This window comes from Paraburkholderia silviterrae (assembly GCF_004353915.1).
In the GTDB taxonomy this organism is placed as follows: domain Bacteria; phylum Pseudomonadota; class Gammaproteobacteria; order Burkholderiales; family Burkholderiaceae; genus Paraburkholderia; species Paraburkholderia silviterrae.
The window spans coordinates 1-57,671 of record NZ_SMRP01000003.1 but is presented as its reverse complement, the minus strand read 5'-3'; the positions used below and the strand labels follow the sequence as shown (position 1 = coordinate 57,671).

Genomic DNA, 57,671 nt, shown 5'->3' with positions numbered 1-57,671 from the left:
CTCCAGTATCGGCTCAAGCGGTCTTCGCGCAAATCGATCGGGTTTGCTATTGATGGAACCGGGCTCACGATTACGGCGCCTCGGTGGGTGACGATTGCCGATATTGAAACGGCGATTGCTGAGAAGCAGAGATGGATCTTTGCGAAGCTGATTGAGTGGCAGACGCGGGTTGAGCAACGGGCGCTGCCGCGCGTGGAATGGGGTGATGGTGCGCAGTTGCCGTATCTTGGGAAGCCGTTGCGTGTGAGGCTTGGGGCTTCTGTGCTCGCGTTTGATGAGGTGACGCGCGTGCTGGCGTTGCCGCTGCCGCTGCATGCGGATGCGCAGCAGATCAAGGATCGTGTGACTGGGTGGCTTCAGGGGGAGGCTACGCGGGTTTTTGGGGAGCGGCTTGGGGCTTATGCGGCCAAGCTTGGGGTTACGTTTCGGTCTTATGCGCTTTCTTCAGCTATGACGCGATGGGGGAGTTGCTCAAGTGAAGGACGGATCAGGCTCAACTGGCGGTTGATTCATTTTCCGCTTTCGGTGGTGGACTATGTGGTTGCGCATGAGCTCGCGCATTTGCGCGAAATGAATCATAGTCCGCGGTTCTGGCAGACCGTGGAGTCGATCTTTCCCGAATTCCGTGAGGCCAGGAAGCAGCTCAAGCAGCATCCGCCGGAGATGGTGCCGGGGATGTGAGCGGGAGAGCTCTTTGAATACATCGAGGTGTTTTGCAATCGAAGAAGCCACCATTCTTCTCTTGGCCACCGAACCCCTGTGGAACAACATGATGCGCGGTTCGAGCGAGAAACAAAGGCAGCATAGACGCCGGATTGACATCCGGAAATCGCGCCCAAACTCAGAAATACCAATTAATTTCCATCCGTTGTGAAACGATTTTTCTTACACGTTGCATATCAAGCCTTGCCCTTTGCGCAACTCCTGTTTCGAGTCTCTCGCACAGTTGCACCGAATATTAACGAGAAAATTATGCAGGATGTGCTCGCAACGTAATAAGAGTAAAGGTTATTCTCACAAAGCAGCCTGAACAATACCAGAATAACAATAACAAACCACTCCGGATATTTTTTCCACACCTTGACAAGCAACCAGACGAAAAAAAATATCCACGCAGTAAAAAATAACAACCCATAATCAACCAATATCAAAATGAAATCATTATGCGGCATAGCACCACCCCAGACCACCTCATAGCCACCGACACCATTGCCAAATAAAAGATAATTCCATCCTTCGTTGAATATATAAAACATATAAACTAAATACGCATAAACCCTCCATGTAAATGATCCTTGTTGATCCGAGGTCAAATAGGCAATCCCGCCCCCGTTGCGAGCCTCATTGACCAGTCTCTCCCACCCGCCATCACTTATCAACCTGAACGGCGCGACAATTTTTGCATATGTCGCCGTATCTGCAACGCTTAGAATAAAAATCCCCGCACCAGCGAGAAAAATTCCAGATATCAAAATTAACAGAATATTTTTAACTCTGAAATTTCTCGCGCGCACAAAAACACCCACAGATAGTAAGAAAGCCCCTGTAGATGTCGACAGATAACCCATTATCATCAGGCATAAACCAAGCAATCTTCCTCGCAAACGTCCTGAACTAATGATCAAATAATTCACTGGCACCAGCATGCAAAGCACATAGCTACCGAGAAGGTTAGCGTGTTCGAAATTCCAAAATTCACGACTCGACGTGAGCCCTTTCGCAAGAGAAATGAAGTAATTAACAATGAAGAAAACACAAAATTCTGCAAATATGTACACAGAAAGTTTTTTCATTGCCGCATTATTTATTCCGCGCCCCGTGCTATAGAAAATTACCACAAGCACGGGAAGACCCGCCATTTTATAGGCAATTGAATTATCGAGGCCCCTAAGCACCTGAAAAATAAAAAATAGCCAAATTGCGAGAAAACAAAACACACCCCGCGTACCAAGATATATCCGCGGCCTAAATAATAAAAACAGAATTACTAAAAGTATATTAAACGCCAAAAAATTCACTTCTCTCGCCGGAACAAAAAAATCCATTACCAGCTTCGCGCTTATCGCGCATATGGCAAAATAATAACTGGCAGATTTCCTCCCTCCCCCGCCGCCTCCTACGTAGCTCACATCGCCAGCGATCACCCTGAATCTCCAAATTCTTAAATCACACTCAACATGAAAATAGCCAGCACACAACAGCACGTCAAATCAATACACCTTCCTTAATTCAAAATTGATTGGTAGATTTTCATCAACCTATTAACAACATCCGATTCTGTATACCCAAATTCTCTCAGTCTTTCGGGTCCGGTAGATTCCTTTGTACTCGACAGAATCTGAACAGCCTTAGTTGAAATTGCTTCAGAGTCACGATCGGCCGACACGAAACACTGCTCGACTCCACCGAGTAATTTGGCGACGTCGCCTACATTCACTGCAACTACTGGTAACGCACAAGCCATCGCCTCCTTAACTACTTGAGGCGACCCCTCCCGTTTCGAAGTGAGAATAAGAACGTGTGCTCGTTGAAGGAGATCCTTCACTTCTGCACGACTAAGCTTATCTATCCACCGCTCCTCTATATTCAACTCGGGAAGTGCGAGCCGGATTTTCTCCAACACCTGCTTAAATAAATTGTAATCCTTCTCCGGTCGATCCGGGGATGATGGAAATATTACCAATCTAGTCGACCTAAACTGCCTCAGTTTAACTTCTGGCTTGAAGAATTCAACATCCACGCCACAGGGAATAGTCACGGATTTTCTGGATATAGTCGGTGTTCTGATTGCTATTTCTTTGCTAACCGCAACGACGACGTCACAAAATCTGGATGAAAATGAAGAAATTAATCTCATCCATCGTGGACCACACACATCGGAGCCATGCAAAGTGACAACAATCTTGGCCTTCGTGAACATGCGAACCAATGGCGCAGACCACGCGGTCAGGCCAAAATGATAGTGAATGACATCGTATCTGCCATGAATGATGGTTCTTATAATTCTTGGCATTGAGGTCAAATATGCATGCGATCCATCGAAACCTTTGACGACCTCAACGTCGACCTCAACATTCGGCAATCGGCGCAACGCGTTGACTTGTTCGGAAACGAATATTCCCTGACTAGGTGACACGGGGTTCGCGCCAGCAAACATGTTAGTAACAACTAGGATCTTCACACTTGTCGCCCGAATATTTCGATATACTTCTGCGCTACATGACCTGCGTCGAACAACGCTGCGAGCCGCACGCCATCGGAAGTGGAGTGCTTGTTCTTAATAAGACTTCGCATGGCATCCTGAATATCCCTTGCATTGTGTCCCGTAGCCACACCACCACCATGTCTGGACAGGTATCGTCGGATGGGGCCCGGCGGTGAAATCGAAAGAATTGGCTTTCGCAACATTGCGTAGTCGCTAAATTTGCTCGGCAAAAAGGGGCTTTCAGGCATATTTGCTTCAATCACGACAAGCACGCCTGCTGCCGTGCAAATCGATTGGGCGACCGTCGGATCGACATCTCCCACAAACTCGATCGCACCGCTTCGCTCAAGTTCTACGCACCTTTCGCGAAATTCTTGATCAACCCATCCTACAAACGTGAAGCCTGGGAAACGTGCGCCACTTGTCCCCTCCTCCTCAACAAGTTTTCCGATTGCGGTTACGAGCTCGGGACAAGTTCTTTCCCGGGTCAATCTTCCTACGTGGACAAATCGACTGGCGTAGTGCTCGCTCTCCATAGCGGAAGGCGCTAACCCCGACGGAGGCGTGCCTATGTGCGCGACAGAGAAAAATTTCTCCGGATCTATGTGAGGAAATTTTCTTGTAATTTGGAAAACCGACTCATCACTCGACATGATGATTTTTCTGGCTGTGCCCAAAACCCTCCCAAGAGATCTCAGCTGTACAAAGGACAAAATATTGGACAAAGTCGTGCGATATGGATACGGCGTAAGGCACAGTGGCCATAAATCGCTGAAATAAGCCACCCATTTTTCCCGCATTTCACTGGGCAGGCGCAGACCAACAAGATGGCTTCTAAAAGGCGTTGATTGAGTCATAATGACATCAGGTTTAAATTCACGCTCCATTTCAATGGCCTTCTCGACCATCGCATTTATCCATTCACCTTCGGCATTGATATCATTGAACTCATGACGGACACGTCTCACTACTCGATCCAAAATATTATTCGATCCACCGTACGGAACCGTTTCGACAAAATAAACGGGATACGCAGATTCCGCGCCTTGCACCTGCCTTGCACCGCACAGTATGCGTACCTCACACCCTGCAAGCGAGAGAGCGTCCGCCACCTTTGTGGCCTGCAGCGCCTGCGCACCAGTCAAAGGAAAAAAATGCTCGCAAATGATCAGAATCTTCATCAAGTTCCCACGTATAAACGCCACATACCAATACCGGAAAATACGACAAACAGCGCACCAACCATGCTTGGGATCAGCAACTGAGAAACTTGTGCCCTTCGGTCACTAAAAATCAGCAAGGTTAGCCATCCGATATATAAAATACCCTCAGTTATGACCGCAGCCACCATAGCGCCCACCGCACCAAATTTCCGCCCCAAGGCTGCAAACAACACGATGGCAATACTTAATGCGATACCCTGTCCAAGCGTCCTATGGCCGGCTCGTCCTGTAGTCTCTAGTGCATGGCCCAATGGAATCGACAAGCTCTGAATAAAAATTATCCCCGCACCAATCAACAATGCCTTCTTGAACTCTTCCTGGTAAGGAGCATTTGGGGAGTGACCGACAACCCTAGATATGACAGGAGCAGATATCAATATCGCAAGTGCAAGAAATAGGCCAATGGGCAACAGCAGCTTCGCTTCTTTAGTGAAGAAAAAATTATACGACTTCCAATCTCGATTCCGAAATGCCTCAAATAATTTCGGGTAGAATGACTGACCTGCGGCTCCCGGTATTGTGTACATAAATTGCGGAACTCTGGCAGCCAAGGAAAAAGTGCCAACAACAGCCAAGGTTGCACTACGCTCGAGTATCAGCACACCTAGGGATGGTGCGAGCATGTAAAACCATCCCGACACGACATAACCCTGCAGACCGCGTAGGAGTCTCCACGAAAAATGACGAAATCTCTTCGCAGAGATTGAAAATTTTTTCAGAGGAACAACTTTAATTCCGAATAATCCGCCCACAAGCAGGCCGATACCGTATCCAAGCGCCACCACTTCAATTCGAGAATTCTCAGTAATCGGCATAAACGCACAGCCACCGACCAACACAACCTGCGCTCCGGCCGCCTTAATTCGAGTAAGCGCAAGCTGTTCGATTCTAGATTGCGATAACAAGGCACCGGTGATCCAGTTCGTCAGCGTCAAACCGAGCACGCCAGGGGCGAACATCAACTCGACGCATCGCAGAGTCACCTTTGAATCGACTAGATATGGAAATAATGTATAGGCAACGGCACAAACAGGAAAATACAGCAGAAAACGCATATATAGCGATGTGATCGTATAACATGACCATAATGGCTTGCTTCCCGAGACGTCGCGCAAATAGGTGTTTTGAATACCAAGTTCGCAAAAATAGCTCGAAATTGTAGTAATCGCAATCGCATATGAAAACGCGCCGTAGCTTGACGGATTAACGATCTTCGCCAGCGCAATCGTCAAAAAGGCAAATACGCATCTTGAAACTAGATTTCCAATCGTCAGATGTAGCGCTTGTTTGATCATAAGATTTTTTGTTCTGCCGTATTTACCACCAATGGTCAGTGCCGTTAGCTCCGCCTCGGCGAAATCCAAGCTTTCCCTACCATGAATAGAAAAGCACTGTTTGTAATCAGGTAACGTTTCCACATGCGGCGGGGCTCCTGGAGTACCCGAAAGAACCACTCCAATCCACAACGCTGCATCCAAAGGGGTGCCCGGCGAACTTTTCCAGCGACAACGTCGAATGTGCCGCCAACTCCCATTACGAAATCGACGCCAAGTTCGCGCCCCCAGTCATTGATAAAACGCTCCTTTTTCGGAGAAGTTATGGCGACGAATAGCAATCTGGCGCCGGAACGTCTGATGACATCGGCTACATCACGCTCGTTCCCCCAGAAATATCCGTGATGCGATCCGGCAATTTCTAATGATCGATATCGCGCGCGGCATTGCTCCACAGCCGATGCCAATACAGCCTCTGTCGCACCTAGAAAGAACACGGGGTATCGCCGAGAAGCCGCCGCTGAGAGAAGCCGGTCGAACAGGTCAATTCCGGCAATTCTCTCTGGAATTCTGTAGCCGAGAGCACGTGCCCCCCAGACGACCCCCATACCGTCAATATTGATAATGTCGCAGCCGCTGACTGCTGCCGCCAATGCTTCATCCGACTGCATGTTCACAAGCTTTGCAACGTTGACGACCACATGTTGGGTGAACTGCTGTCGATCGATCCTTGTCATGATCTTTTGGACCGTTTCATCCATGGTAGCAACATCAACTTTCGTTCCAAATAAATCCACTCGCTTCAATGTCCGCCTCCTATTCTGTGTCACTGTCCAGAGCGCTCACGATCCCAAGACTGCCCTCACCTCTCTCGGAGATTAAGATATCGCCGAAAAGCAAACACAACCGACGATTAGCATCATTTTTGAAATCCCATTTCGATTTATAAAGCCCAATCTTCAAATACGATGTCTGATCATCCGAATACGCGTTAGGCCATCTATCAGACGAATAAACAACAACGTCATCTTTACGCAATTCTGTCCTTGATTTCACTCCACTTGGATCAGGTACATATCTCAGCACCCAATTGACCCACCTACCGATATCACTCTTGATTTTTCGGAGCACTTGTTGCCGCACACCATTTACGTCAGAGCGCTCCGCGAATTCATAATGGTCACCACGAATCGTCAGCATGATGGGTGGGGGGCCACTGCAACACCCTCCTTGATGAATCTGAGTAATGACAACCGACTCGTCATCGTCTGGGACAAACGATGACGGTATATATGTGCTCCACCTGATCAAATAGTGGTGCCCAACCTCAAACCTTAGCGAGCCCGGAAATACGATTTCCGCGCGTGGGGCTCCATTCGCCACATGTGAATAATCTTCATCGAGAGAAATCGTGACTTTTACGGCTTTACGTCCGCTATGGACCGGATCGTCGACAACGACGACGTCGTCCGGTGATGCCTTCTGCACCACCAACTCTGGCGCCATCCCCCGACTCCAGTCGGATATGAAAACACTCGAGTACCCGCTATCAACTGTGTTCCGATCGGCTGCCGCTACAGAGGACCAGTACAGAGAACATAGGAAAGGTGCGGCGCATAGAACGTGAGACAACTTGCTCCCGATAGTCACTTGCGCTGGATAGCGCAAGCCGTCTTTGACATGCTCGCGACGATGCCCAATAGTTGCACCCACATTTCTACCCAAACGTAGGAACTTGCGCCTATGGCAGATCACCGAAAATTGCACAGATGTCCCGTTGCCGCACACTCTACCTACGTCCCGCCAACACACCACGCGTATCAATCACCACCTTCGCCTGCAAGCGAATCGGATCGACCTGCTTGAACTGCGAGTGATCGACGAGAATCACGATCACGTCAGCCTCTGCCATTGCCGTGCGCAGATCGCAAAGCCGCAGCACGCCCTCCAGCCCTGCCGGCAGTTCGCGAATATTCGGCTCGACAGCCACGACCTGCGCCGGAAAGCGCTGGCCCAGCTCCTTGGCAATCTCCACCGCGGGGCTTTCGCGCAGATCATCGATATTCGCCTTGAACGCAAGACCAAGGCACGCAATAACCGGTTCGCGGAAACGCTTCGCCGCGTTCTCCACACGCTCGATCACCCAATGCGGCTTGTCGTCATTCACATTGCGGGCAGCGCGAATAAGGCGTGCCTGCTCAGGTGCGGAATCCACAATGAACCACGGATCCACCGCGATGCAATGACCGCCCACGCCCGGTCCAGGCTGCAGAATATTCACGCGCGGATGGCGGTTCGCCAGCTTGATGAGCTCCCAAACGTTGATGTCCAGTCGGTCGCAGATCAGCGAAAGCTCATTGGCGAACGCAATATTCACGTCGCGAAACGAGTTCTCGGTGAGCTTGCACATCTCCGCCGTACGCGCATCAGTGACGATGCACTCACCGCGCACGAACACTTGATAGAGCTCGCGCGCCGCCTCACTGCAACGGTCCGTCATGCCACCAATCACGCGGTCGTTTTCGACGAGCTCGCGAATCACGTGCCCCGGCAACACGCGCTCCGGACAATGCGCCACTCGCACTTCCGATGCGTCGCCGGTCTGTTGCGGAAAGGTCAGGTCCGGGCGCATTTCGGCCATCCATTCGGCCATCTTTGCGGTCGCCCCTACCGGCGAGGTCGATTCGAGGACGATCAAGTCGCCCTTCTTCAGCACGGGCGCCACTGCTCGGCTCGCAGCCTCGATATAAGAGAGGTCAGGCTTATGGCCATCCGAGAACGGCGTGGGAACCGCAATGAGGAATGCGTCGGCGGGTTCCGGCATCGTGGTCGCTCGCAAGTAGCCCTGCGTCACCGCGGCATGTACGAGCATGTCGAGTTCGGGCTCGACAATATGAATTGCGCCACGATTGATCGTGTCGACTGCATGTTGATTCACGTCGACGCCAATCACCTTCTTGCGCCGGGCGGCAAATGCCGCTGCCGTCGGTAAGCCGATGTAGCCGAGCCCTACAACCGAAATCGTTTCGAAATTCATGATGTTGGTGTCTTGATTAATCGTTGCCTTCAGGCCGCGCGAAGCGCGGCAGTCCAACGGGCCTTCAACGCGTCCGCAATGCGGTCGCACGCCCGCCCATCTCCATAGGGGTTGTCGCCCCGGCTCATCGCCGCGTACGCTGCCCGGTCATCCAACAACCGCGAAACCCCCTCGACAATCGCCTGCACTTCGGTACCGACAAGCTGCACGACGCCAGCGTCGATCGCTTCCTGACGTTCGGTCGTGTCGCGCATCACGAGCACCGGCTTGCACAGCGAAGGCGCCTCTTCCTGGATGCCGCCCGAGTCGGTCAGGATCAAGTTCGATCGGTCCATCAAGCTCACGAACGGCAGGTAGTCGAGAGGTTCGATCAAGTGGACATTGGCGATGCTCGTGAGCAGGCGATTCACCGGCTCGCGCACGTTCGGGTTCAGATGCATCGGATAGACAATGTCGACTTCCGGATACGCGCGGGCCACTTGCGCGAGCGCCGTGCAAATGCGCTCGAAGCCGTCGCCAAAGCTCTCGCGACGGTGCCCCGTGACCAGCACCAGACGCCGCTCTGCTTGCAGCGCGGGCAAGACCCGCTGGGCCTCGGCGCGCAAATGCGCATCGCCGGCGAGACGCCCGCGTACATGCAGAAGTGCGTCAATCACCGTGTTGCCCGTGACCACGACGGAGCCGTCACTCACGCCTTCAGCAAGCAGGTTTTGCTGGGCTCGCGCCGTAGGCGCGAAGTGGAGCGTCGCCAGCGCGCCCGTCAGCTTGCGATTTGCCTCTTCTGGCCAAGGCGAAAGCAAATTGCCAGTACGCAGGCCCGCTTCGACGTGACCGACCGGAATACGCTTGTAGAACGCCGCAAGCGTGGCGGCCATAGTCGTGGTCGTATCGCCATGCACGAGCACCATGTCGGGCTGAGCACGCTCCAACACCCCGCTCATGCCGGAGAGAATCGATGTCGTCACACCGTAGAGGTCCTGACCGCGTTTCATGACGTTCAGGTCGAAGTCCGGCTCGATGTCGAAGAGCGCCAAAACCTGGTCAAGCATCTCGCGATGCTGCCCGGTCACGCACACTTTGCAATCGAAGTCCGGATCGCGCCGCAAGCGTTGCACGAGCGGTGCCATCTTTATCGCTTCCGGACGGGTTCCAAACGTTAGCAGTACTTTTTGTTTCATTGCCGTGATCCCGCGTAAACCGTCCCCAAGTGGACGAAACACCCTGCGTTAGTCGACCTTCTTCCGATAATCCGAGTACGCCCCATAGGTCGCACCGCGCTGCGGCACGTCGGTCAACAAGACGCCGTCCACGGCAACGCCTGCGCTCGCCAGGTGACGTGTCGTCTCCTTCAGTTCGGCAGCTGAATGTCGGCCGTGGCGCACCACCATGAGCGTCGCACCGGCCTCCTTGCCAATGAGCACGGGATCGGTCACCGCGAGCACGGGCGGCGAGTCCACGATCACCATGTCGTAGGTCGCGGCAAGTGCCTTGAGCACCGTTCCAAAGCGATCGCGCAGCAGCAGCTCCGACGGACGATCTGGTGTCGATCCCGCCATCATGACGTCGAGGTTGGGCAGCACCTGACGGTGAATGACGTCGGCGGGCTCTCGGCCTGTCAGCACCTCGGCGAGGCCGGGCTTACCGTTGATCGAGAAATACGAGTGCACGTCGCCGCGCCGCATATCGGCGTCAATCAGCAGGATGCGCTTGCCCGTCGAAGCGAGCACCGTCGCGAGATTGACTGAGACGAACGACTTACCCACGCCAGGCCGCGGCCCGGTAATCATGACAATGTTGTTTTCGGGCTTGAGCACGCCGAACTGCAGCGCCGTGCGCAGGCTACGCAGACCTTCGACTGCGACGTCGTCCGGGAAGGCCGCGGCTAGCACACCGGGCTTCGACGGATTACGGCGTACCGCTTGTTCGAGCGTGAGTTGCTTGTCGCTATGCGAGATGATCGCGTAGACAGGCACTTCGACGGCGTGCTCGATTTCCGCTGGGCTTTCCAGGCCGCGATTGAGCATGCGGCGGCCGAGGGCAACAGCGCAGCCAATCAGCAGACCCAACACCGCCGCGAATGGAATCGCGAGGAGCTTCTTCGGGCGCACCGGCTTCTCGGGCACGACGGCGAAGTCGACCGTCCGCACGTTGCCGAGTTGGCCCGCCTTCAACACGCGCAATTGCTGCGTGCTGTCGAGTAGCTTCATATAGAGGTCCGTGTTGACCTTCACATCGCGCATGAGACGCAACGCTTCCTGCTGCGTCTGCGGCAGGCCGCTCACCTGACTCTCGTATTGATCCTGTTGGTGCTCCAGTTCGGCGATACGCGCATCAACGGCCGCGACAGCCGGATGCGAAGGCGTATAGCGCTGTACCAGATCGGCGCGCTGCTGCTGCAGTTCGATCATGCGAGTTTTCGTATCCACCACGGACTGCAGCAGGAGCTTGCCTTGGGCGTCGAGATCGATGGCGCCGGTCTTCGCGCGAAATGCGTTGTAGCGCGCCTCCGACTGATCGAGGCTGGCGCGCAACTGTGGCAACTGGTCACCAAGGAAAGTGAGCATCTGTTGCGCCTGCGCCGATTTACGGTCGACGTTGCGCTGCACATACAGGCTCGCGATCATGTTGATCGTTGCCGTGATGCGCTGCGCGTCTTCGCCATCGAGCTTGACGCCGATAATGCCCGACTGTTTCGTCTTCTCTGCAATATCGAGCTTCTTTTGCAGTTCTTCGACAGTTTGCTGGGTAGAAGAGCGCTTGAGGTCAAAGCGCGTCCCAGGTCTTGCCACGAGCGATGCCACGGTCAGCCGAACGGGACCTTCTGCCGTCGTACCGTTGGCAGCTTCGCCCACGCGTGCACGCAATGCAACGTCGCCGTCCGGATCGATCAGTTCGTAACGTTCAGCGTCGAGCGCGTGCAGTTTGAACTTCTTCTCGCGCAGCGCGGCAGGGACTTCGAACTGCGACACGCTGATCCTCTCGCCGCCCCATGCGTAGCTCCCCAAGCCGAGAATCGGCTTCGCCAAACCAGCATCGCCATCGGCCTGCGAGCGGCGTGCAATTGCGCCACCGATCACCGGAAAGTAATGCGGCTTCGCACTCACATCCAGATGCAGCCGGTCCACCGTTTCACCCACCACCATGCGCGAGCGGATCAATTCGATTTCCGCGTCGGCAGTCGCCTTGCTCTGAAACAGCGATGCGAGGTCGCCAAGCTTGTCGTTGATCGAGCTCATGCCCGAATCGTCATCCACCTGAATGACAGCATCCGCGCGATAAACCGGCGTTCCAAGAAAGGCGTACGTCGTGCCTAGAAGGAGCACGCACGCCGCCACGATTGCGATCTGTTTCCAACTTTCGCGCAGTGCATTGAAGATCTCGGAAAGATCGATTTCGTCGTCGTCCGCCTGCTCTGCCGGACGGTTTTGCTTAAGAAGGGTCATGATTCAGTGAGCCAGTCCTGCCAGCACATCGCTCCAATGCGCGACGCCATGCTCGATTTGCGCGAATGCCAGTTCAAATGCCGTGCGATGGCGGCGATACGGGTCGACGACATCAACGCCATCGTTCTCGCTGAGCCGGTAGACTTTGCCTCGCGAATACGGCCACGCGTGCTCGATCTGTTCGCGCTGCACCTTCGTCATCGTCAGAATGAGATCGGCGGCGCGTACCTGTTCGTCCGTGATCGCCGTGGCCACATGCTCGTCGAGCTGTACGCCACGCTCGCGCGCCATTTCAAGAACGAGCGGGTCCGCACCTTCCCCGACCAGTGCATGTGTGCCCGCCGAGCTAAAGCCAATATCGGGCAATGCCTGCGCGAGCATGGCGCAGGCCAAGGGACTGCGGCAGATGTTGCCTTCACAAACCACCAGAACGCGATCGATCATTTCGCCACTAACCCCGCAGTCAAGCCGGCGTTAATGGCCGGAATCAGCAACGTCAGCACGCGGTTGAAGCGGACAAGGCCATTGCCATCCACGTACACGACGTCCTTAGGCTGCAGGTCGAATTCCTTGGCGACCAGCATCGCCACTGGCGAGCGTCCGTCGAGATGGAAAACTTGGGGCGTGCCGCTCAGCGATCCGCGAATCACAAACATTTGCGCGGCATCGGCCGTCGACGAGTTGACGCTACCTGCCTGCGCAATTGCGTCAGCCAGCGTGATGCGGCCCGTGCGGCGCGGAATAGCGGAGATTGGTTTGTTGACTTCGCCCATCACGTAGACGTCGTTTTCATCGCGCGCGACAACACGCAGCATGTCGCCAGACTTGAGATATAGCCGGGACGGACTGACACCGCTCGCCACCATCTGCGTCAGGTTGATGCGGTGCGAAGCGCCTTGGCGCACCAGCACGAGATCGCTCTGATCCGCCGTGTCCGCAAAGCCGCCTGCACGTGAAATCGCTTCGTACAGCGACATCGGCACGTCATTCACTGCGACCACACCGGGGTTGCGCACCTCACCGTCGATGTAAACCTCGTGTGCGCGATAAGACGCCATCCGCACCGTCACCTGAGGCTTGACGAAATATTTGGCGAGCGCGACCGATAGGCGACGTTGCACTTCCTCGGTACGAAGACCGGCAACGTGCATCGTGCCTGCATAGGGAAACGCCAGATCCCCGGCCTGATCCACCACGAAGCCGGAAGACGGATCGCCCGGACGCGTGGAGGCCTGTGATTGGGTCGTACCCACGGCCGCCGCGATTTCCGGGTGATCCCACACCACGATCTGCAGGACGTCGCCCGCGCCGACGGTATAGGGCTGCGGCGCGGCGGACAGCAACTCGACCTGTGCTTGTTGCTTTTCGAGCCGCTCTTCCCGAATACGGCGCACGAGCGCAGCGTCCAGCTCCGTGATGGCCACCTCCGGTGTGGCGGCCGTGGCATCGGCGACTTGCGTCGCGCTTGCGCCACCCACCGCTGCGGCGGACGAAGCATCCGTTTGCTCAGCGCCCACGGTTGCTTTCACTTTGCTGGTTATCATGCGCATGCCGGGCGCCACTCCGCATGCGGTAAGCGCCAGACACAGTGCGATGGTGGCGCTCGCACTGGAAACACGGTGACCCCTACTGCCGCACATATTGCGCTGCTCGGGAACGGTCCTTTTTTTCAATCGTTTCAACACTTCTGCTTTCCGGCTAATCAATAAGCATTTCGATGAACCAGCCCCTTGAAGACCGTCATCAGGACGATCCGCATGTCGAGCCCGAAGGACCAGTTGCTCAGGTAATAGAGATCGTGTTCGACGCGACCTTGCATCTTTTCGATGCGATCGGTTTCGCCGCGGAATCCGTTCACTTGCGCCCAGCCCGTGATACCGGGCTTGATGCGATAGCGATGGATATAGTTGTCCACGATGTCCTGATAGTGCGTGTCGTGCTCGATGGCGTGCGGCCTCGGTCCCACGACGGACATCTCGCCGCGCAGCACGTTGAAGAACTGCGGTAGTTCGTCGAGACTCGTGCGACGCAGGAACGCGCCCACGCGCGTGATGCGCGGGTCGCCTCGCGTCGCCTGCTGAACCACGCCATTAGCCTGCACATGCAGCCGCATGCTGCGGAATTTGTAGATGTTGAAGACCCTGCCGTTGGCGCCCTTGCGCAGCTGCGTGAAGAGCACCGGGCCGCGCGACGTCAGCTTCACTGCAAGCGCAATCGCGAGCAGGAGCGGCGAGATCGTGAGCAGCACGCAGCAGGCGAAGATGCGGTCGAACACTTCCTTCTGCGCCAGGGCTTCCGATGAAAGCGGCGAGCCCACAAGATTGATCGCCGACGTGCCGCCGAGATTCACCATTTCTCCTTCGAAGAGCGCGAGACCGCTGACGTCGGGGATAAAGCGAATGTTGACGAGATCGTTGCGAAAGAGCCCGGTGAACGCGTGGATCGTCTGCTCCTCGGACAGCGGCAGCGCGAGCCATAGCTCGTCGATGCGGTAACGCCGCACGTAGGCAGCGAAACCCGCGCGGTCGCGAAAAGCCGGCACCGCGCCGAGGGGCTCACCGAGATCCGGGCCGGTGTCGAAGATCGTGGCGACGTGGTAAATCGAATCGGGCGTCGATTCGACCTTGCGCAAGAGCTGACGGCAATGCGCACCGGTACCGACAATCGCAACCGTTCTGTAGCTCGCCGTCTGATCGGCACGACGCAAGCTAAGCGCGGAATCCAGCAGCCTGCATGCGATGAGCCCAAGACCGGAGACGAGCGCCCATTCGCAGAACCACGCGAGTGCGGGATGGTATGGCCGATGCATCACGGAAGCGGCCAACGCGGCGCCAGCAAGCGTAAAAAGCCAGACGATCCCAGGCACGCAAACGCAGCGCCACAACAAATGCGTGCGGGCGGTGCGGTATAGCCCGAAAGGAGGAAACACGAGCAGTACGGCCAACAACGTGAATGCGACGAGAGCACTGTCATATCCTGCCTGCCCGGGCACACCGCGACCGGATATCGTGATCTGCGCCCCGGCAGCGATGACCAGCATGTCCAACAGGCGCGCCAGAAGCCTGCCGTTGGTGGAAGGTGCGCTAGCCTCGGTTTGAGTAGGCAAGTTCATGGCTTTTCCTTCGGATGTTCGTGTTCGCGCGCCAGAACATGCGCGCGGCCGCTTGATGGACGTCGCCGACTGGCGGTCCAAAGCAGACGAATCATTCGATAAGGTTCCAGTCACGCTGCGCACCCACACACGTAAAGGACAAAGAACTTCCTGGTTGAAGGAAAACCGGCATTTCGTGCATCTCTCAGAAAATCCGGAGGCACTCGCATGCCGATGGCAGTCTGTTCGCCACAAGCCGCCGAAGGTCGAATCCCCCCTCTTCGCACGCGAGACACGCCCTCCGAATCGTTTTGTAGTTAGTTAATATCCAGGGGACAGATTCTCGTCGGCAGCACTATTCCCGTATATAGGAAGACTCCGAAATGGACACGGGAAGCAACGTCAGAATGTCTCAAATGCGTCTCGAAATTCTCTCCGAGGCACGATCCACAGCTTATGAAATAGCATCTCGATATCCTTAAATAAGGATGCCGAAATAATTGTATCGATTTGTATCCGAAGATATGCACAGAAGAAAATATGCCAAAACCATAGTGCGGCGAGCAACGCTATTGAATATCTTCGATTAGCGTCCGAATTTTCATTCGATCTTCAGGTGGAATATTTAAATTTGTACAAATCGCGCTTTATTTTATTTTTTATTGTCGAGCGATTCGCTAAGCGACAATGCCTTACGACAAATACAGCGGTGAAATCAGAATAATCCGATCTCACCGCCCGGAGAATTCTTACTTCCTCTGAATAAACTCGATCTTGTACCCATCCGGATCCGTCACGAACGCGATCACCGTCGTGCCGTGCTTCATAGGTCCGGCTTCGCGCACCACCGTGCCGCCCTGTGCCTTGATCTTCTCGCAGGCGGCGTAGGCGTCGTCCACTTCCACCGCCAGGTGTCCAAAGCCCGTCCCCAGGTCATAGGCAGGCGTATCCCAGTTGTGCGTGAGCTCGATCACCGTGCCGTCGCGCTCGTCGGTGTACCCAACGAACGCGAGCGTGAACTTGCCATCGGGAAAGTCGTCGCGGCGCAGCAGTTTCATGCCGAGCAATTCGGTATAGAACTTGATCGAGCGGTCCAGGTCGCCAACCCGGATCATCGTGTGTAGAAGGCGCATCGTGTACTCCGTTTTGCCATCGTCAAAAACGCGACTGTACCAAAATCCCACCGGCCCTGCCGACGCCAGCAGGATGCGCCATGCTGGCCGCGGCAAGCAGGCCATACCGATTTGCTCTAGCATTGACGCCATCTCGAAACGGCTGGTGCCCGATGCGAGCACTCACCGGCCAGCGTTACTGACAATGAAAGGAAGCAAAGGAGTCGACATGCGGATTCTGGTGGTAGGTGCAGGAGCGACGGGCGGCTATTTCGGCGGGCGGCTTGCCGCTGCGGGACGCGATGTGACGTTTCTGGTGCGCGAGGCGCGCGCGGAGCAGTTGCGTCAGGACGGCCTCGTGATCCGCAGTCCGCACGCCGGCGATCTCACGCTGCGCGATCCAAAGACCGTGACGCGCGAGGCGCTCGAGTCGCAAGGCGCACAGCCATTCGACGTCGTGCTGCTGAGCTGCAAGGCCTACGATCTCGAAAACGCGATCGATTCGTTCGCGGCGGCCGTCGGGCCCCAAACGGTCATCCTGCCACTGCTCAACGGCATGCGCCATCTGGACGTGCTGCAGGCACGCTTCGGCACGCAGGCCGTGCTCGGTGGCGTCTGCCTGATCGCCTCCACGCTCAACGACAAGCGCGAAATCGTCCATCTGAACGACGCGCACGCCATCACGTTCGGCGAGCTCGGCAACGGTGTTTCGCCGCGTGTCCAGGCCATCGCCGATGCGTTCAGCAACGCCGGCTTCAACGTGAAGGCCAGCGCTCACATCCTGCAGGAAATGTGGGAAAAGTGGGTGTTCCTCGCGACGCTCGCGGGCAGCACGTGTCTGTTTCGCGCGCCCGTGGGCGTCATTGTCGCGACGCCCGATGGCGCGGCGACTGTCGAGCGTCTCTTCGCGGAATGCCGCACCGTGGCCGCCGAGCACGGCCACGCGGTGCGCGACAGCTTCCTCGAGCGCTCGCGCGCGATGCTGTTCGCCACCGGCTCGACGCTCACCGCTTCGATGTTGCGTGACGTGCAGAACGGCGCGCGCATCGAGGCCGACCACATTCTGGGCGATCTGATCCGACGCGGCGGCGCGGCGCAGCGCGCATCGAGTGAGCTTTCGGTACTGCGGATCGTCTACAGCCAGCTCAAGGCGTACGAGGCACAACGCCCGGAAGCGGGGTGACCTTTTGTTAATCGAAGCAGACGGCAACGCATGAGCGCCGCCGTCAGGGAGCCTGAGCGCGCCGCCCTGCCCCCTGACGCTTGAACCTTCTTATGCCGCCGGCGCGTTACCCAGTGCCTGGGCGACGCGCACGTACTCTTCCACCGGCACGTCTTCCGCACGGCGCGCGAGGTCGAAGCCGAGGGCCTCGAAATCCACTCGATCGCGATAATCACCGAGCGTGTTGCGCAGCATCTTGCGGCGCTGCGAGAATGCGGCCGTCACGAGTTCGCCGAGAATCGCCCCGTCCACCTGCGGCAGTTCGTGCGGCGCATACGGAATCATGCGCACGATTGCCGAATCCACCTTGGGCGGCGGCTGGAACGACTCGGGCGGCACGTCGAGCAGCTTGTCGATCACATAGCGATACTGAAGCATCACGGTGAGGCGGCTGAACGCCTTGCTGCCAGGCTCCGCCACCATGCGCTCGACCACCTCGTTCTGCAGCATGAAGTGCTGGTCGATCACACGCTCCGCGAAAGTGGCGAGGTGAAACAGCAGCGGGCTCGAGATGTTGTACGGCAGATTGCCCACGATGCGCAGCGAGGGTTTGTCGCCCGGCGCGGCGAGCGTGCCGAAGTCGAACGCGAGCGCGTCGCCCGCATGCAGTTCGAGCAGCGGCCCGAATTTTTTGGTGAGGCGCGCGATGAGGTCGCGGTCGAGCTCGACCGCATGCAGCGGCGCCTCGGGCGTGGCGAGACGCTCGATCAGCGGCTCGGTGAGCGCGCCGAGGCCTGGCCCGATCTCGACCATGCGTTCGCCGCGCTGCGGGCGAATAACGTCGACGATCGAGTCGATCACGCCCGTGTCGACGAGGAAGTTCTGGCCGAAGCGCTTGCGCGCGAAGTGGCCTTGGTGCTGTCTGCTGCTATTGGACATTCTGGGTGAGATCAATCAGATGGCGCGCCGGTGGCGCGCCATCGAAACAGCGGTGTCGATGGCGGCAATCAGGCTGCCCGCGTCCGCGCGGCCCGTGCCGGCGAGGTCGAGCGCGGTGCCATGATCGACCGAGGTGCGCACGATCGGCAGGCCCAGCGTCACGTTGATGCCTTCGCCAAACGTTGCGTATTTCAGGACCGGCAGGCCCTGGTCATGGAACATCGCCAGCACGCAGTCGGCCTCGTTGAGGTAGCGCGGCTGGAACAGGGTATCGGCGGGATACGGGCCGCGGGCGTCGATGCCAACGGCTGCCGCTTTCGCAAGCGCCGGCGAAATGACGTCGATCTCCTCGCGTCCCAGGTAGCCGTTCTCGCCCGCGTGCGGATTCAGGCCCGTCACGAGGATGCGCGGCGTGGCCACGCCGAAATGCTGGCGCAGGTCGTGATCGACGATGCGTAGCGTTTCGAGCAACCCGTCGATGGTCAGCGCCGCCGACACGTCCTTGAGCGGCAGATGCGTGGTGGCCAGCGCGACGCGCAAGGGCCGCGCGCCGGTGCCCGCGAGCATCATGACCACGCGCGGCGTCTTCGTGCGCTCCGCGAGGTATTCGGTGTGGCCGGTAAAGGGCACGCCGGAATCGTTGATCGTGCTCTTTTGCAGCGGCGCGGTCACGATGGCGTCGAACTCTTGCGCCATGGCGCCGTCGATCGCGCGGTCGAGCAGCGCGAGCACATACGGACCGTTGGCGGCGTCGAGCTTGCCGGCTTTCACCGGCGCGGCGAGCGCGATGTGCTCGACGCTCACGTGCTGGCCCGCCAGCACGGCGGCCCAGTCGACGTTGGCCGCCGCGGCGCGCTTCTCGATGAGCGTCTGGTCGCCGAGTACGACGAATTCGGCCCCCGGCCAGTGCGCCGAGGCGCCTGCGAGCGCCGCGGCGGTGAGTTCGGGACCCACGCCGGCCGGCTCGCCCGTGGTGATGGCGATGCGGACCGGCCGCGGCCCCCGCGGCGCAGAAGACGAAGTGGCGGGGACGTTCACGGCGTGGTTCCTTTGCGGGGGATCAGTGTTGCTGCGGCGGCGTCAGGCCGCTGATCTTGTAGTCGACGTAGGCCGTGTCGCGCAACTGGCGCAGCCAGTCGGCGTAAGCCTGCTCCGCCTTGCGCTGGCCGATGGCCTGGCGCGCGAGATCCATCTGCTGCGCAACCGAGCCTTCCGCTTCACGGCGGCCCAGCACCTGGATCAGGTGATAGCCGTATTCGGTGCGCACCGGGTCGCTGATCTGACCGTCCTGCAGCGTGTTCATGGCGCGCTCGAATTCGGGCACGGTTTCACCCGGGCTGATCCAGCCGAGGTCGCCGCCTTGCGAGGCCGAGCCGTCCTGCGAATAGGTGTGCGCGAACTTGGCGAAGTCGCCGCCGGCCTGCACTTCCTTCTTGATTTCCAGCAGCTTCTGGCGCGCCTGCGGCTCGGACATGCCGTCACCCACGCGCAGCAGAATGTGGCGTACGTGCGTCTGCACGAGTTGCGGCGCCGCGGCGCTCGTACCCTGCCCCTGGCGGCGCTCGACGAGGCGAACGATCTCGAAGCCGTCGTTGGTGCGGATCACCGAGGGGTTCACCTCGCCCGGACGCAGCGTGGAGGCGGCCGTGACCCACTCGGGCGGCAGCTTCGAGGGCGGCAGGAAGCCCATGTCGCCGCCCTTGCTGGCGTCGGCCGCCTGCGAGTTCGACTTCGCGAGGCTCGAGAACTTGCTGCCCGATTGCGCCTCTTTCAGGAGATCGTCGGCTTTCTTCTGCGCGGCTTCGATGTCGGTCTCCGGCGCGTTCAGCGGCGCCTTGATCAAGATGTGCTCGAAGTGCAGGTCGTTTTGCTGACCCGCGTTCGGCCCGCGCTGGCTCGCGATGTAGTTCGCGACTTCGGCGTCACTGACCGAGATCTTGCTATCCACTTCCTTCTCGCGCAGCTTCGAGAGCGTGAGCTCGGTGCGCGCGTCCTTCGTGAACGTGGCCCAGGGCACGCCGGCCGCTTCGATGCGCGCGCGGTAGGTGGCGAGGTCCATGCCGTTGGCCTGGGCGAGGCGCTCGAGGGTGCGCTGCACGGCGGTGTCGTCGACCGAGATGCCGTCTTCCTTCGCCTTTTGCAGCTGAATGCGCTCGAGCACCATCTGGTTGAGCACCTGCGCCTGCAACTGGTCCATGGGCGGGACCGGCGCGTTCTGCTGGTTCAGGCGGCGCGTGATGAGCCCGACGCGGTTGTCGAGCTCGCGCTGCGTGATCACGCCGTCGTTGACGACCGCCGCGATCGTGTCGGCCGTCTGGCCACCGGCGGCGGGCGCGAGCCCCTGCGCGAACACCGGCGCGGCCGGCAACAGTCCCGCGACGGCGAAGATACTCGCAGCGAACGCTGCCAGGCGAAGCTTTTTCATGATTCCCACAGATACTCCAAACAAAGTTGGCGGGCCGCTTCGCCCGTCTCTATGCAACCGAACCCGCACTGCACCGGCTCGCGAGGCTCTGGGGCCGCATGCGCCGGTTCACGCGTTATTGATAATCCGTAAAGCGCGACGGCAGCGGCGGTTGTCCTGGCGGCTGCGTGTAGCCCGGCACGCCGGCCTTGAACGCCGCAACGAGGCCGTTGTCCACGTTCGACAACCCCTTGAGCGTCAACTGCGCGAGAAAACGCGTGGCCGAATTATTCCCGCCAGTGGTGTTGATCCCGTTCGCATAGCGCTGGATGCCGACGCCGAGCGCCCAGCAATCCGCGTCGTACTGCATGCCGACCAGGCCGTCGACGATCTTGTGGCCGTTCAGATCGTAATTGAAGCGGCCCACAGCGTACACCCGATGCGAGAACGGCCATTGAGCCGAAATCAGGATCTGGTTGATGGGCTGATTGTCGAGCGTGCTGCTGTTCTCGCGCGTGTACCGGTAGGCCACGTTGAGCACGCGGCTCGGCCCCGGGCTATAGCCGAAGCCAACGCTCGCCTTGGTCAGCTGGCCCTGGTCGGCATTATATTGGAACGCCGTTTCCGAAGCGAAACCGCCCCCGATCTTAAGCGACATGCCGGCAATCAGGTCCGAATGCGCCGTGCCGGTGCCGGGCGACTCGCCCGGGATCAGCGTGACGCGCTGGTCGGTGAAATAGTATTGCTGCGCGATCACGAAGCGCGCGCGCTCGTCGCCCGTGGCTGCGTCGATGAAGCGCGTGGTCAGCGCCGCCGTGAGACGGTTCGCATCGGCAATGCGGTCGTTGCCGACGAAGGTGTTCGGCGTAAAGATCTCCGCGAGGCCGAAGTCGGCTTCCGCGGTGTCGAAAAGGGGCGCGAACTCCTGGTTGCGGTACGGCGTGTAGACGTAGTACAGGCGCGGTTCCAGGGTCTGGATGTAATCCGTGCCGAACAGATGCACCGAGCGGTCGAACACGAGCCCCGTGTCGAACGTGAAGGTGGGGATCGATTCGGTGAAGCTCTTGGGCGTGCCGGCGGGCACGTCATTGCCGATGTTGCTCAGGTTGTAGTCCGCGAAGTGCCATTGCACCTTCGGCGTGACGAAGTATCCCGGCCCCGTGAGCGAGTACGACAGGTACGGGTTGAAGACAACGCGGTCGCCCTCGGTCGCATCCGCCGTCGTGATGCGAAAGCGCGAGTAGTCGGCTTCCATGCCGTAGTCGAAGCCGCCCACGTTGTACTTCGCGTACTTCACGTTGAGCTCGGGCTCGCGGCCGTACGGCGCAATCGACGGCGAAAGCGTCTGCCAGTGCTGATAGCGGCCGAGCACGGACCAGGGTCCGTTGTTGTACGTGATGCCCGCTTCCTGCTGGTACAGCGTCTGCGTGCCGTTCAGGAACTGATTGGCGGGCGACGCCAGGTCTTCCGGATAGGTGTTGTCCGAGACCTTGTTGTAGTAGATGTAACCGGCGAACCCGTTGCCGAAGTTCTGGTTGTGCTGGATGAACAGCGCGTAGCGGTTGGTCTTCGTGATCGCGTCGTTGGGCAGGAACGTACCGGTGAACGTGCCCGAGTAGTTCGTCGAGAGATACCGGTAGTTGGCCTGCATGAACGCGCCGCGCTTCGAGATGATCTCGGGCGTGAGCGTGAGGTCGCGGTTCGGCGCGATGTTGAAGTAATACGGCATCGACAACTCGAAGCCGTTCGTCGAGCTGATCGAGAACGTCGGCGGCAACAGGCCGCTGCGGCGATCGCCCGAGAGCGGAAACGAGAACCACGGGCTCGCGAAAATCGGCACGTTCTGGAAGAACAGCACGCTGTTGTGCGCGACGCCTTCGTCCGCGCCCGTGTCGAAGTCGAACTCGGTGCCCTTGATATACCAGGCCGGATCCGACGAACACTGACAGGCCGTGTAGGTGCCGTTGGTGAGCACCGAGCGCTCGCTGTCGAGCAGGTCCGCGCGCTCGCCGCTACCCGAGCCGCCGGTCACCGAAAAGTGGTACTTCGGCGTGGGCATGAAGCCCTCGTTCGCCTCGACCTTCAGGTGCGCTTCCGGACCGGCGAAGGTCGTGCCGCTCTGATTGACGACGACATTGCCGTAGGCGTCGGCCATGTCGGTGTCTTCGTCGTAGTGAAGCGCGTCGCCCTTGACGACGTTCGTGCCCTGGCGCAGCTCGGCCGAGCCTTTGACGGCGGTGTCGGCGCCCGATGTCCCGGTGGCCGAATCGCCGAGCACGAACGTGGCCGGCCGCTGGCCGGGCGCGTTCGGATGATCCTCGAGTTGCGGGGAAAGACGCAGGCTCCACGCGTCGTCCAGCCGCTGGGGCTGCGCAGCGTCACCCGCGAGCTGGGCGTGCGCGAGCGCGGGCAAGAGACCCGGCATGGCCACGAGCGCCGCGATGAGCCGCCGCTTGCCCGGCACGCCGTCGTCACTTTTGGAGATCGTCTGGAAAAACTGTCTGGGCGGCATGTATGGTTTTGGCGTATCGGCCCGTCAGCCTGCCCGCCCATCACGGCTCCACTGCCGGTGCATCGGCCTCGTGACCCTGGCTCGGGCGAGAAACCGGAGCAGGGCGACGGTCGAAGCAACGATCAAGGCAACTTCGCGCACAATTATTTACAATTCATCGGACGATGGACTGGCGATAAGTGCGGCGAGCGAACCGTCATGCGGGCTTTGGCGCGAGTCGCGTCAAAAAAGTCGTGGGGTATTATATGGCAAGACGTTGATCCACTGATTTTGCCTCCGGTTTTCATGACCCTCATAGCCCCGTCTTCCCCGGCCGACGCCCGCCGCGACCTGCTCGCCGCCTGGCTTGCCGGCCACGCAGAAAAATACGCGCTCGACCTCGCCACCCTCGCCCCAGCCTCCGCCGACGCGAGCTTTCGCCGCTACTTCCGCCTCGCGAGTGCCGGCACGCACGGCGCGACGCTGATCGCCGTCGACGCGCCGCCGCCCGAAAAGTGCCGCGAGTTCGTGCAGGTCGCGCAGCTGCTCGAGGCGGCCGGCGTGCACGTGCCGCGCGTGCTCGAAGTCGATCTCGACGCGGGTCTCATGCTCGTGACCGATCTCGGCACGGCCCCTTACCTCAAGGCGCTCACCGATGCGGGCCCCGGCCCTCAAGCGCGCGCGCTCATGCGCGACGCCATCGACGCGCTGATCCGCTTCCAGCTCGCCTCGCGCGAGGACGTGCTCCCCGCCTTCGACGAGGCGTTCCTGCGCCGCGAGATGGAACTGATGCCCGAGTGGTATCTGGAGCGCCATCTGGGCCGCAAGGTCGACGAAGCCACGCGAGGCGTGCTCGATCGCACCTTCGCGCTGCTGATTGCGAGCGCGCGCGCCCAGCCGCAGGTCTTCATGCTGCGCGATTTCATGCCGCGCAACTTGATGATCGCGACACCCAACCCCGGCGTGCTCGACTTCCAGGACGCGGTCTACGGCCCGATCACCTACGACATCGCCTCGCTGTTGCGCGACGCGTTCCTGAGCTGGGACGAGGAGTTCGAGCTCGACTGCTTCGCGTACTACTGGGAGCGCGCGAAGAAGGCCGGGCTGCCCGTCGATGCGGACTTCGGCGAGTTCTACCGCCAGCTCGAATGGATGGGGCTGCAGCGCCACATCAAGGTGCTGGGCCTCTTTTGCCGCATCAACTATCGGGACGCCAAGCCCCACTACATGGCCGACCTGCCGCGCTTTCTCGACTACGCGGGCAAGGTCGCGCACCGCTATCGTCCGCTTGTGCCGTTCGCGCGGCTCATCGACGAGTTGCAAGGCACGAGCGCCGACGTCGGCTACACGTTCTGATCGCGCTGGCTCCCCTCAATCATTCATGACAACAAGGTCGAATTCATGACGCGTGCCCCTGCAATGGACACGGCGGAGCGCACGGCGATGATCTTCGCCGCCGGGCGCGGCGAGCGCATGCGCCCGCTCACCGACACCTGCCCGAAACCGCTGCTCGAAGCCGGCGGCAAGCCGCTCATCGTCTGGCAGATAGAGCGGCTCGCGGCGGCGGGCTACACGCGCGTCGTCATCAATCACGCGTGGCTCGGCGCGCAGATCGAGGCCGCGCTCGGCAACGGCGCGCGCTTCGGCGTGCAGCTGCACTACTCCGCCGAGACCGACGCGCTCGAAACCGCGGGCGGCATCGCCCAGGCGCTGCCCTTGCTCGAGCGCGCGGGCGAGCCGGCCGTGTTTCTCGCGGTGAGCGGCGATGTCTATAGCGAATACGACTTCGGCGTGTTGAACGCGCGCGCCGAGGCGCTCGCGGCGCAGCCCGAGCCCGGCATGCATCTCGTGATGGTGCCCAATCCGCCCTTTCACCGGGCCGGCGACTTCGCGCTCGGCGCCGACGGCCTGCTCGCGCTCGACGGCGCGCCGCGCTACACCTTCGGCAATATCGGCCTCTACGACACGCGCATGTTCCGCAGCCTGCCGCGCGGCGAGAAGCGCGCGCTCACGCCGTACTACCGCGAGGCCATCGCGGCGAAGCGCGCGAGCGGCGAGCTCTTCGAGGGGCACTGGGAAAACGTGGGCACGCCCGCGCAGCTCGCGGCGCTCGACACCGCGTTGCGCGTGACGCAGCGCGGCTGATCCGCGTTCAGTGCCCGCTCTAGCGTCCGCGCTCAGTGGCAATCGAAGCCGGCTCGGCCGCGGCCCGGTCCGCTTCGCTCGCCCGCTGCTGCTGCAGCGCCCACATCTGCGCATACTGGCCTTCGGCGCGCAGAAGCTCCGCGTGCGTGCCGCGCTCCACGATGCGTCCGTGATCCATCACGATGATCTGCTGGGCGTGCACGATCGTTGAAAGCCGGTGCGCGATCACGAGCGTCGTGCGCTCGCGCGCGATCAGATCGAGCTCATGCTGGATCGCGCGCTCCGAGCGCGAATCGAGCGCCGAGGTCGCCTCGTCGAACAGCAGGATCGGCGGATTCTTGAGCAGCGTGCGCGCGATCGCCACGCGCTGCTTCTCGCCGCCCGAGAGCTTGAGGCCCCGCTCGCCCACCGGCGTGTCATAGCCCTTCGGCAGGCTCTCGATGAACGCGTGAATGTGCGCCGCGCGCGCCGCCGCGATCACTTCCTCGCGGCTCGCCTCGGGCCGGCCGTAGGCGATGTTGTAGTAGATCGAATCGTTGAAGAGCACCGTGTCCTGCGGCACGATGCCGATCGACGCGCGCAGCGAATCCTGCGTCACGTCGCGAATGTCCTGGCCGTCGATCGTGATCGCGCCGCCCGTCTCGCGGTCGAGATCGTAGAAGCGGAACAACAGGCGCGAGAGCGTGGACTTGCCCGAGCCGCTGTGGCCCACGACCGCCGTCGTCGTGCCCGCCGCAATGGTGAAGCTCACGTCATGCAGGATCTGACGCGCCGGTTCATAGGCGAAATTCACGTGCGTGAAGCGCACCTCGCCGCCGCGCACCGCTAGCGGCGGCGCGCCCGGCGCATCGGGCACCTCGCGCGCGACGGTGAGCAAGGTGAACATGCGGTCCATGTCGGTGAGGCTCTGCTTGAGCTCGCGATACACCACGCCGAGAAAATTCAGCGGAATGTAAAGCTGCAGCATGAAGGTGTTGATGAGCACGAGGTCGCCCAGCGTGAGCTTGCCGGCCATCACGCCCTGGGTCGCGCGCCACAGGATGAACACGAGCCCCGTGCCGATGATCGCCTGCTGCCCGAAGTTGAGCGCGGAAAGCGACTGCTGCGACTTGATCGCCGCCGCACGGTAGCGGCGCAGGTTCTCGTCGTAGCGCTGCGTCTCCCACGCTTCGTTGCCGAAGTACTTCACGGTCTCGTAGTTGATGAGCGAGTCGATCGCCCGCGAGTTCGCGCGTGAATCGAGCTCGTTCATCGTGCGGCGAAAATGCGTGCGCCACTCGGTCACTTTCACGGTGAAGACGATGTACGCGGCCAGCGCCACGAGCGTGACGATTGCGTAGTACGCCTCATATTTCACCGTGAAGAAGCCCAGCACGAGGCCCACTTCGACGAGCGTCGGCAAGATGCTGTAGAGCGAGTACGAGATGAGCTGCGTGATGCCGCGCGTGCCGCGTTCGATGTCGCGCGACATGCCGCCGGTCTGGCGCTCCAGATGAAAGCGCAGCGAAAGCGCATGCAGATGCTGGAACACCTTGAGCGCGAGCTGGCGCACGGCGCTTTCCGTCACCTTCGAAAAGAGGATCTCGCGCATCTCCGTGAAAAGGGACGTCGAGAGGCGCACCACCGCATAGGCCACCACGAGGAGCCCCACGCCGCCCATCAGCACGATGCCGGGGGCGTGCTCGGCGCGCCCGAGCGCGGTGAGGTGCCGTACGGCGGCGAGATTGTCGACGATGTGCTTCATCACGATCGGCACGCCGAGGTTAGCGACCTTCGCGCCGATCAGGCAAGTGAGCGCGAACGCCACGCGCCACTTGTAGGCGGTGAGATACGGCAGCAGCGAAATGATGGTCTGCCAGTCGTTGCGCGGCCCGGTGGCGAGCGGCGCGGGTTCGTTGGAGGCGGGAAAGCGGCGCATGGACGGGCGACCAGGGGCGTGCCGCGAGCGGGCGCCTCGAGAGTCAAGGTCGCGCGCGGGAAGCACAGCGTATTGTTGGGGAGATGGACGACGGGTTCCGGGGCGCGCCGGATCGATGCTGTGTGCCGTTCTGGCTGCACCGCCGCGCCTGCCGCTTTCCCGTACAATTCCTGACACCGTATTGTCGCAGAAGGCAGCGCGCCCCGCTGACGGCCACTGGCGCGTGCAACTGGCGCGTACAACTGGCCTGTGCCACCGGGCGCCGCGTCCCGTGTGCTACCTCTACCAGGACATGAGGCCGCGTCTGCGGCGGCGTTTTTGTGCCGCCTATGTCCCGTATCTGCCCTGCTGTTGGAGCCCCGCTGTTCCAGCCCTTTTCATGGACACCCAATGACCGACTCTTCCCCGCTCCCCCAGAAGTCGCCCGCGCTGCGCGTCGTGCCGCAGCCCTCCGACGCCAACGTCCACGGCGACGTGTTCGGCGGCTGGATCATGTCGCAGGTCGACATCGCCGGCTCGATCCCGGCGAGCCGCCGCGCCAACGGCCGCGTCGCGACCGTCGCGGTGAACTCGTTCCTGTTCAAGCAGCCGGTGTTTGTCGGCGACCTGCTGAGCTTTTATGCCGATATCGTCAAAACCGGCACGACCTCGGTGACCGTCGAGGTCGAGGTCTACGCCCAGCGCATGCGTCTGAGCGATGAAGTCGTGAAGGTGACCGAAGCGACGCTCACCTACGTGGCCACGGGCGCCGACCGCCGCCCGCGTCCGTTGCCGGCGGTCGAATAAGGTCCAGCCCGCCCGGTTCGTACATCGCGCCGCAGCGCCCGGTTGCAGACGCGTTCGCATGACCGGGCACGGCGCGCGGGCTTGCCGCGTGCACGACCCGATCCGCTTGCATCAGGCCCTCCGAAGGCACATCAAGCCGGCCACGCGAGCCCCGCGCCTTCCTCGTATGCCAGGCTCGCGCTCAGGAGCGCCGCGGCTTCCGCGCCCGGCATCGGCGGCGCGAAGAAATACCCTTGCAGCTCGTCGCATGCGCGCTCGCGCAGGAACGCGAACTGTTGCGACGTCTCCACCCCTTCGGCGATCACCTGCAGCCGCAGCTCATGCGCCAGCGCGATGATGGCCGCGGTGATGGTCTCGTCGTCGCTGCTGTTGCCGATGTCCGCCACGAACGAGCGGTCGATCTTGAGCCGGTCCACCGGCAGCCGCTTCAGATAGCTCAGGCTCGAATAGCCGGTGCCGAAATCGTCGATGGCGATCCCCACGCCCGCCTCATGAAGCGCGTTGAGCATCGAGACCGCCTCTTCCGTATTGCGCATCAGCGTGCTTTCGGTGAGCTCGACTTCGAGCCAGCACGGGTCGAGCCCCGTCTCCTGAAGCACACCCTTCACCAGCTCGGTGATGTCGCGCTGATGGAACGTCTTCGCCGAAAAATTCACGGAAACGCGCACGGGCGGCAGCCCCGCGTCCTGCCACGCGCGGTTCTGCCGGCAGGCCTCGCGCAGCACCCAATCGGAAAGCGGGCCGATCAGGCCGCTCTCCTCCGCAACCGGAATGAACTGCGCCGGCGGCACGAGCCCCGCCTCGGGATCGCTCCAGCGCACGAGCGCCTCCATGCCGACGATGCGCCCGCCCTCGATCTCCACCTGCGGCTGGTAGTGCAGCAGGAACTCGCCGTCACGCAGCGCGCGGCGCAGGCGCCGCTCGAGGTTCATGCGCGCGCCCGCGCTCGCGTTCATCTCCGGCTGATAGAACTGGAACGTGTTGCGGCCCAGTTCCTTCGCGCGATACATGGCCACGTCGGCCTTCTTGAGCAGCGCCTCGGCGTCGTTGCCGTCTTGCGGATACACGCTCGCGCCCATGCTGCAGCCCACGTAGAGCTCGGTGCCGTCGATCCATACCGGCTCCGAGATCATCGAGCGCGCACGCTCCATCCAGCCGATCAGCGACTTTTCGTCGATGGTGTCCGTCAGCACGATCACGAACTCGTCGCCGCCGTGGCGCGCAACGGTGTCGCTCGTGCGCGTGCAGCGCGTGAGCCGCTCGGCCACCACACCCAGCAGCCGGTCGCCCACGCTGTGGCCGAGGCTGTCGTTGACGTTCTTGAAGCCGTCGAGGTCGATAAACAACACGGCCACGCCGCGCGCGTGGCGCTGCGCCGAGACGAGCGCCTGCTGGAGGCGGTCGCGCAGCAGGTTGCGGTTAGGCAGTTGCGTGAGGCTGTCGTAGTTCGCCTGGTATTCGAGCTGCTCCTGATAGCGGATCAGCTCGGTCACGTCGTTGATGATGCCGATATGGTGCGTGATGCCGCCGTCGAGGTCCGGCACCGGCGCGATCAGCAATTGATTCCAGAACAGCGCGCCGTCCTTGCGGTAGTTGCGCAGCACGGCGCTCACCTCGCGGTTCGCGAGCAGCGCCTGGCGCACGGCGATGAGCCCTTCCTGGTCGCGGTCGTCGCGTTGCAGGAAGCGGCAGTCCTGACCGATCACATCGGCCGGATCGTAGCCGGTGATGCGGCGAAACGCGGGATTCGCGTACTCGATCAGGTTGCTTCCGTCCGGCCCCGGCCCGGTGATCAGGATCGCGTTGACGCAGGCGTCGAGTGCCCGGCTTTGCAGGCGCAGCGCGAGGTCGGCGCGTTTGCTCTCGGTGGTGTCCGAGTAGCTGCCGAGCACGCCCATCACGCGGCCATCGCCGTCGAGCAGCGGCAGCTTGCTTGTGAGCGTGGTGCGGTGCACGCCGTCGATCGTCAGCTCTTCTTCGAAGTTGATGCGCGGCAGGCCCGATTCGATCACGTCGCGGTCCTGCGCATGCCAGGCGAGTGCATACGCGCGCCATGGCAAGTCGTCGTCGGTCTTGCCGACGATCTGCTCGGGGTAAGCCAGGCCCGCGTCGCGCGCGAACGTCATGTTGCAGCCCAGATAGCGTGATTGCGCGTCCTTCCAGAAGATCCGCTGCGGGATGTTGTCGATCACCGTCTCGAGCATCTGGTTGGAGCGCTGCGCCTCGACCTCGGCCTTGATCTGCTCGGTCACGTCGTCGGCGAGCACGAACACCGCCGCGCGGCCCTGGAAAACGAGCGAATGGTGCGAGATGTCGGCGCTGATGAGCGAGCCGTCGCGGCGCGCATGGCGCCAGATGCCGGCCATCGTGCGCACGTTCTGCGTGAGGGTGTCCGAGCGCGCGAGATGCTGTTCGAGCCGCGCGACGTCGTCGGCCGGGCGGATCTCGCGGATCGTCATGGCGAGGAACTCTTCCTCGCTGTAGCCGTATTGCTGGATCGCCGCCACATTGACCGCGAGAAAGCGCAACGTCTCGCGGTCGAACACGTACATCGGCACCGGGTGGGCGTCGAACAGACCCTGGAAGCGCTCGTTGCGCGCACGCATGCCGGCGAGCGCGCGCAGCTTTTCGCGTGCGGCGTTCTCACGTGCACCAAAGGTGTAGATGAGGAGCGCCGCGCCCGAGAGCATCGTCACGATCAGCAGAATCGACGCGCGGCGGCCCGCGCTCGACGACTCGGCGAACGCGCTGGCAAGCGCGCGATCCTGCTCGCCCTGCAACGACGAGAGCCTGGCGTCGACGCGGTCGACGCGTGTGTCGAGGCGGATGTATTCGCTCGCGACCCACGGCGCAACACCGGCCAGCGCGTGATCCGCGGCGACCGGCTGCGCTGGGACGTCCGGTTGCGCGGTTGGCGCAACTGCGGGCTGCGCGGCCGTATCCGCGACGGTTGTGCTGCTCGCGTACGGCTCGGCAAGGCTCGATCCCGGCAGTGCCGGCTTTTTCGCATAGGGATCGGCAAGACTCGATGCCAGTGTGCCCGGCTTGCTCGAATACGGCGAGGCGAGACTCGTTGCCGACACGCCCGGTTTGGTCGCATACGGCGCAGCAAGGCTCATTGCCGGCACGCCCGGCTTGGTCGAATACGGCGCAGCAAGGCTCGCTGCCGACACGCCCGGTTTGTTCGCATACGGCGCAGCAAGGCTCGCTGCCGACACGCCCGGTTTGTTCGCATACGGCGCAGCAAGGCTTGGTGCCAGCACACCCGGCTTGCCCGCATACGGCTCGACAAGACTCGATGCCAGCACGCCCGCCTTGCCCGCATACGACTCGACAAGACTCGATACGGACCCGCCCGTCTTGCCCCACGACGACAAGTCGCGCCCATGCGCTGGCGCCACCGCAACGAACCCGGTATCCCGCACACCGCCAGCTTGCGCCGTGCCGCCTTGCCCCGCCAACGCTTCGTGAGCCGCCTCGGCTTGCTGCGCACTGGCCTGCACGCGGGCATCGGCGAGACGCTCCTGTGCGCGAGCGAGCGTGTCGTCGATCTCGTCGGCGAGCCGTGACGCTTGTGCCGCCACGTTCTCAAAGCGCTGCGCCAGCGCGGGGTCTGCTGCCAGTTCGGCGCGCAGCACCTGCGCCGTGTCGTCGAGTTCCGCCGCGCGGGCCTCGCGCGCGCCGGGGGGTTCGGCTGCGCCGTCGGCCTCGAAGCGGCCGAGTGCAGCGAGCCCGCTGCCCAGTGCTCTACGCAAACGATCCAGATCATGCCGCACGCGCGCGGCCTGCGCGGCCCGCTGGTCGATCTCACGCTGCGCATCGATCTGCGCCCAGGCCACGAAAGCGTTTGCGCCCACGGCAGCCGCAACGACCAACAGGTTGATGAGGTGCCGTTTTGAGTAGTGAAGATTCATGAATGCCGAACGTCGTTCGTCCCCGTAGGGCGGGCACGGAGAGGCTGCTAACGACCTGCGCGCGACAGGCTGGCGCGCGGTGCGCCATTCCGGATAACGGCAACGAGCGGCAAGGGCTTTAGGAAAATGCGCGAGCGCCTGGCGCGGCGCTCCTCACGGCACGGCTGATGTCACGGATCAGGGCGCCGCCTGGCGAGGCGCCGCCAGCCCGAACTCCTGCATCGCCGGCACGAAATCGTGGTTCGCCTCGGGCTTGCGTGCGAGCTTGGTCAGCACATAGCGCTGAAACGGCGCAAGCCGCGCCCAGTCGTCGACGGCCGGCGCGCGCAGGTTCGCGAGCGCCGCCTGATTCGCGATGCCGCCCGGCACGGTATTGGCGTCCCGCCACGCGGGCGCCTCCTCGGGCGCGAACCATTCGGGCTCGACGTTGGCATGCGTGCGTAACATCTCGAAGAGCGCGTGATCGAAATTCGGCTCGATCTCGGTGTCCTCGTCGACGGGAAAGCGCGCGAGCAGGCGTCGGTCCTCGTAGGGCAGCAACTGCCACTGCGCGAGCGAGATGCGCAACCCGAAGCGATCCAGATTGAAGCGCACGCACATGGGGATAAAGGTGAGGTCTTCCGACGATTCGACCTCGTAATGGAACAGCAGCGGAGCTTCGTTCAATGCCATGGCGTTATCCTCGCGAAGCGGGCCAATCCGAGCACATCCGGACCCATCCAGCCCCATCCAGACCCATTCGGACGCAAAGCCGGAGCATAGCTGGACGGCGGCGAAAGGAGCCCGCTTGAGGTATTTTAGAACCTTCCGCGTCAAGAGCATCCCCGCGCGGCCTCGCCGAACGCCTCGGCGGCCCCGCCTTGCGCGCCGCACAAGGAAGCGCCTGGCAGCATGCGGACGCACATGAATTTGATGGAGCACCCCGCTTGAATTCCCGCCCGAACCCTGATTTGCCCACCGCGGCAGCCGCCGCGCCGAATCCGCTGGAAACCGAAGGCCAGCCCGGCGCCGTCGAGCTGCGCGTGCATCGCCACCGCGGCGGCACGGTAGAAACGCTCGCCGATCACGTGGGCCAGGAATGGCCCGTCGCGCTCGTCTTCAACGGCATTTCGCACGCCGTCATGATGTGCACGCCGCGCGATCTCGAAGCGTTCGCGGTGGGCTTTGCCATCTCGGAAGGCATCGTCGAACGCAACGCCGATATCCAGGACATCGAAGTCTACTGGTACGCGAAGCCGGATTCAGACGATTTGCCGCACGCCGAGGTCCATCTCACGGTCGTGCAGCAAGCGTTCGTCGAGTTGAAGGAAAAGCGCCGCGCCCTGGCCGGGCGCAGCGGCTGTGGCGTGTGCGGCATCGAGAGCATCGATCTGCTCGACCTCGAACCGGAAACGGTGCCCGATACGGGCTTCCTCGGGCGCCTCGCACCGGACGCCATCGCGCGCGCCGCCCGCGAACTGCCGCAGCATCAGGCGCTCACGAAGCTCACAGGCGGGCTGCACGCCGCCGCCTGGTGCGACGCGAGCGGCGCAATCCTGCGCGCGTTCGAAGACGTAGGCCGCCACAACGCGCTGGACAAGCTCATCGGCCAGTTGGTGATCGAGCGCGCCGACACGCAGCAGGGCTTCATCTTCCTCTCGAGCCGGGCGAGCTACGAGCTGGTGCGCAAGGCCGCGCGCGTGGGCATCCCGATGGTGGCGACCATCTCGGCGCCCTCGACGCTCGCCATCGCCATTGCGAAGCGCGCCGGGCTGCGGCTCGTGAGCTTCTGCCGCGAGTCCGGCTTTGTCGATTACGACACGGCGGCGAACGCCGCGCCGGACGCCGGTTAAGCGGGTTAAGCCCGCCAAGCCGGCTAAAGCGCGCGCCGCAGCGCCGCGCCTCAGTCGAACTGCCTGAAATCCGGCTTGCGCTTTTGCAGGAAGGCGGTGAACGCCTCGCGCGCTTCGGGCGCGAGCAGCATCTTGCCGAAGTGCACGAACTCCTCGCCCATCTGCGTCTTGATCTCGTGCTCGCTCGCGCGCTTCATGAGCGCCTTGGTCACGCGCAGCGACGCAGCGGGCAGCGCGACGAGCTTCGCCAGTTGGGCACTCACGAACGCCTCGAGCTCGGCAGCGGGCAGCACGCGGTTCACGAAGCCCATGCGGTGCGCCTCCGCCGCATCGAAGGCCTCGCCGAGCAGCAGCTTTTCCGCCGCGCCCTGATAGCCCGCCACGCGCGGCAGCAACAGTGACGAAGCGGCCTCCGGGCACAGCCCGAGCTGCGCGAAAGGCATGGCGAAGCGCGCCGTATCGGCGGCATAGACCATATCGCAATGCAGCAGCAGCGTCGTGCCGACACCGATGGCCGCGCCCGCCACGGCCGCGACGAGCGGCTTCTCGAAGGTCGCGATGGCTTGCAGGAAGCGGCTCACGGGCTGATCGCCGCCGGTGGGAGGCGACTTCAGGAAGTCCTCGATGTCGTTGCCCGCCGTGAAGATCTCGGCGTGGCCGCGCAGCAGCACGGCTCGCACGGCGGCGTCCTCTTGCGCCGCAGCGAGCGCCTCGGCCATCGCCTGATACATCGCGGGCGTGAGCGCATTCTTGCGCTCGGGCCGGTTGATGGTGATCGTCAGCACGCCGTTTTCGCGCGCGATCAGGATTTCGTTGCTCATATCGTTGTCTCCAGATCCATGCCGGACTCGACGTACTCGCGAGCCCGATACGAAAAACGGCCCGCAGACCGTGAAGCCTGCGAACCGTGTCGATAAAGCCTATGCGCTAGAGGCCGAAGCGCTTACAGCCGCTCGATGATGCCGGCCGCACCCATGCCGGTGCCGACGCACATCGTCACCATGCCGTACTTCAGGTTGCGGCGGCGCAGGCCGTGCACGACCGTCGAGGCGCGGATCGCGCCCGTCGCGCCAAGCGGGTGGCCCAGCGCGATCGCGCCGCCAAGCGGGTTGATCTTCGCCGGATCGAGGCCAAGGTCCTGGATCACCGCCAGCGATTGCGCGGCAAACGCCTCGTTGAGCTCGATCCAGTCGAGATCGTCCTGCTTGAGCCCCGCGGCCTTGAGCGCAGCCGGAATCGCTTCCTTCGGGCCGATGCCCATGATCTCCGGCGGCACGCCACGCACCGCGAAGCTCACGAAGCGCGCGAGCGGCGTGAGGTTGAACTGCTTGAGCATCTTCTCGGAGACGACGATCAGCGCGCCCGCGCCATCCGAAGTCTGCGAGCTGTTGCCCGCCGTGACCGAGCCCTTGTTCGCGAACACCGGGCGCAGCTTCGCGAGACCTTCGAGCGAAGTCTCCGCACGCGGGCCTTCGTCCAGCGCGATCAAGCGCTCGTTCACCATCACTTCGCCCGTGGCGAGATCCGGGAAGCGTTCGAGCACCGTGTACGGCGCGATCTCGTCGTTGAACTCGCCCGCCTGTTGCGCGGCCAGCGCGCGGCGATGCGATTCGACCGAGAACGCGTCCTGCGCCTCGCGGCTCACCTTCCAGCGCTCCGCGACCTTCTCGGCCGTCAAGCCCATGCCGTAAGCAATGCCAACATCTTCGTTGCGATCGAAAATGTGCGGCGAGAGCGACGGCTTGTTGCCCATCATCGGCACCATGCTCATCGACTCGCAGCCGCCCGCGATCATCGCGTCGGCTTCGCCCACGCGGATGCGGTCCGCGGCCATCGCGAGCGCCGTGAGGCCCGACGCGCAGAAGCGGTTGACGGTCACGCCGCCCACGCTCTGCGGCAGCCCCGCGAGCAGCGCGCCGATGCGCGCCACGTTCAGGCCCTGCTCCGCCTCGGGAATCGCGCAGCCGATGATCGCGTCTTCGATCACGCTCGTGTCGAGCCCCGGCACCTGCGCAACCGCCGACTTGATCGCGTGCACCAGCAGCTCGTCGGGGCGGGTGTTCTTGAACACACCGCGCGGCGCCTTGCCGATGGGCGTGCGGCTCGCGGCGACGATGTATGCGTCCTGCAACTGTTTGCTCATCTGTAACTCCGATCCGTTTATCGTGCCGTGCCGCTTAGTTGCGCACCGGCTTGCCGGTTTGCAGCATGCCCATGATCCGTTCCTGCGTTTTCTGAGTGCCGAGCAGGTCGACGAAGGCGCGGCGCTCGAGCTTGAGCAGCCATTCCTCGTCGACGAGGCTGCCCGCCTCGACGTCGCCGCCGCACACCGCCTCGGCGATGCGGCTCGCGATCAGGAAATCGTGATCGCTGATGAAGCGGCCGTCGCGCATGTTCACGAGCGACGCCTTGATGGTCGAGATCGCCGAGCGGCCCGCGACCGGAATCTGCGTCGCGCGCAACGGCGGACGATAACCGGCGGCCGACAAAGCACGCGCTTCCTTCTTCGCCGTGTCGAGCAGCTCGAACACGTTGAAGACGATCGTGTCGGACGGCTTCAGATAGCCCATCGCGCGCGCCTCGAGCGCCGATCCCGAGACCTTGGCCATCGCCGCGTTCTCGAACGACTTCTGCAGGAACCGGAGCAGATCGCTCGGCATCGCGCCGACCGCTTGCGCGGCATCCGCTGCACGCAGCGCGGCTTCCTTCAAGCCGCCGCCCGCAGGCACGAGACCCACGCCCACTTCCACGAGGCCGACGTAGCTCTCGATGTGCGCCACGCGCTTGGCGCTGTGCAGCATGATTTCGCAGCCGCCGCCGAGCGCGATGCCCGACACTGCAGCGACGACCGGCACATTCGCGTACTTCACGCGCAGCATCGTGTCCTGGAACTTCTTCACGAACGGCTCGATGCCCTTGGCGCCGCCCATCATGAAGGCGGGCATGGCCTCTTCGAGATTCGCGCCCGCCGAGAACGGGCCGCCCGGCGCGCCGAGCTTCAGCGACGTCGGCTGCCAGATCACGACGCCCTTGTAGCCGTCCTCGGCGATCTCGATGGCCTTCACGAGGCTGTCGAGCACGCCCGGGCCCATCGTGTTCATCTTGCTCTTGTACGAGACGATGACGACGTCGTCCTCGCCCGCGCGGTCATCGGTCCACGCGCGCAGATGTTCGTTCTCGAACAGCGTCTTGCCGAAGGTCTTGGGGTCGCGCGCGTCCGTCTCGCCAAGCAGCCCAGCGCGGAACACCTGGCGCTCGTACACCGGCAGATTCGAGCGCGGCACGAAGCGCGCCTCAGCGGCCGACCACGAACCCTGGGCGCCATGCACGCCGCCGTTTTCGGCGACAGGGCCTTCGAACACCCATGCCGGCAGCGGTGCGTTGGAAAGCGCCTTGCCCGCGTCGATGTCTTCCTTGACCCACTCGGCCACCTGCTTCCAGCCCGCGGCCTGCCAGCCTTCGAACGGGCCTTCGTTCCAGCCGAAGCCCCAGCGGATCGCGAGATCGACGTCGCGCGCGTTATCGGCGATCGACTGCAGATGCACGCCGATGTAGTGGAACACGTCGCGGAAGATCGACCACAGGAACTGCGCCTGCGGGTGCTGCGTCTCGCGCAGCAGCTTCAGGCGCTCGGCGGGCGGACGCTTGAGGATGCGGCCAATCAGCTCGTCTGCCTTGCCGCCCACATCGACGTACTCGCCCTTGTCGGCGTCGAGCACCTTGATCGCACGGCCTTCCTTGCGATAGAAACCGCCGCCCGTCTTCTGGCCGAGCGCGCCCTTCTGCACGAGCGCGGCCAGCACCGCCGGCGTCTCGTAGACCGGGAAGAACGGATCGTCCTTGAGGTTGTCCTGCATCGTCTTGATGACGTGCGCCATGGTGTCGAGACCCACGACGTCAGCAGTCCGGAACGTTGCCGACTTCGCGCGGCCCAGACGGCTGCCGGTGAGGTCGTCGACTTCGTCAAAGCGCAGGCCGAACTTCTTCGCCTCCGCGATCACCGCGAGGATCGAGAAAATGCCCACGCGGTTCGCGATGAAGTTCGGCGTATCCTTCGCGCGCACCACGCCCTTGCCCACCACGCTCGTGAGGAACGTTTCGAGCTGGTCGAGGATTTCGGGCTGCGTGTGCGTCGTCGGGATCAGCTCGACGAGGTGCATGTAGCGCGGCGGATTGAAGAAGTGCACGCCGCAAAAGCGCGCTTTCAGTGCATCGTCAAAGCCTTGCGACAGCTCCGTGATCGACAGACCCGACGTGTTCGACGCGAAGATCGCGTTCGGGCCGAGGTGCGGTGCGACCTTCTTGTAGAGATCGTGCTTCCAGTCCATGCGCTCGGCGATCGCCTCGATCACCACGTCGCACTCCGCGAGCTTCGCGATGTCGTCTTCGTAGTTCGCCGGCGTGATGTACTGCGCGTCGTCCTTCACGCCGAACGGCGCGGGCGAGAGCTTCTTCAGGTTCTCGATCGCCTTGAGCGCGATGGCGTTCTTGGGACCTTCTTTCGCGGGCAGATCGAACAGCAGCACGGGCACGCGCGCGTTGATCAGGTGCGCCGCGATTTGCGCGCCCATCACGCCGGCGCCGAGCACGGCCACCTTGCGAATATTGAGATTGCTCACGTTGTTCCTCCAGCAGAACCGCAATGTTGGATAAATCGGGGGGCAGCGGCGCCTTTCGTCGTTCCGGCGTTGTGGTTGTTCTTGCCGTGGGCGCCGCATCCGGGCATTCGGTGATGCGATGTCGATGGCGCGCGCTGCGCGAAAAGCGCTGAGCGCGCGCCGTGCGCCTTAGAACAGCGCTTCGTCGACTTCCATGAGCGTCTTCGAACCCGCACGCGCCTGGCGAATCGAGGTGGCCGTCTCAGGCAGCAGCTTGGCGAAGTAGAAGCGCGCCGTGGCGAGCTTGGACTTGTAGAACGGATCGCCCGAGCTTTCCTTGTCGAGCGCGATGCGCGCCATGCGCGCCCAGAAGTACGCGAACACGAGGTGGCCCGCCGTGCGCAGGTACGGCACCGCGGCCGCGCCCACTTCATCGGGGTTCTGCATCGCCTTCATGCCGATTTCCATCGTAAGCTTCTGCACCTTCTCGCCGATGTCGGCGAGCGGATTCACGAACTCCTGCATCTCCGGCTTGATGCCTTCGGCCTCGACAAAATCCGTCACGAGCTTGCCGAACTTCTTGAGCTTCGCGCCCATGTCGCCGAGCACCTTGCGGCCGAGCAGATCGAGCGACTGGATCGTGTTGGTGCCTTCGTAGATCTGGTTGATGCGCGCGTCGCGCACGTACTGCTCCATGCCCCACTCGGAGATGAAGCCGTGGCCGCCGAACACCTGCATGCCGAGATTGGTGCTCTCGAACGCGTTGTCGGTGAGGAAGGCCTTGATGATCGGCGTGAGCAGCGCGACCAGATCGGCCGCTTCCTTGCGCTCCGCTTCGTCGCCGTGCGAGAGCTCCTTGTCGATCTGCAGCGCCGACCAGTACGTGAAGGCGCGTGCGCCTTCGGCCCAGGCCTTCTGCGTGAGCAGCATGCGGCGCACATCCGGATGCACGATGATCGGGTCGGCGGCCTTTTCAGGCGCCTTCGGGCCGGTCAGCGCGCGCATCTGCAGACGCTCCTTCGCATAGACGAGCGAGTTCTGGTAGGCGACTTCGGTGAGACCGAGGCCCTGCATGCCGACGCCCAGACGCGCGGCATTCATCATCACGAACATGGCGTTCAAGCCCTTGTTCGGCTCGCCGACCAGCCAGCCCTTCGCGCCGTCGAGATTCATCACGCAGGTCGCGTTGCCGTGGATGCCCATCTTGTGCTCGATCGAGCCGCACTTGATGCCATTGCGCTCGCCGGGCTCGCCCGCTTCGTTCGGGATGAACTTCGGCACGACGAACAGCGAAATACCCTTGGTTCCCGGCGGCGCGTCCGGCAGACGCGCGAGCACGAGGTGGACGATGTTCTCGGCCATGTCGTGCTCACCGCTCGAGATGAAGATCTTCGTGCCGGTGATGGCGTACGCGCCGTCGCCCGTCGGCTCGGCCCTGGTGCGCAGGATGCCGAGGTCGGTGCCGCAGTGCGGCTCGGTCAGGCACATCGTGCCGGTCCACACGCCCTCGACGAGCTTGGGCAGGTAGGTCTTCTGCAACTCGGGCGTGCCGTGCGCATGCAGGCATTCGTAGGCGCCGTGCGAGAGGCCCGGGTACATGGTCCACGCCTGGTTCGCCGAGTTGAGCATCTCGTAGAGCGCGTTGTTCACGAACGCGGGCAGGCCCTGGCCGCCGTATTGGGGATCGCAGCCGAGCGAGGGCCAGCCGGCCTCGACATACTGCTTGTACGCTTCTTTGAAGCCCGTGGGCGTGGTCACGACGCCGTCACCGGCATAGGTGCAGCCTTCGCGGTCACCGACCTGGTTCAGCGGAAACAGCACCTCCGCGCAGAACTTGCCGGCTTCTTCGAGCACCTGGTTGATGGTGTCGGCGTCGAGGTCGGCGTGCTTCGGCATCTGCTTGACTTCGCCTTCCACGTTCAGCAGTTCGTGCAGGACGAATTGCATGTCGCGCAGCGGCGCGGTGTACTGTCCCATATCTTTTCTCCCTAGATTGGACCTGGAGTTTCGGGCCTCTCGCGTACCGCCATGTGCCGCTGCCGCGCTCGCGCGCGCCCGGCCGCTACTGGGTTACGGTCTGGTACGAAACAATCAGTTTTTCGAACGCGGCCCACGTATGCTCGACCGCATCCGGCAGGTGCAGGAAGCGGCCGTCATGATGCAGACCGAGTGTCACGCTATACAGTTCAAACAGCATCAGCGCCGGGTCGGTGTCCTTGCGCAAATGCCCCTCTTCAATCGCCTGCGAAATCGCCCGCAGCAGCGCCGCGCGCCACGTCGTCACGCTCGCCACCAACTGCTCGCGCACCTGGCTGTCCGCCCGGTCGTCGTACTCGACCGCGCCGCTGATGTAGATGCAGCCGGTCGTGACCTCGTGAATGCGCTTCTCGATCCAGCGCGAGAGCATCGCACGCAGACGCGGCAAACCACGCGGTTCGCGCAGGCTCGGAAAGAAGACTTCTTCCTCGAATCTGCGGTGATACTCGCGCACCACCTCGACCTGCAGGTCCTCGCGCGACCCGAAGTGCGCAAAGACGCCGCTCTTGCTCATCTGCATGCGCTCGGCAAGCAGGCCAATCGTCAGACCTTCCAGTCCGTCGCGGCTCGCGAGGTCGAGTGCTGCATCCAGAATGGCGGCTCGTGTCTGTTCGCCTTTTCGCATAGCTTTATTTACCGTAACGATGAAGCCGAGATGCTCACAACAACCGCTCACATCAGGGCCGGAATGAAATCGAACGGCCGTACTATTATTGAAGACAGCCGCTCGCGAAAACAAGAACTTTATTAGAAACCGATTTCTAGCCGGTACTCTAATTTTCGGGCATCGCGCGCCACGCACAAGCGAACATTTCTCGATTGCAAGCCTGACGATTCGTATGGCAGGCGCGCATGCCCGGTGTCTCGCGCGCAGGGCATGTTCATGCCAGCAACCGGCCCTGGTCGTGGCCCGGGTCGTGGTCCTAGTCGTAGCCACCCACGGTGAGCAGCTTCATGGCCGCGCGATAGAACGACCACGCGAGCCAGTTCAGCGCGCGCACATGCCAGGGCCGTGCCTCGTAGCGCGCGCGGTCGATCTGCGGGGATTCCTCGAACGCGCCGAGGATGGCGTCGCGCAGCTGCTGGATCTGCGGATGCAGCACGAGCAGCACGTTGGCTTCGTTGTTGAGCACGAGCGAGAGCGCGTCGAGGTTCGAAGAGCCGACGGTCGCCCAGTTCGAATCGACCACGGCGACCTTGCCGTGCAGCATGGTCTTCTCGTACTCGGCGATCTGTACGCCGGCGCTCAGCAGCTGGTGGTAGAGGAACGGCACGCCGTAATCGAGCACGGCAAACTCTTTTCGTCCGATCAAAAGCTTGACGGCAACGCCGCGCTGCGCGGCTTCGAGCAGCGCGCGGCGCAACCGCCGGCCCGGCATGAAGTACGGATTGGCGAGCAGCACTTCCTTGCGCGCCTCGCCGATGGCGTCGAGATAGGCCTTCTCGATCGCGCGCCGGTTCACGACGTTGTCGCGCGCGACGAATGCCACGCAGGGCACGCGCGCCACGCGCGGGTCGCGCACGCTCGCGCGCAGGCGCTCGCGCAAGCGCGTAAAGAGGCGCGCCGCAGGCCCCGAGCGCACGGCGGGCGCGAGGGCGCGCAACGCGTCGTCGACCATCTGGGTGGAGCGCGCGATCGTGTGCCCGGTCGGATGCGGCGCCATGTAGCCCGCGCTCGCGGGCACACCAGGCGAGAGCGTGCCCGCCGGCAGCGGCGGCCGATGGCCGAGCCGGATGCGCCGCCACTGCTGCTCGAACGCCACACGCACGTCCACCACCACGGGCCCGTGCAATTCGACGGCGAAATCCCAGCGCGGATACGGCAGCGTCTTGCCGTCCTGCTCGAGGTCGTCGACGATGTTGATGCCGCCGCACGACGCGTACTGGTCGTCGATCACGGCGAGCTTGCGATGCGTGCGCGAAAAGCCGAAGCGCCCGAAGATATGCGGGTTGTAGACGCGATGCTCGACGCCGGCAGCAAGCCAGGTCTCGAATAGCGCGAGATGGGGCGTGCCGATCCCATCGGTGATGATGCGCACGCGCACGCCGCGCTGCGCCGCGCGCACGAGCGCCGCCGAGAGCGCGCGGCCGATGTCGTCGTCGCAGAAGATATAGGTTTCGATGGCGACATCGCGCGTAGCGCCGTCGATGCGCTCGATCATGGCCCCGAAGAGATCCGCGCCCGAGCCGAACAGGCGCACCTCGTTGCCGCTCGTGAAGCGGTAGCGCGAGCGATAGCGCCGGCCCAGCAGGGCCTCGCGCAGACGCACGACGCGCTGCGAGTCGGTGCCGGCGGCGCTGTCGCCGGCGCTGCTGCCCGCGCTGCTGCCGGCGCTGCTGCCGGCGCTATTGCCTGCGCCGTTGCCGCGTTCGGTGCTGGTGTCACTCACGTGAGCGCTCCACGAAGCTGCTCGAGGCGCCCGGGTAGCTGCAGGATCGCCTCGCGATTCGACCATGAGAAGCACTGCGCCGCTGCCTCCTCGTAAGGCAGCCATCGATACGCAACATGCTCGCGCGGCGCGAGCGTCACGACCGTGCCCTCGGGCACCTCCAGGCTGAACCAGTGCTCGGTGTTGCGCGTGACGCCCGGTGCATAGCGGTGGCGCCAGACCGGGTAAATCTCGTACTCGATCTCGTGGCGCCAGTCGCGCAACCCGTGCTCCGGCACGCCCCGCGCGCCAACGACAATGCCCGTTTCCTCGGCCACCTCGCGCACGGCGGTCTCGGCGAACGGCTCATCCAGCCGATCCTTCGAACCCGTCACCGACTGCCAGAAGCCCTGTCGGTCGGCGCGCTCGATGATCAGGACTTCGAGCCGCGGTGTATGGATGACGACGAGTACGGATTGCGGAATCTTCGGCGGCTTCTGCATGGCGATGGAGCGCGGTGGTGCGTCTTGGGGCTGCGCGGCGCGACGCGTGGGCAAACCGCGCGGCGCTTGAGCAATGAATTTAACGCAAAAAGCAAAAAAGGCGCACGATGCGCCTTTTCTGTGTTGCGTTGCGTGACGCAAGAGCCGCGCTGCGGCTCTTGCGTACGCAGCGGCGCCGCTTACTGCGCCGTCTTCTGCTCGGGCTGACGCAGACGGATGTGCAGTTCTTTCAGCTGGCGCTCGTCCACTTCGCTCGGCGCCTGCGTGAGCAGACACTGCGCGCGTTGCGTCTTCGGGAACGCGATCACGTCGCGGATCGAGTCGGCGCCGGCCATCATCGTGACGATGCGGTCGAGACCAAACGCGATGCCGCCGTGCGGAGGCGCACCGTACTGCAGCGCGTCGAGCAGGAAGCCGAACTTCGCACGCGCCTCTTCCGCACCGATCTTGAGCGCGCGGAACACCTTGCTCTGCACGTCCTCTTGATAGATACGCACCGAGCCGCCACCGATTTCCCAGCCGTTCAGGACCATGTCGTAAGCCTTCGCGAGGCAGCGGCCCGGATCCGTTTCGAGGTATTCCAGGTGTTCGTCCTTCGGGCTCGTGAACGGGTGGTGCGCGGCCACGTAGCGGTTTTCTTCCTCGTCGTATTCGAACATCGGGAAGTCGATCACCCACAGCGGCTTCCAGCCCTTCTCGACGAGGCCGTTGGCCTTGCCGAACTCCGAATGGCCGATCTTCAGGCGCAGCGCGCCAAGGCTGTCGTTCACGACCTTCGCGCGGTCGGCCGCGAAGAAGATGATGTCGCCATCTTGCGCGCCGGTGCGCTCGAGGATCGCGGCGATCGCGGCGTCGTGCAGGTTCTTGACGATCGGGCTTTGCAGACCGTCACGGCCCTTCGCCGCTTCATTGACCTTGATCCACGCGAGACCCTTCGCGCCGTAGATGCGCACGAATTCCGTGTAGCCGTCGATGTCGCCGCGCGAGAGCTCGGCGCCCTTGGGCACGCGCAGCGCCGCGACGCGGCCATCCTTCGTGTTGGCCGGTGCGCTAAACACCTTGAAGTCGACGTCCTTCATGGCGTCGGTCAGTTCGGTGAATTCGAGCTTCACGCGCAGGTCCGGCTTGTCCGAGCCGAAGCGGCTCATGGCTTCCGAGTACTTCATCACCGGGAACTTCGCGTCGAGCTCGACGCCGATCGTTTCCTTGAACACGTGACGCGCCATGTCCTCGAACAGGTCGCGGATTTCCTGCTCGCCGAGGAACGACGTTTCGCAGTCGATCTGCGTGAATTCGGGCTGACGGTCGGCGCGCAGGTCTTCGTCGCGGAAGCACTTGACGATCTGGTAGTAGCGATCGAAGTTCGCCACCATCAGGAGCTGCTTGAAGAGCTGCGGCGACTGCGGCAGCGCGAAGAACTGGCCCGCGTTCACGCGCGACGGCACGAGGTAGTCGCGCGCGCCTTCCGGCGTGCTCTTCGTGAGCATCGGCGTTTCGATGTCGATGAAGCCGAGCGCGTCGAGGTACTTGCGCACGGCCATCGTCACGCGGTAGCGCAGGCGCAGGTTGTGCTGCATCTGCGGACGGCGCAAGTCCAGCACGCGATGCGTGAGGCGCGTGGTTTCCGAGAGGTTGTCGTCGTCGAGCTGGAACGGCGGCGTGACCGACGCGTTGAGCACCACGAGCTCGTGGCAGAGCACTTCGATCTTGCCGCTCGTGAGGTTCGCGTTGACCGTGCCTTCGGGGCGGTTGCGAACGAGGCCCTTCACTTGCACGCAGAACTCGTTGCGCACGCCTTCGGCAGTCTTGAACATCTCGGCGCGATCCGGGTCGCACACGACCTGGACGAGGCCCTCGCGATCGCGCAGGTCGATGAAGATGACGCCACCGTGGTCGCGGCGGCGTTGCACCCATCCGCACAGCGAAACAGTTTGGCCCAGCAGCTGTTCGGTCACCAGACCGCAGTATTCAGATCTCATCGACATGATGTTCGTCTTTCGTTATGCATGAATGAACGGGACGGCCGCGCGTGACATACGGGCAGCCGGCGCGGCGTCCGGTATTAAAGCGGGGGATCGATGGGGCGCCGCACAGGATTCGCGGCTGGCGCGACGACGCCCATCGAAACAATATACTTGAGCGCGGCATCGACCGTCATGTCGAGCTCGATCACCTCGCTCTTCGGCACCATCAGGAAAAAGCCCGAGGTGGGATTGGGTGTGGTCGGCACGTACACGCTCACGTGCTCTTCGCGCAGGTGGTTCACCACGTCGCCGCCCGGAATGCCGGTGAGGAACGCGATGGTCCACGAACCCTTGCGCGGATACTCGATCAGGAGTGCCTTGCGAAAGGCATTGCCGTTGCTGGAAAGCAGTGTATCGGAAACCTGCTGGATGCTGCTGTACAGCGGTCCCACGACCGGGATGCGGCGCACCAGCGCATTCCACCACTCGACCAGCTTCTGGCCGATGAAGTTGTGCGTGAGCAGCCCCACCACGAAGATGAACGCCAGCGTGAGCACCGCGCCGAGACCGGGCAGGCGCACCGAGGGCCGCCACGCGGAGGGCAGCAGGAGCAGCGTCTGGTCCATCGTGCCGATGACGAGATTGAGCACCCACAGCGTCATGGCCAACGGCACCAGCACGAGCAGGCCGGTCAGGAATACCGATTTGAAGGTCGCTTTCTTGATCGTCATGTACACGCCATCCGGGCCGCGCGCGACGCGCGGCGCTTGGCGCCGCCGGGCTCCAGAGAGCCGGGCGGCAGGGTTTCAGGTGGAGCCAGCCGTGCCAGGCGCCGAGCTCGCGGGTGCGGCTGCAGGTGCGGCCGCGGGCGTTGCGGCGCTCGCGCCCTCGCCCGCCGGCTTGCTGCCTTCGGACGACGACGCGCCTTCGCCGGACGTCGCACCGGCTGCAGCACCGCTCGTGCCAGCGGATTTGCCACCACTATTGCCGCCACGGAAATCGGTGACGTACCAGCCCGAGCCCTTCAGCTGAAAGCCGGCCGCGGTGACCTGCTTGCGAAATGTGTCCGCGCCGCAGCTCGGGCACTGCGTCAGGGGCGCATCGCTGATCTTTTGCAGCACGTCCTTGTCGAAGCCGCACGACTCGCAGCGATAAGCGTAGATCGGCATGATCTCTTTCCTGATGAAACGAGTGAAATTCTGATAAAAGCTTGCAAAGCCTTGAATTATAGCCGGAAACGCGCCCCTGGCCCGGCATTTGCCGGGCCAGGTTGGCGGAATGCGGCTTGGCTCTAGTTGGGGGCGGCTTGCGCCCGATCAAGTGCGCGTCGGCGTTTTCACGTGCGATGCGGCTGCGCGGCGCTATCCAACGTTGTGCGGCGCAACCGGAGTGTCGTTGCGCTGCCACGTGAGCCAGCGCTCCCGGCCGACGAACACGGGCAGCGAGCCTTCCACGGGTTGATCGTCGAGCAGCGTGAAATACGGCGCGAGGAGCGCGTCCAGCTCGGCGCGCGCAATGCCGAAAGGCGGCCCCTTGGGCGTGTCGCCGAGGAAGAAGAAGCCCGCCAGCAGCGCCCCGGGCTCGAGCAGCGCGGCCATGCGCTGCGCATAGAGCGGACGGTGCGCCTTGGGCAGCGCGCACAGGAACGCGCGCTCGAAGATCCAGTCCGTCACAAAAGACGGCTCGTAGGTGTAGAAGTCCGCTTCCTCGACCACATCCGCAAAATCGCCGAGCGCGGCGCGCGCGTTCGTCACCGCCGACGGTGCGAAGTCGATCGCGCGCACTTTGCGGCCGCGCTCGGCCAGCCAGCGCGCCTCCCAGGCGTTGCCGCAGCCGGGAATCAGCACGGCGGCGGCCGGATGGGCGGCCGCGAAGGTCTCGAAGGCCGGCTGCACGCCAGCCTGATCCCACGGCGTAAAGCCGCGCTCGAAGCGTTCGTTCCAGAACTCGCGCTCGCCCGGGTCGCGCGTCTCGAACTCGGGCACCTCGTCCGGCTGCTGGGGAAGGGTCGGTTCGCTCATCGTCTCACTCCTTGTCTGCGGGGCTATCGCGCCTGCTTTCCGCCTGCTAGCCCGCCTCAACCACCATAGGCCATTGCCAGCCACACGTGCGCCGCGACCATGCCCACCCCCACCGCCACGCCGAACACCACGAGGCCCTGCAACAGACGGTTGGTGCGGCGCTGCTCGGCAAGAATCTGGCGAATGGTGTCGTCATTGGCGAGATGCGCGGGGTCCTGGCGATGCAGCAGCGCCTGGTGCACGAGGCGCGGCAGTTGCGGCAGCGTCTTGCTCCATTGCGGCACCTCGATCTTGAAGCGCTCATACCAGCCGCGCAGGCCGATCTGCTCGGTCATCCAGCGCTCCAGATAGGGCTTGGCGGTCTTCCAGAGATCCAGTTCCGGATCGAGCGAGCGCCCGAGGCCCTCGACGTTGAGCATGGTCTTTTGCAGCAACACGAGCTGCGGCTGGATCTCCACGTTGAAGCGGCGCGAGGTCTGAAACAAACGCAGCAGCACCTGGCCGAGCGAAATATCCTTGAGCGCGCGGTCGAAGTACGGCTCGCACACGGCGCGGATCGCGCTCTCGAGCTCCTCGACACGCGTCGTGGGCGGCACCCATCCCGATTCGATGTGCAGCGTCGCGACACGGTGATAGTCGCGTTTGAAGAACGCGAGGAAGTTCTGCGCGAGATAGTTCTTGTCGAAGTCCGAGAGCGCCCCGACGATGCCGAAGTCGAGCGCGATATAGCGCCCGAAATGCGCCGGGTCGAGGCTCACCTGAATGTTGCCGGGGTGCATGTCGGCGTGAAAGAAGCCGTCGCGAAAGACCTGCGTGAAGAAGATCTCCACGCCCTCGCGCGCGAGCTTGGGAATATCGACACCCGCCGCGCGCAGCTTGTCCACCTGGCTGATCGGCACGCCCACCATGCGCTCCATCACGAGCACATTGGGTGTGCTGAACTCCCAGTACATCTCCGGCACGAGCAGCAGGTCGAGGCCCACGAAGTTGCGGCGCAGCTGGCTGCCGTTGGCGGCCTCGCGCATGAGGTCGAGTTCGTCGTGCAGGTATTTGTCGAACTCGGCCACCACCTCGCGCGGCTTGAGACGCTTGCCGTCGGCCCAAAGCCGCTCGGCCCAGACGGCGAGGTCGCGCAGCAGCAGCAGGTCCGAATCGATCACGGGCCGCATGTTCGGGCGCAGCACCTTCACCGCCACGGCCTTGCCCGCATGCTGGCCCGACTTCACCTTTGCGAAGTGCACCTGCGCAATCGAGGCGCTCGCCACGGGCACCCGCTCGAACTCGTCGAACAGCGTGTCGACCGGCGCGCCCAGCGATTTTTCGACGATGTCGATGGCCACCTGCGATTCGAATGGCGGCACCTGATCCTGCAGCTTCGCGAGCTCGTTGGCGATATCGAGCGGCAGCAGGTCGCGGCGGGTGGAGAGCACCTGGCCGAACTTCACGAAGATGGGCCCCAGGCTTTCGAGGGCGAGGCGCAGACGCACGCCGGGCGGTTGATCGAACTTGCGGCCGATGGTGGTGATACGCAGCAGCAGCCTGACGCGCCGGTCATTGATCCGGCTCAGCATCATTTCATCGAGACCGAAGCGGATGACCGTAAAAAAGATCTTCAGGAAACGCAGAAAACGCATGTCTTAGAGGCCTGTTGTCTGGCTCGGGCCGCGCGGCGCGGCGCCCGACGGCGCCGCCTGGGCACCATGCGGGGCGCCCCGCGCTTGTGATTTTTGTTCAAGGCGCTCGATGCGCTTCTCCACGCGCGCCAGTGCGTCGCGCGCGCGTGACAGCTCCGCGTTGAAGCCGTCGAGCTCGGCGTGCCGCACGAGCTGCGGGTTTTCGTCGAGCAGGTATTCGGTGACGGAGCCGAGCACGTTGCGCCCCGTGCGCAACGCCTGCTCATGCACGGTGCGCGCGAGCGTCGCGACGCGCGACGCCGGCGCGTCGCCGATCAGCTTCGCGAGGTCCTCTTCAGGCTCCCAGCGCAAGTGCTCCGCCAGCTTGCCGATGATTTGCGCGAATTCCGCGTCGCCCTCGATCTTCACGTGCTTCATGACGGCGGACTGGCCGCCCTGCACATACGAAGAGAGTGCGCCGGCCGGTAGCGAGAGCTCGACATCAGCGCGCTGCGCGTCTTGCTCGTCAACGGCCGCAAGGTAGCCGTCGGGCTCCACGAGCAGCGTGAGCACGACGGGCGGACACGACAGACGCGCGGTCTTGCCGGCATAGGGAGCGAGGCGGTCACGGGCCCACGATTCGCGGGCGAGCAAGTGATTGACGGCGGCGGCGAAGGGCTTGGCGGCGAGAGTCATCGGCGTGGAATAAAGAAACCCGCGCGGGCGTCAAGCTCGCGCGGGTTCCTATTGTAGCGTTCGCGCCGTCCGATCGCGCCGCGCCGCGGCTTGGCCAGATGGCCAATGTGCGCGAGCGTGTGCGATCCGGCGGCGCGGGATCAACGCCGCATCAGCGCGGGATCAATGCGCTTCGACCTGCTGGATGCCGGCCAGCAGCCAGCCCTCGCCCGAGCTGCGCGACTTCGAGAGATTCCAGATCTCGACGAACGGCGCCGCAGCCGCGCCGGCCTCTTCGCGGATCAGGCCGGAGAAGCGCACGCTCGCGAGATAGTCGTTACCGCGCTCTTCCACCGCGAGCAGGTCGGCGTTGAGCTGAACGACATCGGTCTGATTGGCCTGCGTGCCACGGCCCGCAAGGTCCACACGGATCTCGGCGAACATCTCGGGCGTCGTGAATTCGCGGATGTCCTCGACATTGCCCACGTCCCACGCGGCCTGCAAGCGCACGAAGTAGACCTTGGCGTTGCGCACGAACGCTTCGGTGTCGAAGCCCGCCGGGACAGACGGCGCCGTTTCGATCTGCGGCGTGGTAAGCGGATTGGCTTCCGGCGCAAGGTACTGGCCCGTAGGCGGCGCCGTGTAACGCGGCTCCTGCGGCTGGTAGCCGCCCATCTGGCTCAATCCACCGGAAGGCGGCAGGCCTGCGCTGCCCGTCTGATACGCGGGCTGCGGCCCACGGCGGCGGCTCATGAACTTGCGGATCAGCCAGATCGCGACGAACGCGATCAGCGCGATCACGATCATGTTCGCCATCATGCCTGCGAACGCCTCGCCAAGGCCGAAGTGCGAGAGCAGCGCGGCAATGCCGAGGCCGGCCGCGAGGCCCGCGATCGGCCCGAGCCAACGGTTGCGCGCCGGAGCGGCAGCGGGCGCGGGAGCGCCTGGCTGGGCACGCTGGGCGCCGGCCTGTTGCGCGGGATTCGTGGGACTCGGCTGCGCGGGCGGCGGCGTGGTGCTGCGCTGCGTGGCCACCGACGACTGCCTGCCGATGCTGCGGCCGCCACCCATGCGGCGCGCCTCGGCGTCGAGCGAAGCAAGGCTGCCCGCCACGATCGCGCCGATCACGGCCAGGGTTCCGATCCGCCTGGCCCATGATGCTGAAAGCTTTTTGGAAGCAATGTTACGGGGCTCAGACATGGCGGAATTTCCTTTAAAGACAGAGAGTTGGGAACACTAATACTTTGTGCCGACGTGTAAGGCTACCACGCCAGCTGACAAATTGTAATATTTGACGGCGTCGAGGCCGACTTGTTCCATCATCGTCTTCAATGTTTCCTGGTCCGGATGCATGCGGATCGATTCCGCGAGATAGCGGTAGCTCTCGGCGTCCTGAGCAAAGCGCGAGCCCAGCCACGGCAGCACCTTGAACGAATAGACGTCGTAGGCCTTCTTGAGCGGCTCCCAGACCTTCGAGAATTCGAGCACGAGCAGGCGCCCGCCCGGCTTGAGCACGCGGCGCATCTCGGCGAGCGCGGCGTCCTTGTGGGTCATGTTGCGCAGGCCGAAGGCCACCGTCACCACGTCGAAGTAATTGTCCGGAAAGGGAATTTTCTCGGCGTCGCAGAGCAGCGCGGGCGTGATCACGCCGCGGTCGATGAGCCGGTCGCGGCCCACGCGCAGCATCGACTCGTTAATGTCGGTATGCCAGACCTGGCCGGTCGGGCCCGCTTTCTTCGCGAACGCCATCGAAAGGTCGCCCGTGCCGCCCGCGATGTCGAGCACCCTCGCGCCCGGCCGCACGTTGGCCTGGGCGATCGTGAACGCCTTCCAGGCGCGATGCAGCCCGCCCGACATCAAGTCGTTCATCAGGTCGTAGTTCGAGGCGACCGAATGGAACACGCCGGCCACCTTCTTCGCCTTGTCCTGTTCGTCGACTGTTTCGTAGCCGAAGTGGGTTTTGCTCATCGCGCTCGTCCTTTCGCGGGTCTGACCGGATCGTGTCCGGGTCTTATTTGATGAAGTGCGGCGCGTGGGCGCCGCGGCGGGCAGGATCGTAACAGGAAGCGTCAGTGGCAGTGGCCATGTGCGGCACCGCCATGGGACTGGGCCGCCATGGGTGCGTCGCGCTCGACGCCCGCGGCCTTCAGTTTGGCGAAGTACTCGGCCCAGAGCTCGTCCTGGCGCGTCGCCAGCTCGTAGAGCTGATCCCAGGAGTAGATGCCGCTGTTGTGGCCGTCGGAGAAAGTGGGCTGCAACGCGTAATTGCCGACGCCTTCGAGCGCCGTGATCGTCACCTCGCGCTTGCCGGTTTGCAGCGTCTCCTGGCCGGGCCCGTGGCCGCGCGCTTCCGCCGAGGGCGTATAGACGCGCATCAGCTCGAACGGAATGCGGTAGCTCTCCCCGTTGCCGTACTGGAGTTCGAGCACGCGCGACAGCGCGTGCACCACGACGCCGGTCGGCACCGGCGTATCGGATTTCAGTCCACTCATGATTGTTTCTGTCCCTCCCTCAGCGTCGCCGGCGAGAAGCCGGCAACGGTGTCCGCGCATTGCGGCCGGTTCAGGCCAGCGCGTGTTCGATTTCCTGACGTACCGCGTCGCGCAGCAGCGTCGCCTGCGCGCGGCGCTGCCCGAGCATCGCCTCCGAGACAGTGCGCTGGCGCGGCGACCACACCGACATTGGAAAATGCGCGTCGTTCGTGAAGCGCGGAATCACATGCCAGTGCACGTGCGGCACCTGGTTGCCAAGGCTCGCGAGATTGACCTTCGATGGCTGCATCACGCGGCGCAGCGCGCGCTCGACCGCGTAGACCGCCCGCATCAAATGTTCCCGGTCATCCGCCCCCAGATCCGAGAATTCGCCGACATGCGTATTCCAGATGACCCGGCAAAAGCCGGGATAGTCGGCTTCGGCGGTCGCGAGCACGACGCGCATACGCTCGTCTTCCCACAGCACATCGCCGCCTTCCTCATTGCAGAATACGCATCCCATCGTCGACCTCGAACCCGTGTTACGGAAAATTTTGCGGTGCCATTAAACCAGCACGCGCTCGATTCCGCCATTGTTCGCCTTCTGAACGTAGTCCGCCATCCAGTTTTCGCCAAGCACGTGTCGGGCGATTTCCACCACGATGTAGTCGGCTTCGATGTTGGCGTCCTCGTTGTACCGCGACAGCCCCTGCAGGCACGACGGGCAGCTCGTCAGAATCTTCACATCCTGCGTACCGCCCTGCCCGCCCGCTTCCTGCTGCGTGGCCGGCTGCACGCCGTTCGCTCCATTGCCGACGATCGGAATGCCGCGCAGCTTCGCCGCGCCCTTGCGGATTTCCTCTTCCTTGCGGAAACGCACCTGCGTCGAAATGTCCGGGCGCGTAACCGCGAGCGTGCCCGATTCGCCACAGCAGCGCTCGTTCTTCTCGATCTTGTAGCCGTCCTTCTCGGCGCCCATCAGTTCGTTGACGAGCTTGACCGGATCCATCGTCTTGATCGGCGTGTGGCACGGGTCATGGTACATGTAGCGCGTGCCCGACACGCCATCGAGCTTGATGCCCTTCTCGAGCAGGAACTCGTGAATGTCGATGATGCGGCAGCCCGGGAAGATCTTGTCGAATTCATAACCGGCGAGCTGGTCGTAGCACGTGCCGCACGACACGACCACCGTCTTGATATCGAGGTAGTTGAGCGTGTTCGCGACGCGGTGGAACAGCACGCGGTTGTCCGTGACGATCTTCTCGGCCTTGTCGTACTGGCCCGAGCCGCGCTGCGGGTAGCCGCAGCACAAATAACCCGGCGGCAGCACGGTCTGCACGCCCGCTTCCCAGAGCATCGCCTGGGTGGCGAGGCCCACTTGCGAGAACAGCCGCTCCGAGCCGCAGCCCGGGAAATAGAACACCGCTTCCGAATCGACGTTCGTCGTCTTCGGATTGCGAATGATCGGCACGATCTTGTTGTCTTCGATGTCGAGCAGCGCGCGCGCCGTCTTCTTCGGCAGGTTGCCCGGCATCTTCTTGTTGACGAAGTGGATCACCTGCTCGACCACGGCCGGCTTGCCCGTGGATGCGGGCGGGTGCGCCGTCTGCTTCTTCACGACCTTCTTGAGCAGGTCATTGCCCAGACGCTGCGCCTTGTAGCCCACGCCCATCATCACTTCGCGCGCGAGGTTGATGGTCTGCGGGTTGGTCGCGTTCAGGAAGAACATGCCCGCCGCGTTGCCGGCGTTGAACTTCTTCTTGCCCATCTTGCGCAGCAGGTTGCGCATATTCATGGTGACGTCGCCGAAGTCGATCTTGACCGGGCACGGCGTCACGCACTTGTGGCAGACCGTGCAGTGGTCGGCCACGTCGTTGAACTCGTCCCAGTGCTTGATCGACACGCCGCGGCGCGTCTGCTCTTCGTACAGGAACGCCTCGACCAGCAGCGAGGTCGCGAGAATCTTGTTGCGCGGGCTGTAGAGCAGGTTCGCGCGCGGCACGTGGGTCGCGCACACGGGCTTGCACTTGCCGCAGCGCAGGCAGTCCTTCACCGACTCGGCAATCGCGCCAATGTCGGACTGCTTCATGATCAGCGACTCGTAGCCCATCAGGCCGAACGACGGCGTGTAGGCGTTGCGCAGGTCGGCGCCATCGAGCAGCTTGCCCTTGTTGAAGCGCCCTTCCGGGTCGACGCGCTGCTTGTAGGCGCGGAACTCGGCGATCTCGTCTTCGGTGAGGAATTCGAGCTTCGTGATGCCGATGCCGTGCTCGCCCGAGATCACGCCGTCGAGCGAGCGCGCGAGCTTCATGATGCGCGCGACCGCGTGGTGCGCGTCCTGCAGCATCTCGTAGTTGTCCGAGTTGACCGGGAGGTTGGTGTGCACGTTGCCGTCGCCGGCGTGCATGTGCAGCGCCACGAACACGCGGCCGCGCAGCACCTTCTTGTGGATCGCCTGGGCTTCGTCGAGGATCGGCTTGAATTCGCCGCCGTTGAAGATCTGGCGCAGTTCCGCGCGGATCTCCTGCTTCCACGAGACGCGCACCGTGCGGTCCTGCGTGATGTGGAAGACGTTGGCGTCGGCCTGCACGTCGGTGCGATCGGCGAACTTCTCCGCCAGCGCCTCGTAGCCCAGTTGCACGAGATAGTGCTGGGCCTCGCGCAGCGGCATGTCGAGCTTCTCGCCCACGAAGGTCCAGCGCTCGCGCACGCGCTTGAGCAGGTCGAGCGCCTGCTGCACGCGGTCTTCGAGCAGCTCCGCGGACGCAATCTCGCTGGCGTCGTCGCTCCTGCCGAGCGGCAGGTTGCCGGCCTTGAAGAACACTTCGAGTGCATCGACGAGTTGCAGCTTGTTCTTGATCGAGAGCTCGATGTTGATGCGCTCGATGCCGTCCGTGTACTCGCCCATGCGGTTCAGCGGGATCACGACGTCTTCGTTGATCTTGAACGCGTTGGTGTGCTTCGCGATCGCGGCCGTGCGGCTGCGGTCGAGCCAGAAGCGCTTGCGCGCCTCGGCGGAGATCGCCACAAAACCTTCGCCGCTCTTGCCGTTGGCCATGCGGACGACTTCCGAGGTGGCGGTGGCCACGGCATCGGCGTCGTCGCCGACGATGTCGCCAATCAGCACCATCTTCGGAAACGCGTTGCGCTTGCTCTTGGTCGCGTAGCCCACGGCGCGCAGATAGCGCTCGTCCAGATGCTCGAGGCCGGCGAGAATCGCGCCGCCCCGCTTCGAGGTCTCGAACAGGTAGTCCTTGATCTCGACGATGCTCGGAATCGCCTCGCGCGCCTGGCCGAAGAACTCCAGACAGACGGTACGCGTGTGTGCGGGCATCTTGTGCAGCACCCAGCGCGCGGACGTGATGAGGCCGTCACAGCCTTCTTTTTGCACGCCCGGCAGGCCGGCCAGGAATTTATCGGTGACGTCCTTGCCGAGGCCTTCCTTGCGGAAACGCTTGCCCTCGATGTCGAGCCATTCGGTGCGCAGCAGCTTTTCGCCCGGTGCATGCTCGCCGTCGAACCACTTCAGCTCGAAGCGCGCCACGGGAATGTCGTGGATCTTGCCGAGGTTGTGGTCCAGACGCGTGACTTCGAGCCAGTTGCCCTGCGGGTCGACCATGCGCCACCAGGCGAGGTTGTCGAGCGCCGTGCCCCAGAGCACCGCCTTCTTGCCGCCCGCGTTCATCGCGACATTGCCGCCAATGCACGAGGCGTCGAGCGAAGTGGGGTCGACGGCGAACACGAAGCCCGCCGCATCCGCGGCCTCGGTCACGCGGCGCGTGACGACGCCCGCGCCCGAGAAGATCGTGGCGACCTTGCGCTCCACGCCGGGCAGGTCGGTCATCTCGACGGGGCCGAGCTGCTCGAGCTTTTCGGTGTTGATGACGGCCGAGAACGGCGTGAGCGGCACCGCGCCGCCCGTGTAGCCGGTGCCGCCGCCACGCGGGATCACCGTGAGGCCGAGCTCGAAGCAGGCCTTGATGAGGCCGGCGATCTCGGCTTCGGTGTCGGGCGTCAAGACGACGAACGGATACTCCACGCGCCAGTCGGTCGCGTCGGTCACGTGCGAGACGCGCGCGAGGCCGTCGAAGCGGATGTTGTCCTTCTGCGTGCGGCGGCCGAGCACCTTGGTGGCGCGGCGGCGCAGCTCGGCCATCTTGTCGAATTCGGCGGCGAAATCGTCGATGGCGCGGCGCGTGGCGCTGACGAGCTTTTCCACGCGCGCGGCGCGGTCCACGCCTTCCTTGTCGGCATGCTCCTGGAGGTCGGCGCGGCGGCGCTTCTCGATTTCGGCGAGGCGGTGGTTCAGCGCCTCGATCAGGAGCGCACGGCGCTTCGGGTTGTCGAGCAGGTCATCTTGCAGATACGGGTTGCGCCGCACGACCCAGATGTCGCCGAGCACCTCGTAGAGCATGCGCGCCGAGCGGCCGGTGCGGCGTTCTGCACGCAGCTCGGCAAGCGCGTTCCATGCTTCTTCGCCCAGCAGGCGGATGACAATTTCGCGGTCCGAAAAGGACGTGTAGTTATACGGAATCTCGCGCAAGCGCGGTTCGATATCGGTGGCCACGGCGGCGGCGGCGCCGTGAGGATCGAAAACTTGAGGTGCGTTCATGGTTGGACGACTCTTTGTGCCAGCTCCGCGCATGTGGCTTGATGCCGGCATGGCAGACGCTGACGGGGCGCGTGGGGCGCTATTCTGAAATCGTGTCCGCCGGTGGCTCGCGGTTAGCGCGCAGTTGGCTGATAGCGGACTTTAGGGGTGGGGAAGCATGGCGGCTGCACTCACGCCGATGGGTTCCCCGACGCTCGGACTTAGCGGCACGATCGTGCGTGCCGGACGTGCCGCTGCGCCGCGGGGCGGGTCTCGCGCCGTGCGGGCATCAAATGGGCTATCCGAGTCTGCCAGTGCATCTTCCGATCCTTGTTTCAAAAAGCGATTTTAACGCATGATCCGCGCCCGCGCTGACGGTGGCCAAGAACTTCGCAGGCGCGCAAGTCGAGTGTCGGTGATCCGCGCGACACGCCGGTGATACGGGCGTGACACAGGCGTGTGCCAATGGATTCGCCGTCCGAAGGGTCGGGAATTGGCCGGCTGTTGGCGCGCTGTTGGCCCCCTGTTGGCACGATCATTGGCGCTATCATTTACGTTTTCCCGTCAAATCTCGCGCCTGGCGCGTCCCCAGCATGGCCTCCCACGACGATTATCTGAAGAAAGTCCTCACCGCCCGCGTCTACGACGTGGCCCGCGAGACCGAGCTGGAGCGCGCGCCGAACCTCTCGGCGCGCCTGCGCAACACCGTCCTGCTCAAGCGCGAGGACAACCAGCCGGTGTTCTCCTTCAAGCTGCGCGGCGCCTACAACAAGATGGCGCACCTGACGCCCGGGCAGCTCGAGCGCGGCGTGATCACCGCTTCGGCCGGCAATCATGCCCAGGGCGTCGCGCT

45 protein-coding genes (1 of these 45 running past the window's edge) are annotated in these 57,671 nt (G+C 62.9%); 7 read left to right on the top strand and 38 right to left on the bottom strand.

The window, feature by feature from the left end; translation table 11 throughout:
- A protein-coding gene (locus EYW47_RS07670) for a M48 family metallopeptidase (RefSeq protein WP_133194283.1) crosses the window boundary here: on the top strand, positions 1-681 show its 3' portion. 216 nt of this gene lie to the left of the window's left edge; 681 of the gene's 897 nt are visible here — the last part of the coding sequence; its start codon lies off the left edge, out of view; it ends in the stop codon at positions 679-681.
- 218 nt (positions 682-899) lie between these two features.
- Here the strand turns inward: EYW47_RS07670 and EYW47_RS07665 are convergent, their stop codons facing one another.
- The 13 genes from EYW47_RS07665 to gloA all read right to left on the bottom strand — a co-directional run bounded on the left by EYW47_RS07665 (position 900) and on the right by gloA (position 16,406).
- On the bottom strand, positions 900-2,144 hold the full coding sequence (locus EYW47_RS07665) for a hypothetical protein (protein ID WP_133194282.1): 1,245 nt from the start codon (positions 2,142-2,144) through the stop codon (positions 900-902).
- Positions 2,145-2,224: 80 nt separating this feature from the next.
- The gene (locus EYW47_RS07660; protein ID WP_133194281.1) at positions 2,225-3,181 is read right to left on the bottom strand and encodes a glycosyltransferase; all 957 of its coding nucleotides are present in this window, start codon (positions 3,179-3,181) and stop codon (positions 2,225-2,227) included.
- The gene (locus EYW47_RS07655; RefSeq protein ID WP_133194280.1) at positions 3,178-4,386 is read right to left on the bottom strand and encodes a glycosyltransferase family protein; all 1,209 of its coding nucleotides are present in this window, start codon (positions 4,384-4,386) and stop codon (positions 3,178-3,180) included. The genes EYW47_RS07660 and EYW47_RS07655 overlap by 4 nt, the downstream gene beginning before the upstream one ends.
- Positions 4,386-5,846 carry a lipopolysaccharide biosynthesis protein gene (locus EYW47_RS07650; protein ID WP_133194279.1) on the bottom strand — a complete coding sequence of 487 codons (1,461 nt, stop codon included), beginning with the start codon at positions 5,844-5,846 and terminating at the stop codon, positions 4,386-4,388. The genes EYW47_RS07655 and EYW47_RS07650 overlap by 1 nt, the downstream gene beginning before the upstream one ends.
- Entirely contained in the window at positions 5,768-6,499 is a 732-nt protein-coding gene (locus EYW47_RS07645; RefSeq protein ID WP_276322937.1) for a WecB/TagA/CpsF family glycosyltransferase, read from the bottom strand. Before EYW47_RS07645 ends, EYW47_RS07650 begins: the two co-directional genes overlap by 79 nt.
- A 19-nt stretch (positions 6,500-6,518) precedes the next feature.
- The gene (locus EYW47_RS07640) at positions 6,519-7,208 is read right to left on the bottom strand and encodes a heparin lyase I family protein (RefSeq protein ID WP_133194277.1); all 690 of its coding nucleotides are present in this window, start codon (positions 7,206-7,208) and stop codon (positions 6,519-6,521) included.
- Between the two features lie 283 nt (positions 7,209-7,491).
- Positions 7,492-8,739 carry a UDP-N-acetyl-D-mannosamine dehydrogenase gene (gene wecC / locus EYW47_RS07635; RefSeq protein WP_133194276.1) on the bottom strand — a complete coding sequence of 416 codons (1,248 nt, stop codon included), beginning with the start codon at positions 8,737-8,739 and terminating at the stop codon, positions 7,492-7,494.
- Positions 8,740-8,768: 29 nt separating this feature from the next.
- Entirely contained in the window at positions 8,769-9,917 is a 1,149-nt protein-coding gene (wecB, locus tag EYW47_RS07630; protein WP_133194275.1) for a non-hydrolyzing UDP-N-acetylglucosamine 2-epimerase, read from the bottom strand.
- A 48-nt stretch (positions 9,918-9,965) separates the two neighbouring features.
- Positions 9,966-12,182 carry a polysaccharide biosynthesis tyrosine autokinase gene (locus EYW47_RS07625; protein ID WP_133194274.1) on the bottom strand — a complete coding sequence of 739 codons (2,217 nt, stop codon included), beginning with the start codon at positions 12,180-12,182 and terminating at the stop codon, positions 9,966-9,968.
- Between the two features lie 3 nt (positions 12,183-12,185).
- The gene (locus EYW47_RS07620) at positions 12,186-12,626 is read right to left on the bottom strand and encodes a low molecular weight protein-tyrosine-phosphatase (RefSeq protein ID WP_133194273.1); all 441 of its coding nucleotides are present in this window, start codon (positions 12,624-12,626) and stop codon (positions 12,186-12,188) included.
- Positions 12,623-13,864, bottom strand: coding sequence for a polysaccharide biosynthesis/export family protein (locus EYW47_RS07615; protein ID WP_240763598.1), 1,242 nt, complete (start codon positions 13,862-13,864; stop codon positions 12,623-12,625). The genes EYW47_RS07620 and EYW47_RS07615 overlap by 4 nt, the downstream gene beginning before the upstream one ends.
- A gap of 20 nt (positions 13,865-13,884) precedes the next feature.
- Positions 13,885-15,294, bottom strand: a complete 1,410-nt coding sequence (locus EYW47_RS07610; protein WP_133194272.1) for an undecaprenyl-phosphate glucose phosphotransferase — start codon at positions 15,292-15,294, stop codon at positions 13,885-13,887.
- Positions 15,295-16,022: 728 nt separating this feature from the next.
- Positions 16,023-16,406, bottom strand: a complete 384-nt coding sequence (gene gloA / locus EYW47_RS07605) for a lactoylglutathione lyase (RefSeq protein WP_133194271.1) — start codon at positions 16,404-16,406, stop codon at positions 16,023-16,025.
- A 208-nt stretch (positions 16,407-16,614) separates the two neighbouring features.
- Here gloA and panE point away from each other — a divergent pair, with 208 nt between their 5' ends.
- Positions 16,615-17,568: a 2-dehydropantoate 2-reductase gene (panE, locus tag EYW47_RS07600; RefSeq protein ID WP_133194270.1), complete on the top strand. Its 954-nt coding sequence runs from the start codon at positions 16,615-16,617 to the stop codon at positions 17,566-17,568.
- 90 nt (positions 17,569-17,658) lie between these two features.
- On the opposite strand, the gene rsmA is transcribed toward panE, so the two are convergent.
- From rsmA to EYW47_RS07580, 4 genes are all read right to left on the bottom strand, one after another.
- The gene (gene rsmA / locus EYW47_RS07595) at positions 17,659-18,486 is read right to left on the bottom strand and encodes a 16S rRNA (adenine(1518)-N(6)/adenine(1519)-N(6))-dimethyltransferase RsmA (RefSeq protein WP_133194269.1); all 828 of its coding nucleotides are present in this window, start codon (positions 18,484-18,486) and stop codon (positions 17,659-17,661) included.
- A gap of 15 nt (positions 18,487-18,501) precedes the next feature.
- Complete coding sequence (gene pdxA, locus EYW47_RS07590) at positions 18,502-19,524, bottom strand: 4-hydroxythreonine-4-phosphate dehydrogenase PdxA (RefSeq protein WP_133194268.1); 1,023 nt, start codon at positions 19,522-19,524, stop codon at positions 18,502-18,504.
- A gap of 22 nt (positions 19,525-19,546) precedes the next feature.
- Positions 19,547-20,920: a peptidylprolyl isomerase gene (locus EYW47_RS07585; protein WP_133194267.1), complete on the bottom strand. Its 1,374-nt coding sequence runs from the start codon at positions 20,918-20,920 to the stop codon at positions 19,547-19,549.
- 106 nt (positions 20,921-21,026) lie between these two features.
- Positions 21,027-23,402, bottom strand: a complete 2,376-nt coding sequence (locus tag EYW47_RS07580; protein WP_133194266.1) for an LPS-assembly protein LptD — start codon at positions 23,400-23,402, stop codon at positions 21,027-21,029.
- 285 nt (positions 23,403-23,687) lie between these two features.
- On the opposite strand from EYW47_RS07580, the gene EYW47_RS07575 reads away from it, so the two are divergent.
- Positions 23,688-24,737 (top strand): aminoglycoside phosphotransferase family protein, encoded by a 1,050-nt coding sequence (locus EYW47_RS07575; RefSeq protein ID WP_133194265.1) that lies wholly within the window; start codon positions 23,688-23,690, stop codon positions 24,735-24,737.
- A gap of 63 nt (positions 24,738-24,800) precedes the next feature.
- A complete protein-coding gene (murU, locus tag EYW47_RS07570) occupies positions 24,801-25,526 on the top strand; it encodes an N-acetylmuramate alpha-1-phosphate uridylyltransferase MurU (RefSeq protein WP_165976523.1) in 726 nt (241 codons plus the stop codon).
- Between the two features lie 19 nt (positions 25,527-25,545).
- On the opposite strand, the gene EYW47_RS07565 is transcribed toward murU, so the two are convergent.
- Positions 25,546-27,444 carry an ABCB family ABC transporter ATP-binding protein/permease gene (locus EYW47_RS07565; RefSeq protein ID WP_133194264.1) on the bottom strand — a complete coding sequence of 633 codons (1,899 nt, stop codon included), beginning with the start codon at positions 27,442-27,444 and terminating at the stop codon, positions 25,546-25,548.
- A 390-nt stretch (positions 27,445-27,834) separates the two neighbouring features.
- Between EYW47_RS07565 and EYW47_RS07560 the strand changes: the two genes are divergently transcribed.
- Complete coding sequence (locus EYW47_RS07560; protein WP_133194263.1) at positions 27,835-28,230, top strand: acyl-CoA thioesterase; 396 nt, start codon at positions 27,835-27,837, stop codon at positions 28,228-28,230.
- 131 nt (positions 28,231-28,361) lie between these two features.
- Here the strand turns inward: EYW47_RS07560 and EYW47_RS07555 are convergent, their stop codons facing one another.
- A complete protein-coding gene (locus EYW47_RS07555; protein ID WP_240763597.1) occupies positions 28,362-32,144 on the bottom strand; it encodes an EAL domain-containing protein in 3,783 nt (1,260 codons plus the stop codon).
- Between the two features lie 177 nt (positions 32,145-32,321).
- The gene (locus EYW47_RS07550) at positions 32,322-32,816 is read right to left on the bottom strand and encodes a nitrate reductase associated protein (protein WP_133194262.1); all 495 of its coding nucleotides are present in this window, start codon (positions 32,814-32,816) and stop codon (positions 32,322-32,324) included.
- Between the two features lie 278 nt (positions 32,817-33,094).
- Here EYW47_RS07550 and fdhD point away from each other — a divergent pair, with 278 nt between their 5' ends.
- On the top strand, positions 33,095-33,976 hold the full coding sequence (gene fdhD, locus EYW47_RS07545; protein ID WP_133194743.1) for a formate dehydrogenase accessory sulfurtransferase FdhD: 882 nt from the start codon (positions 33,095-33,097) through the stop codon (positions 33,974-33,976).
- Between the two features lie 50 nt (positions 33,977-34,026).
- On the opposite strand, the gene EYW47_RS07540 is transcribed toward fdhD, so the two are convergent.
- The 18 genes from EYW47_RS07540 to EYW47_RS07455 all read right to left on the bottom strand — a co-directional run bounded on the left by EYW47_RS07540 (position 34,027) and on the right by EYW47_RS07455 (position 56,839).
- Positions 34,027-34,797 (bottom strand): enoyl-CoA hydratase, encoded by a 771-nt coding sequence (locus EYW47_RS07540; RefSeq protein WP_133194261.1) that lies wholly within the window; start codon positions 34,795-34,797, stop codon positions 34,027-34,029.
- Between the two features lie 122 nt (positions 34,798-34,919).
- Positions 34,920-36,119, bottom strand: coding sequence for an acetyl-CoA C-acyltransferase (locus tag EYW47_RS07535; RefSeq protein ID WP_133194260.1), 1,200 nt, complete (start codon positions 36,117-36,119; stop codon positions 34,920-34,922).
- Positions 36,120-36,153: 34 nt separating this feature from the next.
- Entirely contained in the window at positions 36,154-38,595 is a 2,442-nt protein-coding gene (locus tag EYW47_RS07530) for a 3-hydroxyacyl-CoA dehydrogenase/enoyl-CoA hydratase family protein (protein ID WP_133194259.1), read from the bottom strand.
- A gap of 168 nt (positions 38,596-38,763) precedes the next feature.
- Positions 38,764-40,551: an acyl-CoA dehydrogenase C-terminal domain-containing protein gene (locus EYW47_RS07525; protein ID WP_133194258.1), complete on the bottom strand. Its 1,788-nt coding sequence runs from the start codon at positions 40,549-40,551 to the stop codon at positions 38,764-38,766.
- 85 nt (positions 40,552-40,636) lie between these two features.
- The gene (locus EYW47_RS07520) at positions 40,637-41,236 is read right to left on the bottom strand and encodes a TetR/AcrR family transcriptional regulator (protein ID WP_133194257.1); all 600 of its coding nucleotides are present in this window, start codon (positions 41,234-41,236) and stop codon (positions 40,637-40,639) included.
- Positions 41,237-41,534: 298 nt separating this feature from the next.
- On the bottom strand, positions 41,535-42,881 hold the full coding sequence (gene clsB / locus EYW47_RS07515) for a cardiolipin synthase ClsB (RefSeq protein ID WP_377784913.1): 1,347 nt from the start codon (positions 42,879-42,881) through the stop codon (positions 41,535-41,537).
- Positions 42,882-42,997: 116 nt separating this feature from the next.
- Positions 42,998-43,483 carry a dihydroneopterin triphosphate diphosphatase gene (gene nudB, locus EYW47_RS07510; RefSeq protein WP_133194255.1) on the bottom strand — a complete coding sequence of 162 codons (486 nt, stop codon included), beginning with the start codon at positions 43,481-43,483 and terminating at the stop codon, positions 42,998-43,000.
- A 179-nt stretch (positions 43,484-43,662) separates the two neighbouring features.
- Positions 43,663-45,468 (bottom strand): aspartate--tRNA ligase, encoded by a 1,806-nt coding sequence (aspS, locus tag EYW47_RS07505; protein ID WP_133194254.1) that lies wholly within the window; start codon positions 45,466-45,468, stop codon positions 43,663-43,665.
- A 77-nt stretch (positions 45,469-45,545) separates the two neighbouring features.
- Positions 45,546-46,178 carry a DUF502 domain-containing protein gene (locus EYW47_RS07500; RefSeq protein ID WP_133194253.1) on the bottom strand — a complete coding sequence of 211 codons (633 nt, stop codon included), beginning with the start codon at positions 46,176-46,178 and terminating at the stop codon, positions 45,546-45,548.
- Positions 46,179-46,253: 75 nt separating this feature from the next.
- On the bottom strand, positions 46,254-46,616 hold the full coding sequence (locus tag EYW47_RS07495) for an FmdB family zinc ribbon protein (protein ID WP_133194252.1): 363 nt from the start codon (positions 46,614-46,616) through the stop codon (positions 46,254-46,256).
- Between the two features lie 192 nt (positions 46,617-46,808).
- Entirely contained in the window at positions 46,809-47,468 is a 660-nt protein-coding gene (locus EYW47_RS07490) for a methyltransferase domain-containing protein (RefSeq protein ID WP_133194251.1), read from the bottom strand.
- A gap of 56 nt (positions 47,469-47,524) precedes the next feature.
- Positions 47,525-49,102 (bottom strand): ubiquinone biosynthesis regulatory protein kinase UbiB, encoded by a 1,578-nt coding sequence (gene ubiB, locus EYW47_RS07485; protein ID WP_133194250.1) that lies wholly within the window; start codon positions 49,100-49,102, stop codon positions 47,525-47,527.
- Between the two features lie 3 nt (positions 49,103-49,105).
- The gene (locus EYW47_RS07480; RefSeq protein ID WP_133194249.1) at positions 49,106-49,777 is read right to left on the bottom strand and encodes a ubiquinone biosynthesis accessory factor UbiJ; all 672 of its coding nucleotides are present in this window, start codon (positions 49,775-49,777) and stop codon (positions 49,106-49,108) included.
- Between the two features lie 162 nt (positions 49,778-49,939).
- Positions 49,940-50,956, bottom strand: coding sequence for a Tim44 domain-containing protein (locus EYW47_RS07475; protein ID WP_133194248.1), 1,017 nt, complete (start codon positions 50,954-50,956; stop codon positions 49,940-49,942).
- 36 nt (positions 50,957-50,992) lie between these two features.
- Positions 50,993-51,724, bottom strand: coding sequence for a bifunctional demethylmenaquinone methyltransferase/2-methoxy-6-polyprenyl-1,4-benzoquinol methylase UbiE (gene ubiE / locus EYW47_RS07470; RefSeq protein WP_133194247.1), 732 nt, complete (start codon positions 51,722-51,724; stop codon positions 50,993-50,995).
- A gap of 101 nt (positions 51,725-51,825) precedes the next feature.
- Complete coding sequence (locus EYW47_RS07465; protein ID WP_133194246.1) at positions 51,826-52,248, bottom strand: gamma-butyrobetaine hydroxylase family protein; 423 nt, start codon at positions 52,246-52,248, stop codon at positions 51,826-51,828.
- A gap of 70 nt (positions 52,249-52,318) precedes the next feature.
- Entirely contained in the window at positions 52,319-52,750 is a 432-nt protein-coding gene (locus tag EYW47_RS07460; RefSeq protein ID WP_133194245.1) for an HIT family protein, read from the bottom strand.
- Positions 52,751-52,792: 42 nt separating this feature from the next.
- Positions 52,793-56,839 carry a DUF3683 domain-containing protein gene (locus EYW47_RS07455; protein ID WP_133194244.1) on the bottom strand — a complete coding sequence of 1,349 codons (4,047 nt, stop codon included), beginning with the start codon at positions 56,837-56,839 and terminating at the stop codon, positions 52,793-52,795.
- A gap of 572 nt (positions 56,840-57,411) precedes the next feature.
- On the opposite strand from EYW47_RS07455, the gene EYW47_RS07450 reads away from it, so the two are divergent.
- On the top strand, positions 57,412-57,671 hold a 260-nt coding region (locus tag EYW47_RS07450), incomplete at its 3' end, for a pyridoxal-phosphate dependent enzyme (protein ID WP_133194243.1).

Coding starts and splice junctions, on each gene's coding strand:
- EYW47_RS07655 (WP_133194280.1), bottom strand. CDS start 4,386: ATGAAGATTCTGATCATTTGCGAGCATTTTTTTCCTTTGACTGGTGCG.
- EYW47_RS07640 (WP_133194277.1), bottom strand. CDS start 7,208: ATGGCGCCAGAGTTGGTGGTGCAGAAGGCATCACCGGACGACGTCGTC.
- wecC (WP_133194276.1), bottom strand. CDS start 8,739: ATGAATTTCGAAACGATTTCGGTTGTAGGGCTCGGCTACATCGGCTTA.
- wecB (WP_133194275.1), bottom strand. CDS start 9,917: ATGAAACAAAAAGTACTGCTAACGTTTGGAACCCGTCCGGAAGCGATA.
- EYW47_RS07625 (WP_133194274.1), bottom strand. CDS start 12,182: ATGACCCTTCTTAAGCAAAACCGTCCGGCAGAGCAGGCGGACGACGAC.
- EYW47_RS07620 (WP_133194273.1), bottom strand. CDS start 12,626: ATGATCGATCGCGTTCTGGTGGTTTGTGAAGGCAACATCTGCCGCAGT.
- EYW47_RS07610 (WP_133194272.1), bottom strand. CDS start 15,294: ATGAACTTGCCTACTCAAACCGAGGCTAGCGCACCTTCCACCAACGGC.
- gloA (WP_133194271.1), bottom strand. CDS start 16,406: ATGCGCCTTCTACACACGATGATCCGGGTTGGCGACCTGGACCGCTCG.
- panE (WP_133194270.1), top strand. CDS start 16,615: ATGCGGATTCTGGTGGTAGGTGCAGGAGCGACGGGCGGCTATTTCGGC.
- rsmA (WP_133194269.1), bottom strand. CDS start 18,486: ATGTCCAATAGCAGCAGACAGCACCAAGGCCACTTCGCGCGCAAGCGC.
- EYW47_RS07580 (WP_133194266.1), bottom strand. CDS start 23,402: ATGCCGCCCAGACAGTTTTTCCAGACGATCTCCAAAAGTGACGACGGC.
- EYW47_RS07575 (WP_133194265.1), top strand. CDS start 23,688: ATGACCCTCATAGCCCCGTCTTCCCCGGCCGACGCCCGCCGCGACCTG.
- murU (WP_165976523.1), top strand. CDS start 24,801: ATGGACACGGCGGAGCGCACGGCGATGATCTTCGCCGCCGGGCGCGGC.
- EYW47_RS07565 (WP_133194264.1), bottom strand. CDS start 27,444: ATGCGCCGCTTTCCCGCCTCCAACGAACCCGCGCCGCTCGCCACCGGG.
- EYW47_RS07560 (WP_133194263.1), top strand. CDS start 27,835: ATGACCGACTCTTCCCCGCTCCCCCAGAAGTCGCCCGCGCTGCGCGTC.
- EYW47_RS07555 (WP_240763597.1), bottom strand. CDS start 32,144: ATGAATCTTCACTACTCAAAACGGCACCTCATCAACCTGTTGGTCGTT.
- EYW47_RS07550 (WP_133194262.1), bottom strand. CDS start 32,816: ATGGCATTGAACGAAGCTCCGCTGCTGTTCCATTACGAGGTCGAATCG.
- EYW47_RS07540 (WP_133194261.1), bottom strand. CDS start 34,797: ATGAGCAACGAAATCCTGATCGCGCGCGAAAACGGCGTGCTGACGATC.
- EYW47_RS07535 (WP_133194260.1), bottom strand. CDS start 36,119: ATGAGCAAACAGTTGCAGGACGCATACATCGTCGCCGCGAGCCGCACG.
- EYW47_RS07525 (WP_133194258.1), bottom strand. CDS start 40,551: ATGGGACAGTACACCGCGCCGCTGCGCGACATGCAATTCGTCCTGCAC.
- EYW47_RS07520 (WP_133194257.1), bottom strand. CDS start 41,236: ATGCGAAAAGGCGAACAGACACGAGCCGCCATTCTGGATGCAGCACTC.
- nudB (WP_133194255.1), bottom strand. CDS start 43,483: ATGCAGAAGCCGCCGAAGATTCCGCAATCCGTACTCGTCGTCATCCAT.
- aspS (WP_133194254.1), bottom strand. CDS start 45,468: ATGTCGATGAGATCTGAATACTGCGGTCTGGTGACCGAACAGCTGCTG.
- EYW47_RS07500 (WP_133194253.1), bottom strand. CDS start 46,178: ATGACGATCAAGAAAGCGACCTTCAAATCGGTATTCCTGACCGGCCTG.
- EYW47_RS07495 (WP_133194252.1), bottom strand. CDS start 46,616: ATGCCGATCTACGCTTATCGCTGCGAGTCGTGCGGCTTCGACAAGGAC.
- EYW47_RS07490 (WP_133194251.1), bottom strand. CDS start 47,468: ATGAGCGAACCGACCCTTCCCCAGCAGCCGGACGAGGTGCCCGAGTTC.
- ubiB (WP_133194250.1), bottom strand. CDS start 49,102: ATGCGTTTTCTGCGTTTCCTGAAGATCTTTTTTACGGTCATCCGCTTC.
- EYW47_RS07480 (WP_133194249.1), bottom strand. CDS start 49,777: ATGACTCTCGCCGCCAAGCCCTTCGCCGCCGCCGTCAATCACTTGCTC.
- EYW47_RS07475 (WP_133194248.1), bottom strand. CDS start 50,956: ATGTCTGAGCCCCGTAACATTGCTTCCAAAAAGCTTTCAGCATCATGG.
- ubiE (WP_133194247.1), bottom strand. CDS start 51,724: ATGAGCAAAACCCACTTCGGCTACGAAACAGTCGACGAACAGGACAAG.
- EYW47_RS07465 (WP_133194246.1), bottom strand. CDS start 52,248: ATGAGTGGACTGAAATCCGATACGCCGGTGCCGACCGGCGTCGTGGTG.
- EYW47_RS07460 (WP_133194245.1), bottom strand. CDS start 52,750: ATGGGATGCGTATTCTGCAATGAGGAAGGCGGCGATGTGCTGTGGGAA.
- EYW47_RS07455 (WP_133194244.1), bottom strand. CDS start 56,839: ATGAACGCACCTCAAGTTTTCGATCCTCACGGCGCCGCCGCCGCCGTG.